Here is a 44,718-nt window from a genome sequence, read left to right on the forward strand (position 1 = left end):
GGGGTGGCGGTGGGGTGACCGACGGAGCGGACGTCAACCAGCGGCGAAGCGATAGATCTGACGATTTACCCCGATAGAGGGCAGTAGGCCCGATTCACAGGAAAGATCGCCGAGTTGCGTGGATGATCTTGGATGAGGTCCCCACCGCCCCGGAGGAGCCGACCGGCCCCGGGGCGCCCTTCGCCCATCCTGGAGAAACCATGCGACACCGTGTGTCACGCCTGCGCACGCGCGCCCTGGCCGTCGGGCTCGCGCTCGCGGCGTCCGCGCTGCTGCCCTCCGGCTCCGCCGGTGCGGCCGACTCGTACGAGTGGGCCGCGCTGGGCGACTCGTACACCGCCGGCGTCTTCGTCGGGGCCCCGCAGCCCGCGCTGGGCGACGCCTCGCGCGACGGATGCGACCGCACCGCGAACGCGTACCCGGACGTCGTGGACCGGGAGCTCGCCGAGTTCCCGCCGGGCCGGCCCGTTCACCTGACCAACGTCAGCTGCGGCGCCGCCGTCATCTCCGACATCGCCACGACCCGGCAGACACCGATCAGCCCGGTTCAGCCGCCCGCCGCCGGCTGGCCGTCCGTGGACCCCCAGATCAAGCGGGCCGGTCTCGACGACGGAACGGACGTCGTCACCATCGGCGTCGGCGGCAACAGCCTGCCCTTCGCCGGCATGCTGCTCAAGTGCCTCGAACAGGGCGCGTCCGGCTCGTCCTGCCGCGACCACTACACCAACCCGCCCGCGGGCGAGGAGAGCATCGCCGACAAGCTCGCCCGGGTCCAGGACGAGTACATCGAGATGCTGGCCCAGGTGCACCAGGCCGCGCCGAACGCCAAGGTCGTCACGGTCGGCTACCCGGCCGTTCTCCCCGACAACAGCGGGGACTGCAACCGCCTGGCCCTCACCGAGCTGGGGTCGATCAGCCACGCCGACATCGACTGGCTCCGCGACGACGTCCTCAAGCAGCTGAACGCCACGATTCAGCGGGTGAGCAACTTCTTCGGCGACCGCTACGTGGACGTCTACTCGTCGAGCGTGGGCCACGACGCCTGCCAGCCGGCCGACACCAAGTGGGTCGAGGGCATCTGCGGCGACGCCGAGGACTACTGGCCCGCCAAGCTCCCCGGCACCCTGCTGAACTGCGGCATCATCAACAAGCGCGCCACCCTGGTCCACCCCAACGCCGACGGCCACGCCAACACCGCGGCCCACGTCGAGCGCGCCATCCGCATCGCCCTGCTCGAACGCTGACCGCTGCGGACGTGACGGTGGCTTCTCTCCTCCCCCTTCTCGGTCCGGGGGAGGAGGGAGCCACCATCAGCGGCGAAGTACTGACGCGCCCTACGGGCCTTCGATGCCGATGACCGTGCCGAACGGGTCGCGCAGCTGGGCGATCCTGCGCCCCGGTTCGATGGTCAGCGGCCCGCGATGGTGCGCGCACCCGGCCGCCAGCAGCCGCTCGCGGACCTGGTCGAGGTCTTTCACGCCCCAGTACACAACCGGGCTGCCGCCCCGGGGATTGCGCTCGTCGTCCACCGGATGGAACCCGAGCTCGACCCCGCCGACCACCACCCAGGCGTAGACGGCCCCGGTGTCACCGATGTCCTTCTCCACGGGCACGCCGAGGAGTTCGCCCCACCAACGGGCCGACGCCTCGGGGTCGACGGCGAAGGTCATGACGGTACGGACGGCGTAGAACAACGGTTTGCCTCCTCAGTGCTCTGCGGATCGCTGGGGCCGGATGATCACTTCGCTGCCGATCGGGGTGAACCCGCCGGCCAGGAAGGCGCGGAGGGAGCGGGCGTTGCCCGGGGACACGGCGGCGAAGAGCGGTTCGCCCGCCGGAACGAGCGTCAGGGCATCCGCGAGGAGGCCGCGTCCGTGGCCCTGGCTGCCGTGGTGGGGAGCATGGAGTTCGATGCTCAGTTCCCGCCGTCCGGCGAGGCCGTCCGCCAGCGTGATCAGCCCCCGCTCGTCGCCGTAGACCTTGATGCCGGTCCTCAGGGCGCGGGCGTGCAGGACGCGCGGGTGATCGTGCGCTTCGTCCCCGAGCTCGGCCAGGCGTGGTGTTCCGCCGGTACCACGGGTCGTCAGGGTGGCGTCGATGACGCCGATCGTTCCTTCGGGGCCCGCGAGGTAGCGAAGGAAGTCGGGGGCCAGGGAGGCCCCGAAGCCGTCCGGTCCCAGGGCGTGTACGTGCGCGGCGTCCAGGGCGGTGGCGATCACCGCGTGTCCGGTGAAGGCGACGGAGGCCTCCAGCCCGCCGGGCAGCGGCGGAAGCACCGTCACACCACCGTCGCAGGGCAGGAAACGCCCCTGGGCGGCGTCGGTGAACCGCGCCAGAAGCGGGTGCGGCTCAGTCACGGGTGGCCACCCGGGCGGTGAGGAAGTCCAGCAGAGCACCGTTGAAGGACTCGGGCTGCTCGGCGCCGGGCAGGTGGCCGGCCTTCTCGATGACGGCCAGCGTCGCGTCGGGTACAAGGTCGCGGATCGCCTCGGCGTCCGCGACCGGGGTGTACACGTCGTCCGCGCCCACGACGACCAGCACCGGCTTACGGACCGCCGCCAGCGTGTCCCGGTAGTCGGGGCGTTCGGCCCGCCCGCGCAGGGCTGCAGCCGCGCCGTGGGGGACCGTGGCGCGCATCATGCCCAGGACGCGGTCGGCGACCTCCGGCATCGCGGCGACGTTGTACGCGGCGAGCATCTTGTCGATCACCTCGCTCGCGTACCTGTCCATGCCCTCGGCGAGGAGCCGGTCGGCCAGGCGGTTACGGAACTCCTTGCCCTCCTCGGTCTCGGCGGGAGCGGAGGTGCCGGACAGGACCAGGGCGCGTACCCGCTGCGGGTGACGGCGCTGGAACTCCATGGCGATCTGACCGCCCATCGAGACGCCCCCGACCACGGCCCGCTCGACACCCAGGTGGTCGAGGAGCGCGGCGAGGTCGTCGGCGAAGTCGGAGAGGAGGACCTTTCCCGGGGTGACGCTGCTGCGGCCGTAGCCACGCAGATCAGGGGTGATGACCCGGTACCCGGCCTCGGCGAGCGCCTGGCCCTGGGGCGCCCACAGCGTGCGGTTGAACGGATGACCGTGGATCAACAGGACCGGCAGCCCGCCCGAAGGCCCGAAGTCGTCGAAGTGGATCGTGGCACCGCGCAGCGCTATCGCGTTCATGCCGGGCACCTTAGCCGGGTGATCAACAGGGACGCAGAGGTGTTTCCTTCCTGCAGCGTGCCTGTTCCTGAGGCTGTGCGTCCGACCGGGAGCAGTCCGGAACCGCATCGATACGACCCACGTCTCCCACCTCATGATCTCCAACGAGCACCCAGAGCACGCGAGCGCCACCCGGCCCATCTCGTCGTCCGCGGTGACGGTGGATCCACCGAAGGTCAACGACTACGACGGCTTCGCCGAGGCATACACGGCCGAGAACGAAACCAACCTCCTCAACGCCCACTACGAGCGGCCCGCGATGCTGACCCTCGCCGGCGAGGTGTCCGGTCGTCGCATCCTCGACGCCGGCTGCGGCTCCGGCCCCTTGTCCGGGGCGCTGCGCGAGCGTGGCGCGGACGTGAGCGGCTTCGACGCGAGTACGGGAATGCTGGAGCTGGCCCGGCGGCGGCTCGGCAACAGCGCGGACCTGCGGGTGGCGGACCTGGGAGGCCCGCTCCCATACTCCGACGCCACGTTCGATGACGTGGTCGCCTCTCTGGTGCTGCACTACCTGGAGGACTGGGGCCCGGCACTGGCCGAGCTGCGCCGCGTACTCAAGCCCGGTGGACGGCTGATCGCATCCGTCGACCACCCCTTTGCCGTCAACCTCATGCACCGCCAGGCCGGCCGGGAGGCCGAGTACAACTACTTCGACACCACCAACTGGACCGAAGAGTGGACCATGGCCGGCCGCACCGCGCTGATGAGCATCTGGCACAGACCGCTGCATGCGATGACCCAGGCATTCACGGAGGCCGGCTTCCGGATCACGGTCATCAGCGAGCCGGAACCCGACCCGGCCGCCCGCGAGCTGTTCCCCGAAGCCATCGCGGCCCGGCCGCGCTTCCTGTGCTTCCTGTTCTTCGTCCTGCAGGCGGAGTAGCCGACAAGGAACCGGACGGTGGCCCCTCTCCGAAGCAGATCGGTGCCGACCCCGGTGGCCGACGGAATGCGGTGCCTGATGCGCCGGCTCGGACTGCGGTACGGGGCCGCGGACTTCGTCGTTGGGCCCGGGGACGAGTGGACCTTCCTGGAGGTCAACCCGTGCGGCCAATGGGACTGGATCCAGGGCGCGACCGGCCTACCGATCTCCGAGGCCATCGCAGACGATCTCCGAGGAGCGACCTGATGGACTGGAAGCCGTACGCCGCCTCCTTGGCTGCCGACGTGGCGTACCCGGGGTCCGACTGGTGGGAGCCGGTGCGGGAGACACCCCGGCATGTGCTGGTCGAGCGGTGGTTCGCGCCGGGAGGGGGCGGTTGGCTGGCGGTCAACGGGCCGGCGGACGAGGAGGTCTGGGCGGGCGCCACCTATGCGAACCGCACGCTGGTCACCCGGGTCGGTGCCACGCACGCGGACCGGGCCGCCCCGGAGCAGGTCGTCACCGGGCACCCCACATCGTCGTCGACCGAACCCGGACTCGTCGTCACGATGCTGAGGCACGGCCGCCTCACGCCCGGCCTCCGGCTGCTGGACCTGGCCACCGGGTCCGGGTACAGCGCGGCGCTGGCCTGCCACCGGCTGGGCGACGACCGGCTGGTGACCACGCTGGACGTCGATCCGTACCTGACGCGGGCGGCGGCCGAACGGCTCGACCGGATCGGCCGGCACCCGGTCGTCGTGACGGCCGACGGGACCGGCGAGCTGCCCGGGACCTTCGACCGCATCGTTTCCATGGTGTCGGTGCCCCGCATCCCCGCCACCTGGCTCTCGGCCCTCGCGCCCGGCGGCCGTCTCGTCACGACCGTCACGGGCACCGGGCTGATCATCACGGCCGACAAGACCGAGGACGGCGGTGCGCGCGGGCGGGTCGAGTGGGACCGGGCGGCGTTCATGGCCACGCGTACCGGCGCAACGTATCCGCCCCCGCTGAACGAACTCTTCGTCAGCACAGCCGAGGACGACGGCGAGACGAGCGTGTCGCCGTTCCCCGTGCTCGACGTCATGCAGGCGTGGGAGGTGTGGTCGATGCTGACCCTGCTCTCCCCGGGCATCGAGCACCGCAACGGCACGGGCCCCGGCGGCAGCCGTATGACGTGGATGCTCCACCCCGACGGCTCCTGGGCCCGCGCCACCAGCCGCCCCGGCGACCGCACCGCCACCGTTCACCAGGGCGGCCCGCGCCGCCTGTACGACGTGCTCGACGAGGTGCGGTGGCGGTGGATCGAGAAGGGCGAGCTGCCGGTGTACGGGGCGAGGGTCACGATCACGCCGGAGGGCAGGACGACGCTGACGCGTGGAGGGTGGGCGGCGGTGTTGTAGGCAGAGAAGCGTGGGGCTACGAAGCGATCCGTCCGGTCGGCCGCCGGTCGAGGTACGTGGCCAGATCGGGGGCCACCCAGGTGCGGCTGTCGTTCTCGTGGTGCCAGGCGAAGACGAAATTCGGCGCCGATCCGGAGGCGGCTCGGGCGCGCTGTCGCTCCAAGCGTCGGTCACATGTGACTGAGCGCTTCACTTGACGGCCATGGTGGGCAGGGGGCGCCAGTGGGCGGGGACGTCGCGCATGATCAGGGCACAGTCCAGGGTTGCGGTCCCTGGTGGGAAGCGGTCCGGGTCGTCGAAGAAGGATGACGCGGCGGAGGGAACCCGGCCGGCTTCCACGCGCCAGGCGTCGGTGTGCAGTTCCATGCCGTCCAGGTGGCGGCCGGAGCGGGTGGCCGAGTAGCCCTTGGCCCCGTCCTGGAAGAAGCGGGAGGCCTCGGCGAGATCGGCGAAGAGTTCGCTGCCTCGCAGCTCGCCGGACGGCTCGACGGTGACGTCCACCCGGGTGTCGCCGTCCCTCGTCGCGAAGGCGACACGTATCCGGCCGGGTGTCTCATGCACCTCGAAACCGGCGCGGCCGTGTTGACCGGGGAAGATACGGCCTCCGGCCCAGACGTTGAGCCGCGAGGCGGTGTCGCGACGCGGGATGTAGACGCCGGTCTCGACGCCGTCCGGTCCGTCCCATTCGACGGCGATCCGATGCGCCGCGTTCTCGCTGCGCAGCCCGAATGCCTTGGGGACCCGGAAGGGCCGGACGCTTCCCAGCCGCAGGAGGCAGATGCCTGCGACCGCGTGGCCGTGCACCAGTTGCGGGCGCAGCGGCGGGGGAAGCAGGCGTGCCGCAGTGTCCGGGGCGACTCGGTAGTTCACCAGAAGCCGTCGTTCAACGACGCTGGACAGGCGTGATTGCCTCATGATCCCTCGCTCTGCGCCCCGGGGCGCCATGTGGTGTGGCGCAGGACGATCTGCTCGGGGCAGACGGCGCTGAGAAACCGGCCGATGCTCGTGGCCAGGCGGTCCTCGGCCAGGGTGTAGAGGATCCGGTTGCCGTCCCGGCGCTCGGTGACCAGTCCGGCTCCTTTGAGCACGCCGAGATGCCGTGAAATGGACGGCGCGCTGATCGCGAACCGGCTCGCGATCTCCCCTGCCGCGAGCTCACCGCCTCTGAGGTCTTCCAGGATCTGGCGCCTCGTGGGATCAGCGAGGGCACGGAAGGCGCCCGCCTCATCCTGAGCTTCTGTCATGTTAGTTGTTTAGCACATGAGCTAAATAGCTAACAATGCTTTGGGCGGTCTGTTCCGGCATTGCCGCAGCGGTCGCTGACCCCTTCTCAAAGCGCTCCACTCGCCGGCTCCGTCGCTCACTCACCACCTGAGGCGCTCGGTCACAGCACCCACGCCGGCACCCAGGACCCCTCCGCCCCGTAATCCCCCGTCGCCGCCAGGTACGCCCGCAGCGCCCCCAGCCCCGGGTGAGGGTTGTCGCGGTGCCAGAGGAGGGAGTGGGGGTAGACCGGGGTCGGGTTCGTGACCGGGATGCGGCGGAGGTCGTGGTCCGTGGGCCAGATGAGGCGGGAGTGCTTGCCCATGAACGTGGCCAGGGACGGGGTGTCCGCGACGGTGTCGAGCAGCGCGTCGGAGCCGAAGTTGGGGCCCGTCGCCTCGATGGTGAGGCCGAAGTCCGCGACCAGGTCGTCGTAGTAGGCGCCCCACTCGGTCCCGGGGGCGATGCCGGGCATCCAGATGCGGTGGCCCACCAGGTCGGTGAGGGTCACCGAGCGGGCGTCCGCCAGGGCATGGGCGGGGCCGGTGAGGAGTTCGAGGGGTTCGTCCAGGACCCGGGCGGACTCGATGTCGTCGGGGAGGGGGCGGCCGGGCGCTCCGACCGCGCGGAACGTCGCGTCGAGTTCGCCGGATCGGAGCGCGGCGACCGCCGTGTCCATGCCGACCAGCATCATCACGTCGAGACCGGTCTCCGGGTGCGCGCCGTGGAAGCCGCGCATCGCGCTCGACTGCGCGGTGCGCGAGGCGATCACGTCGACGCGCAGCGGGCGGCTGCCGGGGCGTACGGACGCGCTCGCGCGCTCGGCGGCGCGCAGGAGTTCGCGCGCGTGGGGCAGGAACGCCCGGCCGTCGATGGTCAGCTCGGCGCCGCGCGGGGCGCGGGTGAACAGCCGGACGCCGAGGCTCTGTTCCAGCGCGGCGATCCGCTTGGAGACGGCCTGCTGGGTGACCGACAGGTCGGCGGCGGCCTTGAGGAACCCGCCCGCTTCCGTGACGGCGACGAAGGTGCGTACTGCTTGGAGGTCCACGGGAAGGGAGCCTAACCAACAACCAGTGGTTGTGTGTGTGCGGTGATTCGGTTGTTTGACCTGTGTCTCTTCCGAGCGGTTAGCTCTCCCGGTCAATTCCTGGTTGTTCGGGTGAGGTGTGGTGGGCAGGAGAGCGCTGGGCCGGCCGTTCGGCTGGTTGTGGGGTGCGTACGCGGTGAGCACATACGGGTCGGGGCTGGGGTTCGGGGCCCTGCCGCTGCTCGCCGTGCTGGTGCTGCACGCCGGGCCCGCCGAGGTGTCCGCGCTGTCCGCCGTGGGGCCGGCGGTGGGGGCGCTGATCGCGGTGCCGCTCGCGCCGTGGGTGGAGTTCCGGCGCAAGCGGCCGGTCATGATCGGGGCGGACCTGGTCCGGTTCGCGGCCATGGCGTCGATCCCGGTGGCGTATGCCTTCGGGGTGCTCGGGTTCCTCCAGCTGCTGGTGGTCTCGGCGGTGATCGCGGCGGCGAGGATCGCGTTCGGCGCGGCGAGCGGCGCGTATCTGAAGGCGCTCGTCCGGCCGGAGGACCTGCTCGTCGCCAACGCCCGGTTCGAGTCCACGAACTGGAGCTCCATCGCGGTCGGTCCGCCGCTCGGCGGCGCGGCGATCGGGCTGTTCGGACCGGTCACCACCGTGGTGGCCGACGCGCTCAGCTACCTGCTCTCCGCGCTCGGGATCACCGCGATCCGGGGCAGGGAGGAGGCGCCCGGGGCGAAGGACAGGAGCCCTCTCGGGGCGGGCGCGCTGCTCGCCGGATGGCGGCACATCCTGGGCCACCCCGTGCTGCGGGCGCTCTACCTCAACCAGGTGCTCGTCGGCGGTCTGATCATGGCCACCGAACCGCTGCTGGCCGTGCTCCTGCTGCGCCGACTCGGGTTCCCGCCCTGGCAGTACGGCCTCGCCTTCGCCGCTCCGTGCCTCGGCGGGCTCATCGGCTCGCGGCTGGCCCGCCGGGTCGTCGCCCGCTACGGACGCGACCGGGTCTTCCGGACGGTCGGCACTCTGCGCGCGGTCTGGCTGATCGGGCTCGTGTTCGTACGGCCCGGTGTCGTCGGGCTCGTCACGGTGATGGCCGTCGAGCTGGCCATCATCGTCAACATGAGCCTGTACGGGCCGGTGCTCTCCACGTACCGCCTCGAACACACCCCGAAGCACCTCGTCGCGCGTACGCTCACGGCCTGGTCGATCGGGCAGCAGGCGTCCATCGCCGTGCTGACCGCGCTCGCCGGTCTGCTCGCCGACGTCACGGGTCCGCGTACGGCGCTCGCGGTGGCGGGGGTTCTCATCCTGGGCACTCCGTTGCTGCTGCCCCGGCGGGACCGGGCACGCTGCCGGCTCCCGGTCCCGGCCGGACCTGACACGTAATCAGCCGAAGGCACCGTCCGTCACTCCCGCGGCCGCTCGGCCCTCCCCTCGCACCTGCCGCACCGACGGGGCCACCTCGAACTGGCAGAGTTTTCTCTGCAAAGACTTCTATGCAGAGGAGACTCTGCAACCTATGCTGTGGCCATGTCCGACGAACCCGAACGCACACCGAAGTCCGCCAAGCCCACCCGGCGCCTCGATGCGCGCAGCCTGCGGGGGCTGGCCCATCCGCTGCGGATGAACATCTTCGAACTGCTCAGCCTGGACGGCCCCGCCACCGCCACCGGGCTCGCCGCACGCCTCGGGGAGAACACCGGCACCATCAGCTGGCACTTGCGCCACCTCGCCGAGCACGGCTTCATCGTGGAGGAAACCGGACGCGGCACGAAACGCGAACGCTGGTGGAAGAGGGCCGACGTCTCCAACGAGCTGAACACCGCCGATTTCCGCGACGATCCCGACACCCGGGGTGCGCTGTCGGTGTATCTGCACGAACTGGTGCAGCAGTACTTCAGCCGGGTCGTGACCTACATCGGCGAGGACTGGGACGACAGCTGGCGGAACGCCGGCACCATCTCGGACCGGAGCGACCTGCGGATGACCCCGAAGCAGCTGGAAGCGCTCAACGCGGAGCTGATGGCCGTCATCGCCCGCCATACCCCTGCTCCGGACGCCGAGCCCGCCCCGGACGCGCTTCCTGTCGTCGTGCAGCTCCAGTCCTTCCCCCGAAAGAAGCGTGACTCCGCATGAGCCACGGCATACGCGGCGGCCTCCTGCGCCGCCACCGCGATTTCCGCCTGCTGTGGTGCGGCGAGACCGCCGGCAAGTTCGGCGCGTCCGTCACCGGGGTTTCGATGCCGCTGGTCGCCGTCTCCACCCTGCACGCCAGCACCTTCGAGGTCGGCCTCCTGGGCGCCGCCGCCTGGGCCCCTTGGCTGGTCATCGGCCTTCCGGTCGGTGCCTGGGTGGACCGGCTGCGTCGCAGACCGGTCATGCTGACCTCCGCCGCGGTCTCCCTCGTACTCTTCGCCGCCGTCCCGGTCACCGCGTGGGCCGGCCGGCTGAGCATCGGGCTCCTCCTGGCCGTCGCCCTGCTGACGGGCACTGCGGCGGTGTTCTTCCAGACCGCCTACACCGCCTATCTCCCCACCATTCTGGAACCCGACGACCAGCCCGAGGGCAACGCCAAACTGCACGGCAGCGCATCCGCCGCGCAGATCGCCGGGCTCGGCTCCGGCGGCCTGATCGCGCAGGTGGCAGGCGCGGTGAACGGGATGTTCGCCAACGCCGCCACGTTCCTCGTCTCGCTCCTGTGCCTCGCGGGCATCCGGCATCGCGAACCACGCGTCACCCGGACCGGCCAGGGCTCCACTTCACTGGCCGGCGAGGTCCGCGAGGGCCTGCGGCTGATCGCCGTCGACCCCTGGTTCCGTACGTTCACCCTCTTCGGAGCCGCCTCCAACCTGGCTCTCATGGGATACCAGTCGATCCAGGTGGTGTTCCTGGTCCGAAGCGTCGGCCTGACCCCGGGGACGGTCGGCGTACTCATCGCGGCGACCAGCGCCGGAGGTGTGGCCGGGGCATTCGCCGCACGCCGGACCGCCCACAGGATCGGCACGGCTCGCGCGATGCTGCTGTTCGAACTGGGAATTCCCGCACTCGGCATGCTCATCCCGCTGACCACCCGCGGGGCCGGGACCCTGCTCTTCGTGACAGGCGGCTTCAGCGTCTCCGCGGGTGTTGTCGCCGGCAACATCATCAAGGCGAGCTTCCAGCAACGCTACTGCCCGCCGGAACTCCTCGGCCGTCTCTCCGCGAGCGCGGCATTCCTCAGCTACGGAGCCATCCCCGTCGGAGCGTTGCTCGGCGGTGTGCTCGGTACCGCACTCGGCCTGCGCACCGCCATGGCCATCACGACGGCGGGGATCCCGCTCGCCGCGCTGATCCTGCTCTTCTCCCCGGTCCGGCGCACCCGCGACCTGCCGACGTCCCGCCGGACGACGAGTGGGGCCTCACTTCCGCCGGCCGCCGACGGCGAACCCGCCGTGCCTCTTCACTGATCACCGGTACCGGGGCCGGAGGGGGCATCCTCCGTACGCCGGCGCCGGTAGTGGCGGGCCGCGCGGGCGCGGTTCCCGCAGGACGGCTTGCACCACTCCTGCCTGCCATGGCTCTTGACGAAGTAGCGCACGCAGCGCGGCGCGGTGCAGGAGCGCAACCGCGTGCTCTGCGGCCCGGCCAGGAAGTCGATGGCCGCCCGTGCCAGGGCGGCGACGAGCCGGACGTACGGATCGGTCTCCGCGGACAGCAGCCGGACGGCGGGGACCCGGCCGTCGGGCCAGTCCAGCCGCGGGACGACCGGTTCCCGCGCGGCAGCGGTGTTGAGGCGGTCCAGCGCCTCGTCGGCGGGCAGCAGACGGTGGGCGTCCGCCGGGCTGGGGGGAGCGGGGCTGACCAGCCGGGCGAACAGGGCGCGGACCGCCTGGCGCAGCTCGACGATCCGGAGCCGGAGGTCCTCGTCCGCCACGAGTGCTCCGGCCGGGAGGTGACCGGTCAGCAGATCACGCTGCTCCTCGATCCAGTCCGTCGTCCCCCGGACCGTGGCGAGGTCGTCGGCGACGCCGCCGTCCCCGTCGTGGCGGATCGTGCTCGCCAGTTCCAGTGCCAGCCATCGCTCCACGAGGCATCCCCTTCCGTACAAGGTGCCGGCTCGTCGGTCCACTTGATCACATCCCCGCGGACACTCTAGGGTCTCTAACGGAAAACAGAAAACTTCCGTTAGAAGCCGGAGGGCGGCCGTGTCCGTCATGGAGGAGACCGCGGAATGACTCTGCTACTGGCCCACATCAGCGACCTGCACCTGGACGGCAGCGAGAGGGCGACCCTGCGCGCCACCCGCGTCATGGACTACGTACGAGCCCTCCCGCACCCGGTCGACGCACTGCTGGTCACCGGGGACATCGCCGACCACGGCGAGGAGGCCGAGTACGAGGAGGCGGCCCGGATCCTGACCGCCCCGTTCCCCGTGCTCACGTGTCCGGGGAACCACGACGCGCGCCCCGCCTACCGCAAGGCCCTGCTGGGCGAGGCGCCCGAACCCGGGCCCGTCGACCGGGTCCACCACATCGCCGGCACCACCGTCCTGATGTGCGACTCCACCATCCCCGGCCGCGACGAAGGGCTCCTGGACGCACGGACGCTCGGCTGGATCGACTCCACCCTCACCGCGCTGCCGCCCGACCGTCCGGCGCTGATCGCGTTCCACCAGCCGCCGGTCGCACTCCACCACCCGCTGCCCGACTCCTGCAGGCTGGAGGAGCCCGGCCGGCTGGCCGAACTGCTCGCCGCGCACCCGCAGATCGTCGCCGTCCTCACCGGCCACGCCCACACCGCCGCCGCCTCGACCTTCGCGGGGCGTCCGGTGATCGTGGCACCGGCCGTCACCTGGACCCTGCGCATGCCCTGGGAGGGCGACGAGCCGGCGGACCGCGAGCAGCCGCCCGGCCTCGCCTTCCACGTCCTGGACGACGACGGGCGCCTGACCACCCATTACCGCGTCGTGCTCTGACCTCTCCCGCCCGCACGCACCGGAGGCACCGTGGTCCGTCCGTACGCCGTCGCCGGGTTCCTGGTGGCGATCCTCCCGCTGATCGCCACCCCGGGGGCCAGCCTGGCGCTGCTGGTCCGGCACGTGACCGGCGGCGGCCGACGCCGGGCCCTCCCCGTCGTCCTCGGCACCGTCACCGGCCTCTACGTCCATGCCGCCCTCGCCGTGGCCGGGCTGTCGGCCCTGGTCATGCATTCCAGCGTCGCCTTCACCGCCATCCGGCTCACCGGCGCGGTCTACCTCGTCGGCCTGGGCGTGTGGACGTGGCGTTCGGCCCGCGCGGACGCGGCGCCCGCCCCTGCCCGTCTGCGCCTGCCGAGGGGGTCGGACTCCGTCTTCGTCCAGGCGTTGCTCGCCAATGTCCTCAACCCCAAGGCGGCGGCGGTCTACTTGACCCTGGTCCCCCAGTTCATCGCGCCCCGCCGGCCCTTCGGCGGCCAGATCCTCACGCTGGCCACCGCCCACGCACTGCTGATCGCGCTCTGGCTGACCGCCTGGACGTTCCTCATCCTGCGCGCCTCGCACGCGCTGAACCGGCCCCGCTTCCGGCGGACCGCCGCCAGGGCCACGTCAGCGGTCCTCATCGCCCTCGGAGTCCGGAGCGCCCTTACGTAGCGGACGGACCGGGAGTGCGAAGCAGCCGGTCGACCAGCCCGTCCACGTACTCCGGCGTGAGCGGGCCCATGCCGAACAGGACGCGGATGTACATCGGGGCCAGGATGTGGTCGAGGACCTCGAACGCGTCGGGTGCGTCCTCGCCACGGTCGCCGGCGCGGTCGAGCATCGACTGCAACTGCCGGGTGCGGTCGGCGCGGAGGCTCTCCCGCGCCCGTACGCCCTGCTCCCCCGTGCCCGACAGCGCGACGGCGAGGTGCAGCAGCACCGGGCCGTCGGGTCCGGTGATCTCGCGGGCCACCTGGGCCGCGTACGTACGCAGGTCGCCGGCCAGGCTTCCGGTGTCGGGCATCGGCGACCGCGCGTTCAGGCGGTGCAGCACCACGTCGCTGAGCAGGGCCTCCAGGTTGCCCCACCGGCGGTAGACGCTGCTGTCGGCCACGCCCGCGCGGGCCGCCACCTCGCCGACGGTGAAGTTGCCGTAACCACGCTCGCCGATCAATTCGGTGACGGCCTGGTGCACCTGCGCGCCGACGCGGGCGCTGCGGCCGCCGGGCCGTCGGGTCCGCTCCTTCTCGTTCATCCCACCACCTTAACGCAGTTCTCACTTGCTTTTAAGGGGCGACCCGCCTTACAGTCTCCAAACGCAGTCGTTGACTGCGTTAAAGCGTCGGGCCGTGTGTTCCGCCGGACGCGCATGTCTGTCTGATCGAGAGGAATCCCCATGGCGGCTTCACCCGCGGCCGTAGGCAGTCGTTCCCACCGGGCCGTGCTGCTCACGGTGACCTGTCTGGGCCAGTTCATGGTCCTGCTCGACAACACGATCGTCGGAGCGGCGCTGCCCGACATGCAGCACGGGCTGCACATCGAGCTCACCGGTCTGCAGTGGATCGTCGACGCGTACGTCCTGCTCGTCGCGATGCTGCTGCTGTCCGGCGGCGTCTTCGCCGACCGGTTCGGCCGCAAGCGCGTCTACCTGACCGGCGTCGCCGTGTTCACCGCCGCCTCGGCGCTGTGCGCCCTCGCGCCCTCGCTCGGCTGGCTGATCGCGGGCCGGGTGCTCCAGGGGGTCGGGGCCGCCGCGCTCAGCCCCTCCTCGCTCGCCCTGCTCGCCGCCGCATACCCCGTACCGCAGGAACGTGTGAAGGCGATCGGACTGTGGGCCGGGCTCAGCGGGATCGGTCTCGCAGCGGGCCCCGTGGCCGGCGGCGCGCTCACCGACGCGTTCGGCTGGTCCGCGATCTTCCTGGTCAACCTGCCGATCGGCGTGATCCTCCTGGTGGCCGGAGCGCGCAGTCTCGACGAGAGCCGCAACCCCGGCGCGCCCGCGATCGACGTCCCGGGGACGGTGCTGTCCGTCCTGGGGGTGGGCACGCTGACCTACGGGCTGATCGAGGGCGGTGCCCGTGGCTGGACGTCGCCGCTGATCCTGGGCAGCTTCACCGCCGGGGTGCTCCTCCTCGCGGCCTTCGTCGCCGTCGAGGCGCGCCGCCCGGCGCCGATGCTGCCGCTGCGGCTGTTCCGGGAGCGCCTGTTCACCGTGTCCAGCACCGCGATGGTCGTGGTCGGGTTCGCGCTGATGGGCTCGTCGTTCTTCTTCTCCCAGTTCTTCGTGTACGTCCAGGGCAGCTCGATCCTGCGCGCCGGACTCCAGACGCTACCGATGTCCCTCGCGATGGTGGTCGTCAGCCCGTACGCGGGCCGGCTCGCCGCCCGCTACGGCTTCCGCGTCGTGGTCACCGCAGGGCTGGGCCTCGCCGGACTGGGGCTGCTGGCGCTCGGCACGGTGCACGCCGACACCGGTTACGGGAACGTGTGGTGGCGGCTGGCGGTCGTCGGCACCGGTTTCGCCCTGACCATGTCCCCGCTGACGGGAGCCGCCATCCAGTCGGTCAGCCCGCAGGAGGGCGGTCTCGCCTCGGGCATCAGCAGCACCACCCGGCAGATCGGCGCCGTGCTCGGAGTGGCGGTGCTCGGGGCCGTCGTCCGTACCCGGGAGTCCGGCGGCGCCTCCTTCGAGGCCGGTCTCGACAGCGCGTTCGTCGCGGCCGGCGCCGTCACCCTGGCCACCGCCGTTTTCACCGGCCTGTGGCTGGCGAGGTCCCGGACGGCAGAAACCACCCCGGCCCCGGAGGCGGCCACCGCCCCGGCACCGTCGGCCCTTGATCTCAACCGGAGTTGAGGTTGAAGGATGACCGGCATGACCACCGAATCCCCGGCGCACACCGCCGACATCGAGGCAATCCGTCAGGCCGTCGCCACCGTCGAGCAGGCCCAGCAGCGCAAGGACCCCGACGCGTTCCTCGCCCTCTTCCGGCCCGACGCGGTCTGGACGACGGGCCACGGCAAGGTACTCATCGGCCTCGACGCGATCTCCGAGTTCACCCGGACCGTGCTCCCCGCCTCCGACTTCGACGGCAAGGTCACCTACGAGGTGGCGCACGTCCTCTTCATCCGCCCGGACGTCGCGGCGGTCAAGGTGCGCCAGCGCTATGAGACCCCGGACGGCGAGAGCGAGGGCGCCCCGCTGTACGTGATGAGCCGGGCGGACGACGGGCGGTGGCTGCTGACGGCCTGCCAGAACACGCCGGTCGTGGCGGGCTGACCGGGCGCCGGAACACCCCTCGGCGGGCTGACCGCCTCGGCGCCGGTCAGCCCGCCAGGTCCTTCTCGAGGAGCGTGAACGACTTGGGCGTACCGCCCGGCTGCGGTTTGCCCTCCTTGTGGCCGGCCACCCGGTACCCGGCGCCGAGGTAGTACGCGGTCAGGGGCGCGTTGCCCGCCAGGCAGTCCAGGCGCACCAGGGTCCGGCCCGCCTCTGCCACCCGGCGCTCGGCGGCACGCAGGAGCCGGCGCCCCGTGCCGGACGGGACGCGGGCGCGGTCCACCATCAGCCGGTGGACGTAGCCGGCCGGGACCGGCTGCGGGCCCCAGGCGTCCTCGTCCTGCCACCACAGCTCCCAGGCCCCGACCGCCCGGCCGCCGGACTCCGCGAGCCACACCTCCCCGGTCTCCATGATCCGGCGGAAGTGATCCTCGCCCAGCTCACCGGGCTGCCACTGGCCGGCGACGCCTTGGGCGAGCAGCCGCCGGGCCGCGTCGTCGCGCAGCCGTACGAGGGAGGCGAGGTCGGCGTCACGGGCGAGCCGGAAGCGCAGGTCTTCGGGGCGCGGGTTCAGGTCGTTCACCGCGCGATCTTCGCACGCGTGTACGACGTCGGGTGCGGGGAGGCGGGGGCCTCCGCGCACCCGGTTCACGTCAGGCCGCGCCCTCCCGCGGCCTCGGCGCGATGACGGAGAACGCGCCGCCCTGGGGGTCGGCCAGGACCGCCATGCGGCCGGCGACCATGTTGAAGGCGGGGGCCAGGACCGTGGCACCGGCGCGGACGGCGGCGGCCTGGATGTCGTCCACGCTGTCCACGTTGAAGTACGGCTGCCAGTGCGGTGTGACGCCGGGCGGCATCTGGCTCATGTCCATCATTCCGCCCACCGCCCGCCCGGCGACCTGGAACTCGACGTAGCCCTCGGCGCCCTCCATCTCGGAGCGCGCCGTCGTCACCGGCAGGACGGCGGAGTAGAACGCGGACGCCGCCGCCAGGTCGGGCGTGACCAGTTCGCTCCAGATCAGCGCGCCGTGCTCGTTGACGATGGCCGCACCGCCGAAGGTGCCGGGCTGCCAGAGGCCGAAGACCGCGCCCGCCGGGTCGGCGATCACGCCCATCCGGCCGAGGTCCATGACGTCCATCGGGGGCACGACCGCCCGGCCGCCCGCGTCGGTGACGCAGGCGACGGTGACGTCGATGTCGTCCGTCGAGAGGTACGTGGTCCACGCCGTCGGCGGCATGGGGTCCGGCACCGTACCGTCCGGGTTCATCGCCTTCATGATCCCGGCGACCGCCTTGCCCTTCAGCGTGCAGACGGTGTAGCCGCCCTGCTCGGGCGGGCCCACCTCGCCCTGCCAGCCGAAGAGGTCGCAGTAGAAGTCGATGGCGGCCTGCTGGTCGGGGACCATCAGGTCGATCCAGCAGGGGGTGCCGGGCTGATAGGGACTGGTCACTTCGGGCACGGATGCCTCCGGAGGCGCTCGGGGACGGACGGGCCGTCCTTACCCGGGGGGCGCGCGAGCGGAATCGACCCGTACGGGTGATGCGTGCCTTTCAGTACCAGGGCCGCGCATCCGCCGTGGGCAGCGGGCGCAGGTCCGGCCAGCGTTCGAGCAGGCGGGTGGCCAGGCCGGAGCAGAGACGGCCGAGGGCGTGCAGGTGGTCGTGGTCGCGGGTCAGGCCGGCGACCACGTCAAGGCGGTGGGCGAGGCGTTCGCGGGCGGAGACGTAGCCCCACTCGAAGTCCTCGACGGGCACCCGGGCGAGCTGGTCCGCCGTGCCCCGGTGGGCGCGCTCGACGAGGGCGTCGCCCTGGATCAGCCAGGCCGCGCACGCGTCGGCGAGGTCGCCCGGGACGTCCGTGCCGGTGAGGTCGCGCCAGGTGGTGCGGTAGACGGCCTCGACCTCGGTGAGCGGGGCCGCGGTGACCGAGAGGGCGCACCAGCAGGTGGGGAAGCCGATGCGGAAGTAGGCGAGTTCCATCAGGCCGTTGCCGAGCGCGGCCCGTTCGAAGTCGACGAAGCGGACGCCGTCTACGGTGCGCAGGTCGTTGCCGGGGCAGGGGTCGCCGTGCAGCAGCGCGTGATGGCCGGTGGGGTCGAGGCGTTGGAGGAGGCCGGCGAGTTCGTCCGGCACCGCAGCCGGTACGGGCACGTCGAGCGCGGCGGCCAGGGCGAGGAAGGACTCCGCGTCGGCGGCCGTGGGCCCCGTCCAGACCGGCAGCGCGCCGGCGTCGTCGGGCCCGGTCAGGGCGTGCAGCCGGGCGAGCGACTCGGCGTACCCCGGCATCCAGTCGTCGGTCCTGCCGAGGTCGTCCACGTACTCAAGGACCAGCACCCGCGCGGCCGGGTCCGTGGCGAGCACGGCGGGGGCCACGGAACCGCGGCCCGCGAGCCGTAGCCCGGCGAGCTCCCGCGCGAAGCGGGCGTCCGCGTCGGCACCGGTGTCCCCGTCGTCGGTGATCTGCTTGACGATCACCGCCGGCCCGTCGGCCGTCGGCACACGCCACACCCGTGACCGCGGGCTGCTGTCCAGGACTTCGGCCTGCCCGGGGACGACGCCGCCCACGGCGGAGAGCAGCGATTCTGTGAACGGGAGTGATGTCGGCATGGGGAGGAGCGTACGGGCGGGCCGTGCGGAAGCCCTCACCCTTTACGCCGGTGGGACAGGGCCGGCCCTCAGGAGCCGTACAGGTAGAACAGCTCCGGATCGCCCTCGTCGAGGCCGTGGAGCAGACCTGCCGGGCTCCAGCCGGCCCGCTGGAGGAGCCGTTGCATCGGCTGGTTGGACACGTTGGCCGAGGTGAACAGCTTCGGGGTGGTGCACGAGGCGGCCACGGCGTCAAGCAGCAGGTGCCCGATGCCCCGGCCGCGCGCCTCCGGGGCGACCATCAGCAGGGTGACGAAGCCCTGTTCGAAGAACGTGTACTCCAGCACGCAGTACCCGAGCGGCCCGGTCGCGCCCTGCGCCACGTACGCCAGCCCCTGCTCGCACCACTTCACGATGCTCGCGCGCCGCCCGGTGTCTCCCCCGGCCGCGACCGGGTCGATTTCCGCGAGGGCACCCGCCTCCGAGGGGAGCGCCCGGCGCACCACGATGCCGCTGTGTTCCTCCGTATCCCTGTCCATGCGCTGATGCTGTCATCCTGGAGGGGGCGGCAGTGGCCGGCCGCGGTGACACCTGGGGCGGCGAGCGCCTCGCGTACGGCCGCGAACGCCGGTTCGTGCGCAGACTTGTCCTGACCGAGGACCGCGTCGATCAGTGACAGGACAGTGGAATCATGGCAACTGAACCCCAGGCGGAGCTTCACCCCGGCTACAGCAGCGCCGGTGCCACGGCGACTCCGTGGGCCGAGGTGGTGGCCGTCCTCGAACAGGCCGAGATGTTCTGGATCTCGACGGTCCGCCCCGACGGCCGGCCGCATGTGTCGCCGCTGCCGGCGATGTGGCTCGATGGCGCGCTGCACTTCTCCACGGGCCTGGAGGAGCAGAAGGGCCGCAACCTCACCCGCAACCCGAACTGCGTTCTGACGACCGGCAACAACGCGTACGGGCAGGGGCTCGACATCGTCGTCGAGGGCCCTGCGGTACGCGTCACCGGCCTCCCGACGCTGGAACGCCTCGCCGAGCTGTGGATGGCGAAGATCCGGTGGCCGTACGACGCCGTCGAGGACGGTTTCCGGCACCGGCCTGAAGGGCCCCAGCCGGAGACCTCCGGCGTGCCCGGCGAAGTGGTCCCGGTGTTCGCCGTCCGGCCGCCGAAAATCCTGGCGTTCGGCCGCGGGAACGAGTTCAGCCAAACCCGCTTCCGGCCCTGAGACGGGCGGTCGGACGGCGGCCCGTTCCAACTACGCGGCGAGCCCGTGCTGCGCGGCCGGGAGCGGGCAATCCGTGACGCGCCGACGGTCCGCGAGCTATGGGCGCTCTCCGGGCGGCTCACCGGGTGCGTTACGCGATGCCCACGCATCCGCACTCACCCGAACGGGCGTAGACGCACGTTCGACACCTGTGACACAGGCCGTTTGGCGACGGGCCGTCATATGCCACGGCTGATACGGAACCCATGGCTAGGATCTTTGTCCAGACAGCAGAACGACCCCCGATGCTTGGCGGCAGGGGGTCGTTCTTCAATCCGATGCCCCGAGACTATCCGTTCCGGCGCCTTGTGGCGAGCCGACAGGTCGCGCGAGGGGCGGAACGGGAGTGCTCGCATGCCCAGAACTCACGACGACCGGTCCACGGATCGTCGTTCGCGTCGGCCGATCGCGTCCCCTGAGGCAGAGAAGGACGAGTACGCCTTCGACCCGGGCGCAGCGATCATTCACCACGAAGAGCCCGGAAGCTTCTCCATGACCCCGCTCTGGGTCATCGTGCGCTGCCGGAAAGAGGTTTGGCTCTACGACTTCCTGCGTGCGCGGTACGGAGGGCTGCACACCGCCTTCCCCGGCATCCGGAAGGTCGCCGACGAGATGGGCGTCTCGCGCAGGACCGTGGAGGTCACGCTGGCCAGGCTCAAGGCGGCAGGCGCGGTGGAGGTCATCAATCGGTACCGGGAGGACGGCGGCCAGACCTCCAATGAGTACCGCACGTACTTCACGCCTCCGGAGGAACGCGGAACATCCCGGAACTGAGACGTCCCCGGCAGGAGGGCCCCCGGCGCACTGGCGCCGGGGGCCCTCCTGCTGCGCGGTCTGACCCAGCGTTCGCGGTTCCTGATGCCCGCAGGGGGTGCGCAAGATCATGCGCACCCCTCTGCGCGCGCAAGTGCGCACCCCCTGCGCCATTTTGTGCGCACCCTCTGCGCATCGGGCGGCGCGCCCCGTGCGCAGAAGCCTGCGCACTAAATAGATAGAAGCTAAGTAGATAGAAGAGAGCCAAAGAGACGTGAAATAAAGAGAAAATCGTGTTTCACGCTCATCGACTGCCGGGGGCTAACGCCGCCCCCGGCCACCCCGCGCCAGCGCCTTGGATGCGCTGGACCATCCCCAGGTCAACGATCTGCGCTTCGCGCACCACTCCAGGCCCTGAGGGCCTTCCGTTGATCATTGCCCCTTGAGACAAGAAGCCGATCGCCGTCGTGGCTCGGAACCCACCTGCGGTAGTAACAGCAACCGCAGGACGCGCGCGCGAGGCCGAACCGGCCCGCTCCGCCGGGTCTCAGTGCGCGATCGCCAGGCTGAACGGGGCGAAGCCGTAGCGCTGGATGATCGGGCCCAGCATCACGTAGCTGGATTCCAGGGCGCGGGCCGCCGTCAGGGGGCCCAGGTCCAGGAGCCAGTCGTTGTGCCAGCCCACGTCGTGCAGGAGGGCGGAGACGGCGGCCTTGGCGGTCGGGTCGTCGCCGGCGAGGAAGGCGGTGGGCGGGGTCGGGAGGACGGACGGGTCCGTCATGACGCGCTGGTCCATCGTGTTGAGGGTCTTGACCACGCGGGTGTCCGGCAGGGCGCGCTGGATCTCCTCGGCCACGCTGGTGTTCGGGTCCAGGGGGCCCGTGGGGAAGCCGTCCGGGCCGCGTACCGCCGCGTTGGAGACATCGGCCAGGACCCGGCCGCGCAGGGCGGCTGCGAGGCCGCCCAGGAACTGCGCGGCCACCTCGCCCGGGGTCGCGTTGAAGACGACGTCCGCCGCCCCGGCGGCGTCCGCGTGGGCGACCACGCGGACGCCGGTGCCGCTCAGGGCCTCCTGCGGGCGGTCCGGGTGGCCCGAGCCGACCAGCACGGTGTGGCCGGCGCGGGCGAAACCGGTGGCGAGGGTGATGCCGACGATGCCGGTGCCGAGGACGGCGACCGTGCTCATGCGCGGGCCTTCCCTGCCGGGACGTACGAGGCGCGGGCCTGCTCGTAGGTGGGCAGCAGGCCCTGCGCGACGGCCTCCGAGAGGGTGGGGGCCGCCGCGTCCTTCTCGGATCTGATGAGGGGTTCCGTGGTGTTCCACGGGATGCCCAGCGCGGGGTCGAGCGCCTGGATGTCGACCATCGTGCCGGGCACGTACTCCTCGGTGCACAGGTAGTTCATGCACGTGTCGTCGGTGAGCGCCAGGAAGGCGTGGCCCAGGCCGTCGGCGAGGTAGACGCCGATGCCCGAGCCCGCCTCCTGGAGCGTCGTGTCGAACATGCCGAACGTCGGCGAGCCGACCCGCAGGTCGACCACGACGTCCAGCGCGGCGCCGCGCACGCACGTCACGAGCTTCGCCTGCCCCGGGGGCAGGGTCGTGCCGTGGATGCCGCGCAGCGTGTTCCGCTTGGAGACCGAGTAGTTGACCTGCCCCACCGAGAACGTCTGGCCCGTGGCGTCGGTCAGCTCGCTGAGCCGCCACGCCTCGAAGAAGAGGCCACGGTTGTCCGACAGCTGCGACGGCGTGATGCGGAAGGCGTCGCGGACCTTCATCTCCTCGATAGCCATGCTTGCTTCCTCGGTACCTCTCGGGAGGGGGCAGGGGGTCGGCCGCTTCGGTCAGCGGGACTGCGTCGCCGGTTCCGGGGCCGGGGCCGGCTCCGGGGTGGCGGCGACGGGCGCCGCCTTCGCCGCCACCGCGGTCTGCGCCGCACGGCGGCCGGGGGCGATGAGCATCGAGAACGTGGCCAGGGCGACGGCCGCCGCGCCGACCCACATCGCCGGCACCAGGCCGTCGACGAAGTTCTGCGGGGAGGCGTAACCGCCGTTGGCGCTGAAGATGGACGCCAGCAGGGCGACACCGAGCGCGGCGCCGACCTCACGGGTGGCCGCGGTGACACCCGAGGCGATGCCCTGCTCGTGCTCGGCCACCGAACCCATGGTCAGGTTCATCAGCGGGGCGTAGAACATGGCCATGCCCGCGCCGCAGATCATCAGGGACGGCAGCTGGGCGACATAACTGACGCCGGGATCCAGGACGAACGCCCACCAGACCATGCCCGCCGTCATCAGGGCGAGGCCGAGGGTGACCACCGGTTTGCCGCCGATACGGTCGGAGACCATGCCCGCGACGGGCGCCACGACCATCGGCATCGCGGTCCAGGCGAGCAGCCGTACGCCGGCCTCCATCGCCGTGTAGCCCTGGATGTTCTGCAGGAACTGGGTCATCAGGAAGATCGCGCCGAACATGCCGACCGACATCAGCGTGCCGGCCAGGTTGATCGCGGTGAAGGCCCTGATGCGGAACAGGCGCATCGGGACCATGGGGTGCTCGGTGTGGTTCTCCCACACCACGAACCCGGCCATGACCACCGCGCCGCCGATCAGCGCGGACAGGGTGAACGTGGACGTCCAGCCCTTCTCGTGGCCCTTGATCAGGCCGAGGACGATGCCGAACAGGCCGACGCTCGCCAGGATCGTGCCGATCGCGTCGAGCCGGGAGTTCGCGATCCGGCTCTCCTTGAGCTTGGCCCAGGACAGCGGGGCCAGGGCCAGGCCGATGGGCACGTTGAGCCAGAAGATCCACTGCCAGGAGATGTGCTCGACGATCGCGCCGCCGACGAGCGGGCCGGCCGCGATCGACAGGCCGTTGACCGCGCCCCAGATGCCGAGCGCGGCACCGCGCTTCTCGGCGGGGACGGCGGCCGTCAGCAGCGTCACGGACAGCGGCATGATGATGGCCGCGCCGGCGCCCTGGACGGCGCGGGCGGCGATCAGCTCGTTGACGCCCGGGGCGAGCGCGGCGGCCGCGGAGGCGCCGGTGAAGAGCAGCAGGCCGAGCGAGAAGACCTTGCGCCGGCCGAAGCGGTCGCCGAGCGCGGCGCCGAACATCATGAGGACGGCGAAGGACAGCGTGTACGCGTTGACCGTCCACTCGAGGTCACTGAGGCTGCCGCCCAGCTTCTCGCTGATGGTGGGCAGCGCGGTGATGATGACCAGGTTGTCCAGGCCCGCCATGAAGGAAGCGACACTGGTCGTGAGGATGGCCCAGAAGACCACCCCCTGCTTCCCTGTGGCCGGAGTTGGGGGGTTAGCGGTGCTCATCCGAGCATCCTTTCTGAGTGCGGTCACGGGCCGACTCGGCCGAGGCTATGGACGGCCGCTCAACGCACGCTCGAATCCCGCCGGACCCCTGGTGGAGCCCGCTCCCGCCCGTACGCGCGCCCGCACAGCACCGCGGGGCCCGGCGTCCTTGCCGGGCCCCGCGGTCGCCGGGCGTGCGCAGCCGTCAGCCGAGCTGGCGCTTGAAGGTGTCGATGTCGAAGTAGAGCGTCTCGTCGATCAGCACGTCGCCGTCGAAGTGGAAGAAGACCGCCACGGGCGCGTCGATCGACTTGCCCTTGTTGGGTATGTCGCGCCAGTCGGCTTCCTGCTTGCCGCGCGCCTGGGCCTCCAGGATCACCGCGGTCGGCGTGTGGTGCACGTGGTGCAGCTCGTGCTCCAGGTTCGGGAACGCCTCCTGCATGCCGTCGAAGTAGCCCTTGCGGATGGCGTCCTCGCCGACGAACGGGCTCTCCTCGAACGCCTGGACGCGGTAGACCGCGCCACGCGGGAAGGTGGCCATCACACCCGGGATGTCCCAGACCGTCTCCGCGATGGTGTGGGCGGCCACGACCGCCTCGCGCCGGGCACGCAGGTCGGCGTCGGGCGCCGGGAGATCCGCGCCGGGGAGAGTGAATCCGTGCTCTTCGCTGGCCATGTCCGATTCCTCCACGCGTAGCCGTGTCCGTTGCCGCAGACGCTAGGGAGCACACCTCGCTTACCCCTCGCGCGCGACTGGAGAAATCGGCCACCGGCCGGAATCAGACGGACTGGTGTGCCCCCTGACGGTCGGCCAGGTGGTCCTCAGGGTGCTGCTCCGGGCGGTACGAGGAGCGGTATCCGCAGGCCAGCGATACGGGGGCGAGCGCCGCGCACAGGGCCATGTCGACCAGGAACGGACGCCCGGTCACCACCCGGTACTCGTCGCGGAAGCCCAGGGCCAGCAGCGGCATCTGGAGGCGGGGAGTGCCGTCGGGGCGCAGCCGGCCCTCGTTGGTCAGGCCCCACAGCGTCTCGAAGACGGTCTCGGTGCGGTAGGCGGGGGTGGTGCGCCAGACGATCCGGGTGTGCTCGGGGCCCGGGTTCCACAGCGAGTGGACGGCCCCCGGCGGGATGTGGAACTCGTCGCCGGCCTCGTACTCCTGGAGTTCGCCGTCGAGCAGCAGGTTCAGCCGGCCGCTCTGCACCTGCATCCGTTCGGTCTGCTTGGGGTGGTAGTGGGCGGGCGGCTTGATGACGGCCGGTGCGTAGTCCACCGCCACCTCGACGTACGCGCCGCCCGACTGGGCCGCGGTGGTCAGGAAGGTGAGCCGGTCGTCGCCGAGGCGCAGTACGTCTCCCGGGCTGGCCATGGAGATCTCCTGTCGTTGTGGGGTCGGGCGGGTTCAGGCTGTCCGCTGCCGCGCCCCGGCCGGGGCGCGCCGTCGGCCGGGCAGGCCGACGAAGGCGTTGAGGAGGTTCAGTACGGCGATGCCGGCCGCGATCCAGAAGCCCAGGTGCAGTCCGTCGAGCCAGGCGGCGGCCGGGGCGGTGCCGTGGGCGAGTTCGCCGGTGGTCCGGGTCATGGCGCTGGTGGCGATGGTGGCGACGCCGAGCGACGCGCCGACCTGGAAGGCGGCGGTGAGCACGCCGGACGCGATGCCCTGCTGCTCCTGCGGTACGTCGGACACGCCGTGGACGTTGACGGGAATGGTGCAGCACTGCATCGCGGCGCCCAGCAGGAGCAGCGCCGGAAGCAGGTCGAGCAGATAGCTGCCGTGCTCGGGGGCCCGGGTGAGCAGGACCAGGCCGAGTACGGAGCCCACGCCGCCCGCGAGGTACACGGGGCGCGGTCCGGAGCGGTGCATGACGCGGGTGGCCGGTGCGGTGACCGCGATGGCGATGACCCCGAGCGGCAGGAAGGCGAACCCGGCCTTCAGGGTCGAGTAGCCCAGGGTGCGCTGGAGGTAGTAGCTGGCCAGGAAGAGCACGGCGGCCTGCACGGCGCTGGTCAGGACGCGGCCGACGGACGCGGTGACCAGGGAGCGCGTGGTGAACAGCCGCATCGGCATCAGCGGGTCGGATGCGCGCAGTTCGACCAGGACGAACGAGGCGAGCAGCACGACGGAGGCCACCGCGGGCACCACGACGTACGCCGCCGAGCCCCAGCCGTGTTCCTGGATGTTGACGATGGCGTACACGAGGGCGGCCAGGCCCCCGGTGACGGTGACGGCGCCCAGCACGTCGGGGCGCGAGGCGGTGGCCGACCGGCTCTCGGCGCGGCCCCGGGAGAGCAGGACGACACCGGCGACGGCGACCACGCCGAACGGGATGTTGATGTAGAAGATCCACCGCCAGCTGAGGCTGTCGGTGATCAGGCCGCCGACAACGACGCCGAGCGTGCCGCCGAGTCCGGCGAGCGCCGCCCACACCGCGAGGGCGGTGGTGCGCTCCTTGCCCTTCGGGAAGATGGTCGTGACCAGGGACATCGCGGCGGGCGAGAGGAAGGCCGCGCCGCAGCCCTGGACGGCGCGGGCGGCGATGAGCACGCCCGTACCGCCGGCGACACCGCACCACAGGGAGGCGCCCGTGAACAGGGCGGCGCCCAGCAGGAACGTACGCCGGCGGCCCCAGCGGTCGGCGGTGCGGCCGCCGAGCAGCATCAGTCCGCCGAAGCAGAGGATGTACCCGGTCAGGATCCACTCCACGCCGGTGGCGCTCGCCCCGAGGTCCGCCTGGATGGCGGGCAGGGCGAGGTTCACCACCGTCGTGTCCAGGAGGACCATGAACTGTGCGAGTCCGACGAAGGCGAGCAGGCGCCAGCGCCGGGGGTCCGGCGGCGCGCTGTCGGAGGTGTCCTTCGACAGGCTGGTGCCGGGTGCGGTGGGGTCGGTGTTCATGGCGTCCTCTCGGGCGGTCCCGTCAGGCGGCCTGTGCCTCGATGTAGCTCAGGGCGTTGTAGATGGTGCGGTCCGGGTCGGTGATGGCCCGGCGGCCGTGCATGACGCGGGTGTTGTCGATGACGGCCGCGTCGCCGTGCTGCCAGTCGAGGTTCTCGGTGACCAGGGCGGTCACCGTCTCGATCTCGGCGAGGAGTTCGGGGGAGAACTCGGTGCCGTCGGCGAAGGTGATCCGCGGCTTCTCGTAGTTGAAGGACGGACCCAGGATGCTGTTCGCGAAGGACGGGCGCGAGCCGAACACGGTGGAGTCGGCCGCCGGGGTACGGAAGGCGTAGCGGATGCCGCCGTCCTCCTCCGGGGTGATCGTGGTGCCGGCCAGCTGCTCGGTGAGGGCGAGCAGCTCGGAGACCTCGATCTCCTCGGCGGGCTTGGTGCCGCCGAGGAGGTGGTGGGCCATCGCGCGCCACTGCGGCTCGGCGACGTAGCGGCTGTAGACGATGTCCTGCGCGGCGAACGCCTCGCGGGCGGCCGGGGACAGGGCGTCCCAGACGCGGTAGCCGTCGCAGACGGTGGTCTGGGAGCCGGAGGAGGCGGCCTTCTCGCAGAAGAACCAGGCGAGGTGGGAGCGGAAGGGGCTGTTGCCGTTCTCGGTGTGCAGCCCGACCTCGTCGAAGCCGGCGTCGACCTTCTGGGCGACCTCGGAGTAGAAGTCGCGGGCCGGGTCGAGGGTGGTGGAGACGGAGGTGTTCTGGACGAGGGCGGTGAACGACGTCATGTCCGACTCGAAGCCGCGCAGCAGCAGGAAGCCCGCCTCGGCCAGCAGGTCGAGGAGCTCCTTGCGGTCGACGTCGGCCAGCGAGCCGCCGGCGACCGGTTCGACCAGCAGGCCGCTGCCGGTGCCGTAGGGGGTGGTCTTCACGGTGGTGCTCATACCTTCTCCTCGTGGGGCGTCGGTGCGGCCGGCGTGCGGCCGGTGGTTACGTGGTCGCGGATGACGTCGCGGCGCGGGCGGCCGGTGACGGTGAAGCAGCGTGCGTAGTCGGGGTCGTCCTCGGTCATGAGGTGGACGACGGCGGCGCGTTCGATGGCGGAGAGCCGTTCCCGGCCGAAGGCGTCGATGCGTTCGCGGGCGGTGTCGGGGTCGAGGCCGGCCTCGATGACGAACAGGCCGTGGACCTCTTCCAGGGCGTCGGCGACGATGGCCGACTCGCGGACGAAGCCGAGTTCGCGGTAGCGGGCCTCGACCCATTCCGGGGACACGTTGCGCCCGCCGGCGGTGATGATGAGGCTCTTCTTACGGCCGGTGATCCGGAGGTAGCCGTCCTCGTCGATCTCGGCGAGGTCGCCGGTGTGCAGCCTGCCCTGTTCGTCCACGACGACGCTGGAGGGGTCCTCGCGGGTGTAGCCGGCGAACAGCGAGGTGCTGCGGATGAGCAGTTCGCCGTCCTCGGCCAGCTCGACCTGGACGTGGTCCAGCGGGCGGCCGACGGTGCCGAACCTGACCTCGCCGGGGAAGTTCCAGGAGACGACGGAGGAGTTCTCGCTGAGCCCGTAGCCCTCGTGGACGGTGAGTCCGAAGGCGTCCAGGCGCTGGAGGATCTCGGCGGGGACGGGCGCGCCGCCGCAGGCGATGAACACCGGGCCCTCGTGGCCGAAGATCCGCAGGTGCCGCTCGGCGACGCTCTCCCCGGGCGCCTCCTCGCACAGGGCGAGGAACAGCCCGGCGACGGTGGGCGGCACGACGAGCGCGGTGGGCCGGGCCTGGCGCAGCAGCGCGAGCATCCGGGGTCCGGCGTCGGCGGCGGTGCCCACCAGGGCGGTGCCGGGCGGCAGGAAGGAGACCGAGCCGCCCGCGAGGAACGGCATGTAGAGGCCGGCGACCTGCTCGATGAGGAGGCTGAGCGGGACGATGGAGAGGTACCGCTCGAACAGCGCGGTGCCGGTGCGGGCGCGCAGCGAGGTGAGCAGGGCGTCCAGGCCGTGCCGGCGGATCTGCACGCCCTTGGGCGCGGAGGTGGTGCCGGAGGTGTGGATGACCTTGATGACCCCCTCCTCGCGGGAGGGGTTGCGCAGGTCGGCGGTCCGGAACGGCTCGGCGAGCAGTGCGGGCAGGTCGACGGGGCGCACCTCGCAGCCGCCGGCCAGCACCTTCACGGGGGAGGTGTCGGCCCAGCGGGCGAGGGCGCGGGTGCCGGCGTCGTCGACGAGGCAGAGGTCGGCTGACTCCAGGAGGGAGGCGGCCTGTTCGGCGGCGAAGGCGGTGGGGACGGGGATCTCGACGGCCCCGGAGAACAGGGCGGCGAGGTCGGCGACGACCCACTCGGGCGAGTTCTCCGCGAGCAGCCCGATCCGGGCGGGGCGGCCGTGTTCGGCGGCCCACTGCCCCAGGCGGCCGGCGAGGCGCAGGGCGGCGCCGATGATCTGGCGGTACGTCCACTCGGCGGGGGCGCTGCCGGCGGGGGCGTCGTCGGGGAGCAGGACCCGCAGCATCACGGCGTCGCTGTCGGCCTGCCGCAGGAGTCCGGCGGTCAGGCTGGTGCGCTCGGTGTCAGGCAGCACGGGTCAGTACCTTCTGCTCGGGGCGGTTCGCGACGAACCGCATGTCGACCGATTCGAAGCAGTAGCGGCCGATCGCGGCGAGCAGCAGGGTGCTCTGCTCGGCGGCCTCGGCCCAGCCGACGACCGGCCGGGTGTCGTAGTACGACCCCCACTGGTCGGCCTCCTCGGCGCTGAGGCGTTCGCGGGAGGCGTCGGTGAGCGGGTGGAAGACGCAGCCGAGGCGCTCCATCAGCTGGGCGAGCCGGCCGGTCATCGTCATCACCGCGTACGGGCGGCCGAGGCAGGCCATGATCAGGGGGATGGCCCTGATGATCTCGCCGCCGGCGCTCGCCCGTACCGAGGCGACGTTGCCGATCTGCATGACCTGCGAGCGCTTGACCTGGACGCCGGCCTCGGCGCTGAGGACCTCTTCGACGGGAGCGTCGAGATAGCGTTCGAGCAGGAGGGGGGTGTCCCCCTCGGGGAAGGAAAGCCCCGCGCAGGCCAGGGCCTGTTCGGTGCCGTCCTCCGCTTCGTCGAAGAACGCCAGGAACCCGTCGGGGTCGGGCCGGACGCTGGCCCGGTACTGCTTGGCGAAGACCTGGTGGGCGAGCTCGGAGGCGATCTGCCAGTCCGGTTCACCGCGCTGGGACAGTGTGATTCTCATGCGTGCACCCCCCTTGCTGGGTCGGGTTACAGGATCGAGGCGGACGGCTCGGGCGCCGTCTCCACGCGGGGCGCGGCGGCCGTGACGGGCCGGGCGCGCAGGGCGAGTTCGGCGGCCTTGAGACCGCTGTTGATGGAGGTCTCGGCGAGGATGCCGGGGGCGGCGACGCTGTCCCCGACGAGGTAGACGCCCTCGCCCCGGTCGATCGCGGGCCGGTCGCGCCAGCTGAGGCCCGGCAGGTCCAGGGCGCCGGTGCGGCCGCGCGAGACGCCCTCGCGGCGCCACAGGGTGCGGTCCTGCCAGCCCGGGGTCGTGAGGTCGAACAGCTTCTCCAGCCGGGCGATGGCCTGGGCCTTGTTCTCGCCGGGCCGGATCGGCATCGCGCCCTGGAAGAGGGCGTGGCCCTCGGGCGCGAGGGAGGGGTCGTGGTCGGAGTACTGGGAGGTGAAGCCGCCCTCGTCCATGTCGAAGGAGACGTTGCCGTCCTTCTTGGACCGGGTGACCGCCAGGTCGACCAGGGCGGAGGTGCCGCTCGGCCACTCCAGCGTGGTGTCCTTCAGCAGGCCGCGCGCGGCGGCCAGCGAGGTGGCGATGATCACCGGACCGTCCGTGGGGAGCTCGGTCAGGCGGGAGTTGGTCTCGATGACCACCCCGTTGGCGCGGGCGACGCGGGCCATGCGCTCGACGAGCGCCCCCCAGCCGCCGATGAAGTAGCGGCTGGGCAGCGGGAACTTGGGTGTGCCGACCCGCAGCAGCCGCTCCCAGACGAAGGCGGCGGACAGTCGGCCCGGGTCGCCGTCGAAGAGGATCGGGCCGAGGAAGCCGAGGGCCTCGTCGACCGTCTGCTGGGGGAAGTTCTCGCTCGCCCAGTCCTGGAAGGACCGGTCGATGGGGACCGGCCGGTCCCGCTTGAGCAGCGTCATCTTCATGTAGCCGGGCGGCAGGGTCATGCGCAGCTTGCCCTGGTGGCGGAAGCGCATGCGCGTCCACTCGTGGAAGGACAGGCGCACATAGCGGCCGGCCACCCCGCGCTGGATGAGCCACTGCCAGGCGGGGCCGTTGTTCATGATGGTGTGCGGGCCGTCGTTGGTGACGTAGGGCCCGTCCGCCGAGCGGGCGCGGCCGCCCAGGTGGGAGTGCGCCTCGTGGAGCGTGACGCGGGCGCCTTGCTCGGCGGCGGCGATCGCCGCGGTCAGGCCGGCCAGCCCGCCGCCGATGATCGTGATGTTGGCCATGGTCGGTACTCACTCACCTTCGGGTTTCGCGGGCGTGTCAGCCGTCGAGCGTGGCCATGGCGCCGGCGGGGTAACGGTCCCCCACGGTCGATCCGTGCGGGGCGATCGCGTCCAGCGCCGCGAGGTCGTCGGCGCTCAGCCGTACGTCGGATGCGGCGACGTTCTGTTCGAGGTAGCCGACGCGCTTGGTGCCGGGGATGGCGACGACGTCCTGGGAGAGGACCCAGGCCAGGGCGAGCTGTCCGGGGGTGATGCCCTTGGCCTCGGCGAGCGCCTCCAGGCGTTCGACGACGCTCAGGTTGGCGGCGAGGTTCTCGGCCTGGAAGCGCGGGACGACGCGGCGGAAGTCCTGCTCGGCGAGGTTGTCGACGCTGCGGATGGCGCCGGTCAGCAGGCCCCGGCCCAGCGGGCTGTAGCCGACGAAGCCGATGCCGAGTTCGCGGACGGTCGCGAGCACCCCGTTGTGCTCGACGTCGCGCGTGGACAGCGAGTACTCGGTCTGTACGGCGCTGAGGGGGTGCACCGCGTGGGCGCGGCGGATGGTGGCGGCGGACGCCTCGGAGATGCCGAGGTGGCGCACCTTGCCCTCGGCGACCAGCTCGGCGAGGGCGCCGAAGCTCTCCTCGACGGGCACGTCCGGGTCGACGCGGTGCAGGTAGTACAGGTCGAGCCGGTCGGTGCCGAGCCGGCTCAGGGTGCCCTCGACGCAGCCCCGGATGTACTCGGGGCGGCCGTTGAGCCGGCCCGTGATGCTGCCGTCGGGGGCGACCTCGTTGCCGACCTTGGAGGAGACGACGATGTCGTCGCGGCGGCCGGCGATGACCTTGCCGACGAACTCCTCGTTGGTGTGCGGGCCGTAGAAGTCCGCGGTGTCCAGCAGGGTGACGCCGAGTTCGAGAGCCCGGTCGGCGGTGCGCAGCGCCTCCTGGCCGTCGACCGGACCGTAGGCGAACGTCATGCCCATGCATCCGAGCCCCTGCTCGGAGACGACGAGCCCCTGGCTGCCGAGCTTTCGTTGCCGCATCTTCGGTTCCTTCCGGATTTATCGTCGATAAAAATTCTAGCACTGACAGTTTCAGGGAACCAGTGAGCGACGGCGTCCCGTACGAAAGGGGGGTGACGCCGCGTCAGTCGCGGACCAGCTCGCTGTTGACCGAGGACCACACGTGCCCCGGCTCCGCGTCCTTGCGCGCGCCCAGCGCGGCCCACGGGTCGGCGCCGAACGCGTCGAGCGCCGCCGTCCGCAGCCAGGCGTCGAACTCCTCCGAGGACTCCGCCAGCCGGCGCGCGGCCAGCGCCGGGTCACGGGCCTCCACCCGCAGCACGACGACCTCGCGCCCCTCCAGCTCCTGCACGGTCAGCGACTCGTGGACGACGCCCGCCCGCCGCCGCGACGCCTCGTACGCGCGCAGCCGCGGCCCGGTCAGCTCGGCCTCGACCGCCTTCCAGCGGGCGGCGGTGCCCTCGGTGGCGGGCACCAGGACCGATGCGGGCCGCACCTCGCGGCGGGCCGTGGCACGGGCCGCGCCGCGCGAGGACGGGGCCAGCCGGCGCATGCCCAGCTCGGAGAGCATGTTGGAGTCGACGCCGACGCCCCAGCGCTCGGCGATCAGGCCGTTGTCCAGCAGCCGCCACACCACGACGCCCTTGAACTCGATGACCCGGCCGGTGGGCTCCATGCCCAGGAACTCGCCGAGGTGGGTGCCGCGCCAGGTGTTGTGGACGACGACGTGGTCGGCGTGCGCGCTGATGTCCTCGATCGTCACGTGCAGGTCGGGGAAGCCCTCGCGCAGCCCGGCGATCGTGTAGCGCACGCCCTCCAGGCCCTCGGGGGCGCCCGGCAGCGGCTGGTGGTCGACCATGTCCGGGCTGTAGATCCTGTCGACGAGGGAGAAGTCGCCCTTGTTGACGAAGGTGTGGAAGACCGCGCGGATGGTCTCCTTGTTGCGCTCCTCCACGCTCTGGCCGGTGTGCACCATCTGCTGTGTCGACACGTTTTCATCCTTCTCGCTAGGGGCGCCCGCGAGGGGCGGTGGTGGGCGGCGGACGCCGGAGGAAGCGGGGATCACTTCCCGGGGAAGGGGGCCTCCCAGGTGAGGGTGAGTCCCGCGTACACGTAACGGCTGGCCTCGATCGCGAGGAGCAGCACCTTGTGGCCCGGCCGGATGCGGCCCTCGGCCCAGCCCGCGTCCAGGGCGAGCGGTACGGCGGCGGAGCCGGTCGCGCCGACGTCCGTCAGGTTCTCCACGATGGTCTTGCTCAGCACGGCCTGGTCCTCGTCGGACAGTCCGGCGGTGCCGTACTCGCTCGCGAAGTACTCCGCGTTGCCCTCCGGCAGCACGCACGCGTCGAGGTCCGACAGAGCGAGCCCGGAGCGCTCCAGCATGTCGTGGATGCCCCGTACGAAGACCCGGGGCCCGAACTGCGCGGTGCCGGGGATGTCCAGCTTGATGTCCATCAGCCGCTTGCGGTCGCGCTGTTCGGCCAGCGGTACGTCGGTGCCGCCGCCGACGATGAGCATGCCGGGCTTGCGCGCCCCGCCCATCGACTGGGTCGCGAAGACCTGGCGGCTGCCCTCGTGCGCGGAGCCCTCCTCGCCGGCCCGCAGCACGACCGCGCCCGCCCCGTCGCCGAAGGTGTAGACGGTGAGCCGGTCGCGCATCCGCACCCGCTCCGGGTCCTGGCCGAGGAAGACCGGGGCCAGCAGCGGCGATACGGACTCGGTGCCGATGACCAGGGCGGTGCGGTAGGTGCCGTCGGCCAGGTTGCGGCGGGCGATGTCCAGGCCCTGCACGGCGCCCACGCACCCGGCCCGCACCTCGATGACCGCGCAGCTCTCCAGGCCCAGCTGCTCCTGTACGTAGGTGGCGGCGACCGGGAGCAGATAGTCGGGGCTGGCCGTGGAGACGACGATCAGGTCGACCTCCTCCGGCTCCACACCGGCCCGCTCCAGCGCCTGCCGGGCGGCGGCCGTGGCCATCGCCGAGGTGCTGGTGAGGTGCTTGCCGGTGGCCGGGTCGATCATCCAGTGGCGGCGCTGGACCTGGATGCCCTCCAGCACGTCGTCGGGCAGCGGCCCGCAGATCCGGGCCAGGGCATCGTTGTCCAGCGGCTCGCCAGGCAGATGGGCGCCGGTGGCGAGGACGGACACATGGCGGTCGGAACTCGATGACATGGTCACTTCTCCGTAGCGGGACGCAGGACGAGGCTGATGTGGGTGCCGCCGAGCGAGGAGCTGTTGATGAGGACGGGCCCGCTCGCCATGCCCCGCTCCCAGCCGGTCACCGCGAGCAGCGCGGACAGCTGCGCCCCGGCGCCCGCCGGCTCGCCCAGCACCTGCTTCGGGGTGTGCACCGGGGTGTCGCCCGGCACCGCGAGCCGGTCGGTGGCCAGGGCCTCCGGCGCGTCGGCCCGCTTGAGGCCCGCCGCGTTGGCCCAGATGCCGGTCAGCTCGGCCGGCTCGACACCGGCCTGGTCCAGCGCCTGGCGCATCGCCCGCTCCACCCCGCCGCCCTGCGGGTCCCAGCGGCCGATGCCCCGCGCGTCGGACGCCGTGCCGTGGCCGGCGAACTCCGCGAGGATGCGGGCGCCCCGGGCGCGGGCGGTGGACTCCCGCTCCAGGACCAGGGCGATACCCGCCTCGGCCAGCGTGTAGTCCGGGGAGTCGAACAGCGGCAGCTGCCGGTACGCCTCCAGGACACCCGGCGACAGGTCCTCCACCGCGGGGCAGAGCACCGCGTCCGCCCGGTGCTGGAGCAGCAGGTCGTGGGCGACCGTCAGGGCGGACGCCCCGGCCGCGTGACCGGTCGTCACGGTGGACGTGGGGCCCTTCGCCCCGACGTTCATCGCGACCTGGCCGGCCGCCGCGTTGAAGACGGTGTTCGGGAAGACCGCGGGGCTGCCGTGCGCGGGGCAGCCCGCCAGCACCGGCAGCAGGAACTCCTCGATGGAGCGCATCGGGCCCAGGCCCGTGCCCAGCACCACGCCGACCCGGTCGTCCGCCGTCAGCCCCGCGTGCTCCAGGGCGCCCCGGCACGAGGCCACGGCAAGCTGTCCGAGCGGGTCCATCCGGCGCCGGTCCCGGGCGCTGATGTACTTCTGCGGGTCGTAGTCGGCGCGGGCGACGCGCAGCCCGTCCTCCTCGGTGCCCAGTGCCCGGCCCTCGCGCCACGCCTCCCACACCGCGTCCGCGCCGTCCCCGGCCGAGGTGATCGCGGCGAAGCCGGTGACCACCACCTTCTCCGGGGGCGGGGCGTCGGCGGGGGTGAAGGAGCTGCCCGGCCGCCCGAAGGCGACGCAGGCGTTGGCCCCGGCGAACGCGAAGTTGTTGGACAGCGCCACGTCCATGGCGTGCGCGCGGCCCGGGTCCGGCACCGCGTCCAGACCGCACTTGGGGTCCAGCTCGGTGAAGTTGGCGGTCGGCGGCGCGATCTGGTCGACCAGCGCCTGGACGGTGACGATCGCCTCGACCGCCCCGGCCGCGCCGAGCAGGTGCCCGACCATCGACTTGGAGCTGCTGAGCGCGGTCGACTCGGCGGCCTCGCCGAGCGCGGCCCGTACGGCGTTGCTCTCGGCCGTGTCGTTCTTCGCGGTGCCCGTGCCGTGGCCGTTGATGTAGCCGACGTCCTCGGGGGTGATCCCGGCCGCCTCCAGCGCGGAGCGGATCGCGCGTGCCGCGCCCTCGCCCTTGGGGTGCGGGGCGGTCGCGTGGTAGCCGTCGGCGGACAGGCCGTAGCCCAGCACCTCGGCCAGGATGGGGGCGCCGGCGGCCCGCGCCACCGACTCCTCGGCCAGCACCAGCATTCCGGCGCCCTCGCCGAGCGAGAGGCCGTCGCGGTCCTTGGAGTACGGGGCGGCGGGCTTCGTCGACAGCGACTGGAGGCTGGTGAACCCGGCGAACGCCGTCTCGGTGAAGGCGTCGCTGCCGCCGACCAGCATCGCGTCGACCCGGCCCGCGCCGATCGCCTCGGTGGCGTGCGCGATGGCGTGCGCACCGGAGGCGCAGGCGGTGTTGACGGAGACCGAGGGGCCCAGGAGCCCGAAGGCGCTGCTCAGCGCCTCCGCTATGGCCTGCGGCGACACCAGCAGGTAGTGCCGCCCGTCGTCAGGGTGGCCCTCCTCGTCGCCGTCCGTGCGGCGCGCCAGCTTCTCGGCGCTGCGCAGACCGCCGTTGCACGACCCGAAGGCCACTCCCCAGCGGGCGCCGGGCACGTCGCCGAGCCCGGCCTGCCGCATCGCTTCCTGCGCGGCCACCAGGGCGAAGTCGACGGCCGGTTCGGGCTCGTGTCCGCCGAAGGAGGCCAGGTAGTCGTAGGCGGGGGTGCGCGGGTCGCTGACCTCGCCGCCGATCTCGGTGCCGTAGCCCTCCATCGGCATGCCGCGTACGGGTGCGATCGCGGAGCGGCCGGCCTTGACGCCCTCCCACAGGGCAGTGACGTCGTCGCCGTGGGCCGTGACCGCGCCCACACCGCAGACCACGACGGTCCGCCGGGACCGAGCCCCGCTGTCCGGCGAAGTGCCGGTGCTCTGCTCGCCGTTGCTCATGTCGCGACTCCTTTCGGGTTGTGCGTTGCGTCCATCAGGACCGCTCCATCGCTATGGCCACCGCCTGGCCCTCCAGGCCGCGGGCGAGTGCCAGGGCGTGGCCGGGGCGGGTCTCGCGGGGTGTCAGGGGTACGTAGTCCAGATCGCAGTCCTCCGCGGGGTTGTGGAGGTTCTGCGTGGCCGGCACGACCCCGGAGTCCAGGGTGAGCGCGGCGACCGCCGCGTTCAGCGCCCCGGCGCCGCCGACCAGGTGGCCGGTCTGGGGTTTGACGCTGCTGATGAGCGCCGCCTTCGCGCTGGTGCCGAGCGCGTCGTGCAGGGCCAGGGTCTCGCTCGCGTCGCCCTGCCGGGTGGCGCAGCCATGGGCGGCGATGTAACCGCCGTCCGCGAAGCCGTCGCCGGAGTCGGTGAGGGCCCGCCCGATCGCGCGGGCCAGGCCGCGGGCGCGGGCCTGCGGACTCGGCGGGCGTACGCAGTCGTTGCCCGAGCCGAAGCCGGTGACCTCCGCGTAGACGTGCGCGCCACGCGCCAGGGCGTGTGCGCGGTCCTCCAGGACGAGCAGGGCCGCGCCCTCCCCGAACACCGAACCGCTGCGGTCCCGGTCGAACGGGCGGAACGCCTCGGCGCCCAGCTCCGTACGCGTCGACAGCACGCCGAGCCCGTCCATCTTGGACATGGCCCACCAGCCGGTGGCGTCGTCGTAGCCGCCGGCCACGATCACATCGGCCTCGCCGCGGCGGATGGTCCGCATGGCCCGGCCGATCGCCATCGCGCCGGAGTCGGCGGTGCCGGCGAAGTAGGAGTTGGCGCCCCGGATGCCGTACTTCTCCGAGATGTGGAAGCCGGCCGCCGGCTGCAGCCCCTCGACGAAGAAAAGCGGCGCGACCACCGAGGAGGCCGTCTGCCCCAGCTTGTACAGGTCGGGGGTGCCGTCCGGCGCCCGGACCGCACCGAGCTGGGTGATCAGCTCGTCCATGCGGGGCATTTCCTTGTTGCTGCCGAGGAAGAGCCCGCTGCGGTGGCCGAGGTCGCCGACGTCGTCGAGGCCCGCGTCGCGCAGCGCCAGCGTCGCCCCGGCCAGGGCCAGCTGGTCGCCCCGGCACAGCATGCGCAGGGTGCGCCGCTTGGCCCACTCGGTGGGGTCGAAGTCGTGGATCTCCGCGCCGATACCGGTCCGCAGCGGCGCGGGGTCGTACGCCTTCAGCGGGCCGATGCCGCTGCGGCCCGCCAGCAGGTTCTCCCAGGTCTGTGCCGCGCCCTGGCCGATGGCGGTCATCAGCCCGATGCCGGTCACCACCACACGGCGTCCGCCGTCGCTCATGCTGTGTCCTTCCCGGCCCGGTCCGCCGCCGCCAGCGTCAGGGTGCGGGCGGTGGCGACCACCCGGTCCCCGACCCGGGCGGTGGCCCGTACCTCGGTCGTCTGCTCGGTGGTCTTCGTGACCTCGGCGGTGATGCGCACCTGGTCCCCGGGGCCCACGAAGTGCTTGAAGCGCACCGCGCGTACGGACTCCAGGCGCCAGGCCCGCTCGCCGCCCGCCGCCGCCTTCGCCAGGGCGGCCATGCTCTCCAGGAGCAGCACACCGGGCAGGATCGGGTGGCGCGGGAAGTGGGTGTCGAAGAAGGTCAGGGTGTTCGGGATGTTGCGTACGGCCACGGCCCGGTCGCCCGGTACGAGTTCCTCGATGCGGTCGAAGACGGGCGCGGTGTCGGTGGCCCCGGTCGTGGCGGTCATGCGTCCTCCCCTGCGGCGCCGATGACGATGCTGGTGTTGCTGCCGCCGAAGGCGAACGCGTTGACCAGGGCCGCGCCCACCGGCATCGGGCGCGCCGTGTGCGGCACGTAGTCGAGGTCGAGGCCGCGGTCGTTCTTGTCCAGGTTGACCGTGGGCGGCACGAGCGAGTGCTTCATGGCGCCGATCGCGGCGAGCACGCCCAGGCCCAGGCTGGCCGATGTCAGGTGGCCGGCCATCGACTTGGGGGCGCTGACCACCAGCCCGTCGGCGTCGTCGCCGAAGACCTTCTTGATGGCGACGGTCTCGGAGTGGTCGTTGCCGTGCGTGCTGGTGCCGTGCGCGACGACGTAGTCGATGTCGCCGGTCTTCAGGCCGGAGTCCGCGAGCGCGCCCTCCATGGCCTGGATCGCGCCGGAGCCGTCGGGCGGCGAGTCGGTGATGCGGTAGGCGTTGAGCGTGGAGGCGTATCCCAGGACCTCGGCGAGGATCGTCGCGCCCCGGGCGCGGGCCGTGTCCATGTCCTCCAGGACGACGGCGACGGCGCCCTCGCCGACGACGAAGCCGGAGCGGTCCGCGTCGAAGGGCCGCGAGGCGTGCTCGGGGTCGTCGTTGTGCTGGTCGGTGAGCGCACCCAGCAGGCTGAAGCCGAGGATGTCGAGCCAGGTCGTCAGGGAGTCGTAGCCCCCCGCGATCATGACCTTGGCGTCGCCCTCCTGGATGGCGCGGAACGCCTCGCCGATGGCGTGCCCGGATCCGGCGCAGGCGGTGCTGATGCCCATCATCGGGCCGGTGGCACCGATCATCCGGGCCATCGCGGCCAGCGGCACGTTCTGGTCGTCCGTCAGCGTCACGGCGGGCGGCTGGCAGATGAAGGCGTCGGGGTTCCCGGTGGTGGCCCGCAGGTGCCCGATGTCCAGCAGCGTCTGCAGCTCGGGGCGGCCGACGCTGGCCCCCATCGAGACCCCGCGCTCCTCGGCCGGGTACACGTCGAGCGGCACCTCGTCGAGGCCGGCGTTGCGCACCGCCTCCCAGGCGGCCGCCACGCCGAACTGCCCGACGCGCGAGAGGTGCTTGCGGCCGACGCGGGCCGGGATGGCCGCCTTCGCGTCGAAGTCCTTGACCTGGGCGGCGATCCGTACGGCGAAGCCCTCGGCGTCGAACGTCGTCAGCCTGCCGACGCCGCTGCGTCCGGTGGTCAGGCCCTCCCAGGTGGTGGCGGCGTCGTTGCCGAGGGGCGTGACGGCCCCCACCGCGGTGATGGCTACGCGTGTCATCCGACCGGTCCTCCGCCCTGGAGCTGGTGCGCCATGCGCCGGGTGTTCGCGGGGTCGTCGAGCCGTTCGGCGTCGATGAGGGCGCACAGCAGGCCGCTGACCTCCAGCACCTTCTCGCCGTCCACGGTGACGGTGCCGTCCAGGACGGCGGCGTCCTCGTTCATCGACTCGATCCTGGCCTCCATGCGCAGGACCTCACCGGGCTGCACGGGGCGCAGCGAGGTCGCCTCGCCGACGGCCAGGAGTGCGGCGCGCAGCCTGTGGTCGGTGCTGATCATGATCAGCCAGGTGGCGGCCTGGCAGAGGGCTTCCAGCGCCAGGCCGAAGGGCATGGCGGGGCCGTCCTGGGTGTGCTGCCAGTACGTCTCGTCGACCGAGGTGACCTTGCGGGCCGTGATGCGCTCGTTCGGCGCACACGTCTCGATCCTGTCGATCAGATGGAATCGCATCGTCGTCTCTTCTCCCGGTTCCCGTGGCCCGTCACGGCCGGCCGACGCCGAGCTGGGCGGAGAATCCGCCGTCCACACAGAGCAGTTCGCCCGTCGTGTAGCCGGAGTCGGGCCCGGCCAGGAACAGCGCGGCCGCGGCCACCTGCTCGACGGTGGCGAACCGGCGCATCGGGATCTGCCGCTTGATGCTCTTGCCGCCGTCGCGCTGCATGACCTCCCCGACCAGTTCGGTCGGGGTGAAGCCGGCCAGGACGGCGTTGACCCGTACGCCGAACCGTGCGAGTTCCACGGCGGCGCAGCGGGTGAAGGAGTTCAGGGCGCCCTTGGACGCCGAGTAGTTGGACTGCCCGATCCAGCCGCGCTCGCCCATCGCCGAGGAGATGTTGACGATCGTGGCGTCGCCCTGCGCCATGAACTGCTCCATGACGGCGTGGGTGCAGTGGTAGGCGCCGCCGAAGTTGGTCTTCATGACGTTCAGCCAGGCGTCGGCCGGGGAGTCGTAGATCAGCCCGTCGTCGCTGACGCCGGCGTTGTTGACCAGCAGGTTCAGGGGGCCGAGCGCTCGGGTGGCCTCCTCGACGAGGCGGGCCGCGTCCTGCGGGTCGGCGACGTCGGCGCCGATCGCCACGGCCTTGCCGCCGGCCGCCTCGATCTCCTTGACCACCGCGAGGGCGTCCTCCCGGCGGGAGCGGTAGTTCACGGCGACGGCCGCGCCCTGCTCGGCCAGTCCCAGGGCGATGGCCCGGCCGATGCCGCGGGAGGCTCCGGTGACCAGCGCGGTGCGGTCCTTCAGCTTCATCTGTCTCTTCCTGTTTCTGCCGGGAGATGGGCGGCACGGGGGCGGACGTGGCCGGATGGCCGGTGGCCCCGCGGCCGGTGTCCGGGACGTCGTCGGCCCGGACACCGGCCGCGGAAGGTGGCGGCGCGGGTCAGGCGGCCTCGGCGGCCTTCGCCCGCTCGGTGAGCAGGTCGGTGAGGTTCTGGACGGTGAAGAGTCCGAGCACGCCCTCGGCCGTCAGAGGCTCGGAGAGCTGGGCGCGGTCGAACTGCGGCAGCACCTTCTCCAGGTGGGTCAGGCCGGTGTCGTTGACGACCTCGTTCTCGTCACCGAACTCCTCGTCGGGGATGCCGCCCTGGAGCAGGTCCGCGATGTCGGCCACGGTGATCTTCACCTTGGTGGTGCGCTCCAGCCGGAAGAGGATGTCGAGCAGGTCGATCGACTCCGCGCCCAGCTCGCCCAGCAGGGTCGCCTCGGGAACGGCCTCGTCCTCGTCGATGCCGAGGGCGTCGGCGACGGCGGCCTGGACCGCGGAGAGGTAGTCGGTCGTCGTGGGAATCAAAGTTTCGGACACCGCTGGCTGCCTTTCGGTGGGTTGTCGCGTACGGGCCGGCGCCGGGGGCCGGTCCGCGGGGTGCGGGGCGGGTGCCTAGGCGGCGGCCGCCGTGGTGATCTCCTGGCTCAGGTCGCGCAGGAGGGTGGTGATGCGGCGCGCGTCGTTGGTGCTGCGCACGTCGGCGCCGGGCGCGGTCCGCTTGGCGAAGCCGCTGAGCACCCGGCCGGGTCCGACCTCCAGATAGCCGTCCGGGACGGTCTGCGCGGCGCCGGCGAGTACGTCGACCCAGCGCACCGGGCCGGCCAGCTGGCGGCGCAGCAGATCGCGGGCGTGGGCACCGTCGCGCACCAGGGTGCCGGTCACCGAGCTGTACACCGGGAGCCGGGGGGACCGGAAGGTGACCCGGGCCAGCTCGGCGGCGAACTCGTCCTCGATGACACGCATGAGGGAGCAGTGGAAGGGGGCCGAGACCTTGAGCGCCACGGCGCGTTCGGCTCCGGCCTCCAGGGCGAGCCGCATCGCCTCGGCGACGGCCCCGTCCTGTCCGGAGACGACGGTCTGGCCGGCCTCGTTGTAGTTGGCGACCTCCACCACGCCGAGCGGGGAGGCCTCGGCGCAGATCTCGTCGATCCGTTCCGGCGCGAGGCCCATGAGCGCGGCCATGGCGCCGGAGACGCGCTGCGAGACACCGGCCATCAGCTCACCGCGCCGGCGCACCAGGCGCAGGGCGTCGTCGGCGGCGAGGACCCCGCCGACGACGAGGGCGGTGTACTCGCCGAGGCTGTGCCCGGCGACCGCGCCGGGCACGAAGCCGGTCTCCTCGTGGAGCACCTGGTACACGGCGAGGCTGGTGGCGACGATGGCGGGCTGGGCGATCTCGGTCGGCTCCAGGTCCTCGGCCGCCGCGGTGGAGCACAGCTCCGTCAGGGGCAGTCCGGTGGCCTGCTGCGCGTGGGCGAGGACGCGGCCCGCGGTGTGCGGGTGGTCGCGAAGCAGATGGGCGGCCATGCCGGCGCGCTGTGATCCCTGTCCGGGAAACATCGTGAAGAGGTTGTCGCTCATTCCCGTCCTGCCTCACTGGGGGGGTGGATGGTGGGTCATCGAGCCGTCGGCGAGGCGTTCTCGACTCCTGGAATGTCGCACCGCGCTCTGGCGCATTCCTCGAATGTGTCTCGATTCCCACTGGCTGCCAGGGGCTCTTGACGTGGTGTCACGCAGGCGTGAGCTTGGGGGCCATGGTCAGGATGAGTGCGCAGGAGAGGCGTGAGGTCGTCGTACGGGCGGCGGTGGTGGAGTTCGCCAGGGGCGGGTACCACGGCACGTCGACGGAGACGATCGCGCGGCGCTCGGGGGTCTCGCAGCCGTATGTGTTCCGGCTGTTCCCGGGCAAGCAGGCGCTGTTCCTGGCCGCCGCGACCCGCTGCCTGGCACAGATCACGGGGCGGCTGGTGTGCGCGGCGGAGGGCCTGTCCGGCGAGGACGCGCGGCGCGCGATGGCCAACGCGTACACCCGGGTCATCGTCAAGGAGCCGGAGAACCTGCTGATGCAGATGCAGGTGTACGCCGCCGCTGCCGCGGCGGATGCCGAAGGGGACCACGCGTTCGCGGAGGCGGTCCGGGAGCCCTGGCAGGAGCTGTGGGACGCGGTGCACCTGAAGACGGGCGCGGACATCGCGGGCACCACGACGTTCGTGGCGCGCGGGATGCTCGTCAACACCCTGGTGTCGCTGGGCTTCCCGGCCGGGCACCGGGTCTGGAACGGCCTCGACCCGTCGGCCGGCATCCGCGCGCTGGAGGGGTTCGCGGACGGGGCGCGTACAGGGGAGGCGGGATCCGGCGCACACGGCGACGGGCCCGCCGGAGGGGATGCGGCGGGCCCGTCGTGATCCGGCGGGGCGTCAGTCGGCGCGGCCGGTGACCGGCGCCCGGTCCTTCTTCGCCCAGCGCAGCCCGTAGGCCACCTGGTCCTTCTCGGCGGCGGTGAAGGCGCGGGTGTTCCAGTTCTTGCGCATGAACGCCTCGCGCGCCTTGATCAGCAGCGGGTTCTTGACGGCGCCCATCTTGCCGATCATCCAGGCGATGTTCTGGAGCGGCCCGGTGCGCTTCCGCCGCTCCTCCTCGTACCGGCGCAGCGCGGCGACCGAGTCGTTGTCCTCGGCGAGGTATTCGGCAAGGACGAGCGCGTCCTCCAGGGCCTGGCAGGCGCCCTGGCCGATGTTGAAGGTGATGGGGTGGGCGGCGTCCCCGAGGAGGGTGACCCGGTCCTTGCCCCACTGCTTCTCGGGCTTGCGGCCCTCGACGTCGCCGCGCAGGATCCAGTCCTCCGGGGTGGCGCGCAGGATGTCGGCGACCGGGCCGGCCCAGCCCTCGTGGCGGCGCAGCAGCATGTCGCGGACCCCGGCGCCGTCGCGCCCGCCGGGTGCCCCGTTGGCCACGCTCATCCAGTGGACGAGGCCGGGTGCGACGTCGTAGTACGTGAAGCGGGTGCCGGGCCCGAAGATCGCGTTGAACGTGCCGGGCGGGATGTCCGCGTGCTCCATCGGGGCCCGGCCGCGCCAGGCGATGTAGCCGCTGAACCGGTTGCGCGCGGGCCCGAACATGCAGTCGCGCACGGCCCCGTGGATGCCGTCGGCGCCGATCAGGAGGTCGCCGCGCTCGCTGCCGCCGTCCGCGAAGTGCACGGTGACGCCGTCCGCGTCCTGGTCGAAGGAGACGACCTGGGCGCCGGTGCGCAGCGGGGAGCCCTCCAGCGCGTCGCGCAGCACGCCGTGCAGGACGGAGCGTTCGACGGCGATGGTGGGGGCGCCGTAGCGCTCGATGAAGTCGCCGACGGGCCAGGCGCCGAGGACGTCGCCGCGGGCGGTGGTGAAGTGGGCGGTGTGCTGGACGGGGGCGACCTCCAGGACCTGTTCGGCCAGGCCCAGGTAGTCCAGGGCGAGCACGCCGTTGCTCCAGATGTGGAGGCCGGCGCCGCCGTCGCGCAGCGAGTCCGCCCGCTCGAACACGACGACTTCGAAGCCCCTGCGCTGGAGGGCGAGGGCGGCGGCGAGTCCGCCGATCCCTCCGCCGGCGATGAGTATGCGACGGGCACGTCCTTTGGCCATCTGTGGGTCTCCTCGTGGCTGTCCGGGCGCTGGGGTCCGGGCGGGGGTCCGACGGAACGGGGT

The 44,718-nt window shown here is 72.1% G+C and carries 48 protein-coding genes; 13 read left to right on the forward strand and 35 right to left on the reverse strand.

Going from position 1 to position 44,718, the window contains the following annotated elements:
- Positions 1 to 200 precede the first annotated feature (200 nt).
- Positions 201 to 1,244, forward strand: coding sequence for an SGNH/GDSL hydrolase family protein (locus EAO73_RS25100; RefSeq protein ID WP_147973840.1), 1,044 nt, complete (start codon positions 201 to 203; stop codon positions 1,242 to 1,244).
- A 90-nt stretch (positions 1,245 to 1,334) separates the two neighbouring features.
- On the opposite strand, the gene EAO73_RS25105 is transcribed toward EAO73_RS25100, so the two are convergent.
- The 3 genes from EAO73_RS25105 to EAO73_RS25115 are packed head-to-tail and all read right to left on the reverse strand — an operon-like array spanning position 1,335 to position 3,165.
- Complete coding sequence (locus tag EAO73_RS25105) at positions 1,335 to 1,694, reverse strand: VOC family protein (protein WP_147973841.1); 360 nt, start codon at positions 1,692 to 1,694, stop codon at positions 1,335 to 1,337.
- Between the two features lie 12 nt (positions 1,695 to 1,706).
- Positions 1,707 to 2,357, reverse strand: a complete 651-nt coding sequence (locus EAO73_RS25110) for a hypothetical protein (RefSeq protein WP_147973842.1) — start codon at positions 2,355 to 2,357, stop codon at positions 1,707 to 1,709.
- The gene (locus tag EAO73_RS25115) at positions 2,350 to 3,165 is read right to left on the reverse strand and encodes an alpha/beta fold hydrolase (protein ID WP_147973843.1); all 816 of its coding nucleotides are present in this window, start codon (positions 3,163 to 3,165) and stop codon (positions 2,350 to 2,352) included. The genes EAO73_RS25110 and EAO73_RS25115 overlap by 8 nt, the downstream gene beginning before the upstream one ends.
- 133 nt (positions 3,166 to 3,298) lie before the next feature.
- On the opposite strand from EAO73_RS25115, the gene EAO73_RS25120 reads away from it, so the two are divergent.
- Both EAO73_RS25120 and EAO73_RS25130 read left to right on the forward strand, forming a co-directional pair.
- Positions 3,299 to 4,087 carry a class I SAM-dependent methyltransferase gene (locus tag EAO73_RS25120; RefSeq protein ID WP_147973844.1) on the forward strand — a complete coding sequence of 263 codons (789 nt, stop codon included), beginning with the start codon at positions 3,299 to 3,301 and terminating at the stop codon, positions 4,085 to 4,087.
- A 245-nt stretch (positions 4,088 to 4,332) separates the two neighbouring features.
- Positions 4,333 to 5,466: a protein-L-isoaspartate(D-aspartate) O-methyltransferase gene (locus EAO73_RS25130; protein ID WP_147973845.1), complete on the forward strand. Its 1,134-nt coding sequence runs from the start codon at positions 4,333 to 4,335 to the stop codon at positions 5,464 to 5,466.
- 16 nt (positions 5,467 to 5,482) lie between these two features.
- On the opposite strand, the gene EAO73_RS25135 is transcribed toward EAO73_RS25130, so the two are convergent.
- The 4 genes from EAO73_RS25135 to EAO73_RS25150 form a co-directional block, all read right to left on the reverse strand.
- Positions 5,483 to 5,629 carry a hypothetical protein gene (locus tag EAO73_RS25135; protein WP_191134212.1) on the reverse strand — a complete coding sequence of 49 codons (147 nt, stop codon included), beginning with the start codon at positions 5,627 to 5,629 and terminating at the stop codon, positions 5,483 to 5,485.
- A 26-nt stretch (positions 5,630 to 5,655) separates the two neighbouring features.
- Positions 5,656 to 6,381: a DUF2071 domain-containing protein gene (locus tag EAO73_RS25140; RefSeq protein ID WP_191134213.1), complete on the reverse strand. Its 726-nt coding sequence runs from the start codon at positions 6,379 to 6,381 to the stop codon at positions 5,656 to 5,658.
- Positions 6,378 to 6,710, reverse strand: coding sequence for a metalloregulator ArsR/SmtB family transcription factor (locus EAO73_RS25145; protein ID WP_147973847.1), 333 nt, complete (start codon positions 6,708 to 6,710; stop codon positions 6,378 to 6,380). Before EAO73_RS25145 ends, EAO73_RS25140 begins: the two co-directional genes overlap by 4 nt.
- 140 nt (positions 6,711 to 6,850) lie before the next feature.
- The gene (locus EAO73_RS25150) at positions 6,851 to 7,777 is read right to left on the reverse strand and encodes a LysR family transcriptional regulator (RefSeq protein WP_147973848.1); all 927 of its coding nucleotides are present in this window, start codon (positions 7,775 to 7,777) and stop codon (positions 6,851 to 6,853) included.
- Between the two features lie 118 nt (positions 7,778 to 7,895).
- Here EAO73_RS25150 and EAO73_RS25155 point away from each other — a divergent pair, with 118 nt between their 5' ends.
- From EAO73_RS25155 to EAO73_RS25165, 3 genes are all read left to right on the forward strand, one after another.
- Positions 7,896 to 9,140 carry an MFS transporter gene (locus tag EAO73_RS25155; RefSeq protein ID WP_191134214.1) on the forward strand — a complete coding sequence of 415 codons (1,245 nt, stop codon included), beginning with the start codon at positions 7,896 to 7,898 and terminating at the stop codon, positions 9,138 to 9,140.
- Between the two features lie 144 nt (positions 9,141 to 9,284).
- Positions 9,285 to 9,890 carry a winged helix-turn-helix domain-containing protein gene (locus tag EAO73_RS25160; protein WP_147973850.1) on the forward strand — a complete coding sequence of 202 codons (606 nt, stop codon included), beginning with the start codon at positions 9,285 to 9,287 and terminating at the stop codon, positions 9,888 to 9,890.
- Positions 9,887 to 11,200, forward strand: a complete 1,314-nt coding sequence (locus EAO73_RS25165; protein ID WP_147973851.1) for an MFS transporter — start codon at positions 9,887 to 9,889, stop codon at positions 11,198 to 11,200. The genes EAO73_RS25160 and EAO73_RS25165 overlap by 4 nt, the downstream gene beginning before the upstream one ends.
- Here EAO73_RS25165 and EAO73_RS25170 read toward each other — a convergent pair.
- Positions 11,194 to 11,820, reverse strand: coding sequence for a CGNR zinc finger domain-containing protein (locus EAO73_RS25170; RefSeq protein ID WP_147973852.1), 627 nt, complete (start codon positions 11,818 to 11,820; stop codon positions 11,194 to 11,196). The two genes, EAO73_RS25165 and EAO73_RS25170, sit on opposite strands and share 7 nt — an antisense overlap.
- 144 nt (positions 11,821 to 11,964) lie before the next feature.
- Between EAO73_RS25170 and EAO73_RS25175 the strand changes: the two genes are divergently transcribed.
- The gene (locus EAO73_RS25175) at positions 11,965 to 12,708 is read left to right on the forward strand and encodes a metallophosphoesterase (protein WP_147973853.1); all 744 of its coding nucleotides are present in this window, start codon (positions 11,965 to 11,967) and stop codon (positions 12,706 to 12,708) included.
- A gap of 30 nt (positions 12,709 to 12,738) precedes the next feature.
- Positions 12,739 to 13,362, forward strand: a complete 624-nt coding sequence (locus EAO73_RS25180) for a LysE family translocator (RefSeq protein ID WP_147973854.1) — start codon at positions 12,739 to 12,741, stop codon at positions 13,360 to 13,362.
- Here the strand turns inward: EAO73_RS25180 and EAO73_RS25185 are convergent.
- The gene (locus tag EAO73_RS25185; RefSeq protein WP_147973855.1) at positions 13,355 to 13,945 is read right to left on the reverse strand and encodes a TetR/AcrR family transcriptional regulator; all 591 of its coding nucleotides are present in this window, start codon (positions 13,943 to 13,945) and stop codon (positions 13,355 to 13,357) included. The two genes, EAO73_RS25180 and EAO73_RS25185, sit on opposite strands and share 8 nt — an antisense overlap.
- A 141-nt stretch (positions 13,946 to 14,086) precedes the next feature.
- Between EAO73_RS25185 and EAO73_RS25190 the strand changes: the two genes are divergently transcribed.
- The gene (locus EAO73_RS25190; protein WP_147973856.1) at positions 14,087 to 15,544 is read left to right on the forward strand and encodes a DHA2 family efflux MFS transporter permease subunit; all 1,458 of its coding nucleotides are present in this window, start codon (positions 14,087 to 14,089) and stop codon (positions 15,542 to 15,544) included.
- 18 nt (positions 15,545 to 15,562) lie between these two features.
- On the forward strand, positions 15,563 to 15,967 hold the full coding sequence (locus tag EAO73_RS25195) for an SgcJ/EcaC family oxidoreductase (RefSeq protein WP_147973857.1): 405 nt from the start codon (positions 15,563 to 15,565) through the stop codon (positions 15,965 to 15,967).
- 46 nt (positions 15,968 to 16,013) lie between these two features.
- Here the strand turns inward: EAO73_RS25195 and EAO73_RS25200 are convergent, their stop codons facing one another.
- The 4 genes from EAO73_RS25200 to EAO73_RS25215 form a co-directional block, all read right to left on the reverse strand.
- A complete protein-coding gene (locus EAO73_RS25200) occupies positions 16,014 to 16,550 on the reverse strand; it encodes a GNAT family N-acetyltransferase (RefSeq protein WP_147973858.1) in 537 nt (178 codons plus the stop codon).
- A gap of 70 nt (positions 16,551 to 16,620) precedes the next feature.
- Positions 16,621 to 17,418: a VOC family protein gene (locus EAO73_RS25205; RefSeq protein WP_147973897.1), complete on the reverse strand. Its 798-nt coding sequence runs from the start codon at positions 17,416 to 17,418 to the stop codon at positions 16,621 to 16,623.
- A 100-nt stretch (positions 17,419 to 17,518) separates the two neighbouring features.
- Positions 17,519 to 18,574: a phosphotransferase gene (locus EAO73_RS25210; RefSeq protein ID WP_147973859.1), complete on the reverse strand. Its 1,056-nt coding sequence runs from the start codon at positions 18,572 to 18,574 to the stop codon at positions 17,519 to 17,521.
- 68 nt (positions 18,575 to 18,642) lie between these two features.
- Entirely contained in the window at positions 18,643 to 19,092 is a 450-nt protein-coding gene (locus tag EAO73_RS25215) for a GNAT family N-acetyltransferase (protein ID WP_147973860.1), read from the reverse strand.
- Between the two features lie 152 nt (positions 19,093 to 19,244).
- On the opposite strand from EAO73_RS25215, the gene EAO73_RS25220 reads away from it, so the two are divergent.
- Together EAO73_RS25220 and EAO73_RS36085 are read left to right on the forward strand one after the other, a co-directional pair.
- The gene (locus EAO73_RS25220) at positions 19,245 to 19,781 is read left to right on the forward strand and encodes a pyridoxamine 5'-phosphate oxidase family protein (RefSeq protein ID WP_147973861.1); all 537 of its coding nucleotides are present in this window, start codon (positions 19,245 to 19,247) and stop codon (positions 19,779 to 19,781) included.
- Positions 19,782 to 20,174: 393 nt separating this feature from the next.
- Positions 20,175 to 20,594 (forward strand): GntR family transcriptional regulator, encoded by a 420-nt coding sequence (locus EAO73_RS36085; protein ID WP_224756437.1) that lies wholly within the window; start codon positions 20,175 to 20,177, stop codon positions 20,592 to 20,594.
- 526 nt (positions 20,595 to 21,120) lie between these two features.
- On the opposite strand, the gene EAO73_RS25235 is transcribed toward EAO73_RS36085, so the two are convergent.
- From EAO73_RS25235 to fabD, 21 genes are all read right to left on the reverse strand, one after another.
- The gene (locus tag EAO73_RS25235; RefSeq protein ID WP_147973863.1) at positions 21,121 to 21,759 is read right to left on the reverse strand and encodes an NADPH-dependent F420 reductase; all 639 of its coding nucleotides are present in this window, start codon (positions 21,757 to 21,759) and stop codon (positions 21,121 to 21,123) included.
- Positions 21,756 to 22,364 carry a dTDP-4-dehydrorhamnose 3,5-epimerase family protein gene (locus EAO73_RS25240; protein WP_093711008.1) on the reverse strand — a complete coding sequence of 203 codons (609 nt, stop codon included), beginning with the start codon at positions 22,362 to 22,364 and terminating at the stop codon, positions 21,756 to 21,758. The genes EAO73_RS25235 and EAO73_RS25240 overlap by 4 nt, the downstream gene beginning before the upstream one ends.
- 51 nt (positions 22,365 to 22,415) lie before the next feature.
- Positions 22,416 to 23,900 carry a DHA2 family efflux MFS transporter permease subunit gene (locus EAO73_RS25245; protein ID WP_147973864.1) on the reverse strand — a complete coding sequence of 495 codons (1,485 nt, stop codon included), beginning with the start codon at positions 23,898 to 23,900 and terminating at the stop codon, positions 22,416 to 22,418.
- 184 nt (positions 23,901 to 24,084) lie between these two features.
- Entirely contained in the window at positions 24,085 to 24,555 is a 471-nt protein-coding gene (locus EAO73_RS25250) for a nuclear transport factor 2 family protein (RefSeq protein WP_018521795.1), read from the reverse strand.
- A 103-nt stretch (positions 24,556 to 24,658) separates the two neighbouring features.
- Entirely contained in the window at positions 24,659 to 25,249 is a 591-nt protein-coding gene (locus tag EAO73_RS25255; RefSeq protein WP_147973865.1) for a cupin domain-containing protein, read from the reverse strand.
- 33 nt (positions 25,250 to 25,282) lie between these two features.
- Complete coding sequence (locus EAO73_RS25260; protein ID WP_147973866.1) at positions 25,283 to 26,776, reverse strand: MFS transporter; 1,494 nt, start codon at positions 26,774 to 26,776, stop codon at positions 25,283 to 25,285.
- 22 nt (positions 26,777 to 26,798) lie between these two features.
- Positions 26,799 to 27,707 carry a TauD/TfdA family dioxygenase gene (locus EAO73_RS25265; protein ID WP_147973867.1) on the reverse strand — a complete coding sequence of 303 codons (909 nt, stop codon included), beginning with the start codon at positions 27,705 to 27,707 and terminating at the stop codon, positions 26,799 to 26,801.
- Positions 27,704 to 29,335, reverse strand: coding sequence for an AMP-binding protein (locus tag EAO73_RS25270; protein WP_147973868.1), 1,632 nt, complete (start codon positions 29,333 to 29,335; stop codon positions 27,704 to 27,706). Before EAO73_RS25270 ends, EAO73_RS25265 begins: the two co-directional genes overlap by 4 nt.
- Positions 29,325 to 29,981: a thermostable hemolysin gene (locus EAO73_RS25275; RefSeq protein WP_147973869.1), complete on the reverse strand. Its 657-nt coding sequence runs from the start codon at positions 29,979 to 29,981 to the stop codon at positions 29,325 to 29,327. The genes EAO73_RS25270 and EAO73_RS25275 overlap by 11 nt, the downstream gene beginning before the upstream one ends.
- A 26-nt stretch (positions 29,982 to 30,007) precedes the next feature.
- Positions 30,008 to 31,216, reverse strand: a complete 1,209-nt coding sequence (locus tag EAO73_RS25280) for an FAD-dependent oxidoreductase (RefSeq protein WP_147973870.1) — start codon at positions 31,214 to 31,216, stop codon at positions 30,008 to 30,010.
- 37 nt (positions 31,217 to 31,253) lie between these two features.
- Positions 31,254 to 32,240, reverse strand: coding sequence for an aldo/keto reductase (locus EAO73_RS25285; RefSeq protein ID WP_147973871.1), 987 nt, complete (start codon positions 32,238 to 32,240; stop codon positions 31,254 to 31,256).
- A 103-nt stretch (positions 32,241 to 32,343) separates the two neighbouring features.
- Complete coding sequence (locus EAO73_RS25290; protein WP_147973872.1) at positions 32,344 to 33,210, reverse strand: ester cyclase; 867 nt, start codon at positions 33,208 to 33,210, stop codon at positions 32,344 to 32,346.
- 71 nt (positions 33,211 to 33,281) lie between these two features.
- Entirely contained in the window at positions 33,282 to 34,391 is a 1,110-nt protein-coding gene (locus tag EAO73_RS25295) for a 3-oxoacyl-ACP synthase III family protein (protein WP_224756438.1), read from the reverse strand.
- Between the two features lie 2 nt (positions 34,392 to 34,393).
- Positions 34,394 to 36,760 carry a beta-ketoacyl-[acyl-carrier-protein] synthase family protein gene (locus EAO73_RS25300; protein ID WP_147973873.1) on the reverse strand — a complete coding sequence of 789 codons (2,367 nt, stop codon included), beginning with the start codon at positions 36,758 to 36,760 and terminating at the stop codon, positions 34,394 to 34,396.
- A 34-nt stretch (positions 36,761 to 36,794) separates the two neighbouring features.
- The gene (locus tag EAO73_RS25305) at positions 36,795 to 38,081 is read right to left on the reverse strand and encodes a beta-ketoacyl-[acyl-carrier-protein] synthase family protein (protein ID WP_147973874.1); all 1,287 of its coding nucleotides are present in this window, start codon (positions 38,079 to 38,081) and stop codon (positions 36,795 to 36,797) included.
- Positions 38,078 to 38,494 (reverse strand): 3-hydroxyacyl-ACP dehydratase FabZ family protein, encoded by a 417-nt coding sequence (locus tag EAO73_RS25310; protein WP_093711020.1) that lies wholly within the window; start codon positions 38,492 to 38,494, stop codon positions 38,078 to 38,080. The genes EAO73_RS25305 and EAO73_RS25310 overlap by 4 nt, the downstream gene beginning before the upstream one ends.
- Positions 38,491 to 39,768: a beta-ketoacyl-[acyl-carrier-protein] synthase family protein gene (locus EAO73_RS25315; RefSeq protein ID WP_147973875.1), complete on the reverse strand. Its 1,278-nt coding sequence runs from the start codon at positions 39,766 to 39,768 to the stop codon at positions 38,491 to 38,493. Before EAO73_RS25315 ends, EAO73_RS25310 begins: the two co-directional genes overlap by 4 nt.
- The gene (locus EAO73_RS25320) at positions 39,765 to 40,217 is read right to left on the reverse strand and encodes a 3-hydroxylacyl-ACP dehydratase (protein ID WP_147973876.1); all 453 of its coding nucleotides are present in this window, start codon (positions 40,215 to 40,217) and stop codon (positions 39,765 to 39,767) included. The genes EAO73_RS25315 and EAO73_RS25320 overlap by 4 nt, the downstream gene beginning before the upstream one ends.
- Before the next feature lie 31 nt (positions 40,218 to 40,248).
- Complete coding sequence (locus tag EAO73_RS25325) at positions 40,249 to 41,016, reverse strand: SDR family NAD(P)-dependent oxidoreductase (protein ID WP_147973877.1); 768 nt, start codon at positions 41,014 to 41,016, stop codon at positions 40,249 to 40,251.
- Positions 41,017 to 41,146: 130 nt separating this feature from the next.
- The gene (locus EAO73_RS25330) at positions 41,147 to 41,569 is read right to left on the reverse strand and encodes an acyl carrier protein (RefSeq protein ID WP_224756439.1); all 423 of its coding nucleotides are present in this window, start codon (positions 41,567 to 41,569) and stop codon (positions 41,147 to 41,149) included.
- 75 nt (positions 41,570 to 41,644) lie between these two features.
- Positions 41,645 to 42,613, reverse strand: a complete 969-nt coding sequence (fabD, locus tag EAO73_RS25335) for an ACP S-malonyltransferase (RefSeq protein WP_147973878.1) — start codon at positions 42,611 to 42,613, stop codon at positions 41,645 to 41,647.
- Positions 42,614 to 42,786: 173 nt separating this feature from the next.
- Here fabD and EAO73_RS25340 point away from each other — a divergent pair, with 173 nt between their 5' ends.
- A complete protein-coding gene (locus tag EAO73_RS25340) occupies positions 42,787 to 43,437 on the forward strand; it encodes a TetR/AcrR family transcriptional regulator (RefSeq protein WP_147973879.1) in 651 nt (216 codons plus the stop codon).
- Between the two features lie 12 nt (positions 43,438 to 43,449).
- Here EAO73_RS25340 and EAO73_RS25345 read toward each other — a convergent pair whose 3' ends face one another.
- Positions 43,450 to 44,655 (reverse strand): FAD-dependent monooxygenase, encoded by a 1,206-nt coding sequence (locus tag EAO73_RS25345; RefSeq protein WP_147973880.1) that lies wholly within the window; start codon positions 44,653 to 44,655, stop codon positions 43,450 to 43,452.
- Positions 44,656 to 44,718 lie beyond the last annotated feature (63 nt).

The sequence above is a fragment of the Streptomyces sp. col6 genome (assembly GCF_008042035.1).
Lineage (GTDB): Bacteria > Actinomycetota > Actinomycetes > Streptomycetales > Streptomycetaceae > Streptomyces.

Bases quoted from the DNA above. Each gene is read 5' to 3' on its own strand.
- EAO73_RS25315 (WP_147973875.1), bottom strand. From the start codon at position 39,768: ATGACACGCGTAGCCATCACCGCGGTGGGGGCCGTCACGCCCCTCGGC.
- EAO73_RS25255 (WP_147973865.1), bottom strand. From the start codon at position 25,249: ATGGCCAGCCCGGGAGACGTACTGCGCCTCGGCGACGACCGGCTCACC.
- EAO73_RS25210 (WP_147973859.1), bottom strand. From the start codon at position 18,574: ATGCCGACATCACTCCCGTTCACAGAATCGCTGCTCTCCGCCGTGGGC.
- EAO73_RS25305 (WP_147973874.1), bottom strand. From the start codon at position 38,081: ATGAGCGACGGCGGACGCCGTGTGGTGGTGACCGGCATCGGGCTGATG.
- EAO73_RS25320 (WP_147973876.1), bottom strand. From the start codon at position 40,217: ATGCGATTCCATCTGATCGACAGGATCGAGACGTGTGCGCCGAACGAG.
- EAO73_RS25120 (WP_147973844.1), top strand. From the start codon at position 3,299: ATGATCTCCAACGAGCACCCAGAGCACGCGAGCGCCACCCGGCCCATC.
- EAO73_RS25195 (WP_147973857.1), top strand. From the start codon at position 15,563: ATGACCACCGAATCCCCGGCGCACACCGCCGACATCGAGGCAATCCGT.
- EAO73_RS25130 (WP_147973845.1), top strand. From the start codon at position 4,333: ATGGACTGGAAGCCGTACGCCGCCTCCTTGGCTGCCGACGTGGCGTAC.
- EAO73_RS25185 (WP_147973855.1), bottom strand. From the start codon at position 13,945: ATGAACGAGAAGGAGCGGACCCGACGGCCCGGCGGCCGCAGCGCCCGC.
- EAO73_RS25250 (WP_018521795.1), bottom strand. From the start codon at position 24,555: ATGGCCAGCGAAGAGCACGGATTCACTCTCCCCGGCGCGGATCTCCCG.
- EAO73_RS25235 (WP_147973863.1), bottom strand. From the start codon at position 21,759: ATGAGCACGGTCGCCGTCCTCGGCACCGGCATCGTCGGCATCACCCTC.
- EAO73_RS25215 (WP_147973860.1), bottom strand. From the start codon at position 19,092: ATGGACAGGGATACGGAGGAACACAGCGGCATCGTGGTGCGCCGGGCG.
- EAO73_RS25220 (WP_147973861.1), top strand. From the start codon at position 19,245: ATGGCAACTGAACCCCAGGCGGAGCTTCACCCCGGCTACAGCAGCGCC.
- EAO73_RS25300 (WP_147973873.1), bottom strand. From the start codon at position 36,760: ATGAGCAACGGCGAGCAGAGCACCGGCACTTCGCCGGACAGCGGGGCT.
- EAO73_RS25275 (WP_147973869.1), bottom strand. From the start codon at position 29,981: ATGAGAATCACACTGTCCCAGCGCGGTGAACCGGACTGGCAGATCGCC.
- EAO73_RS25115 (WP_147973843.1), bottom strand. From the start codon at position 3,165: ATGAACGCGATAGCGCTGCGCGGTGCCACGATCCACTTCGACGACTTC.
- EAO73_RS25175 (WP_147973853.1), top strand. From the start codon at position 11,965: ATGACTCTGCTACTGGCCCACATCAGCGACCTGCACCTGGACGGCAGC.
- EAO73_RS25325 (WP_147973877.1), bottom strand. From the start codon at position 41,016: ATGAAGCTGAAGGACCGCACCGCGCTGGTCACCGGAGCCTCCCGCGGC.
- EAO73_RS25280 (WP_147973870.1), bottom strand. From the start codon at position 31,216: ATGGCCAACATCACGATCATCGGCGGCGGGCTGGCCGGCCTGACCGCG.
- EAO73_RS25240 (WP_093711008.1), bottom strand. From the start codon at position 22,364: ATGGCTATCGAGGAGATGAAGGTCCGCGACGCCTTCCGCATCACGCCG.
- EAO73_RS25190 (WP_147973856.1), top strand. From the start codon at position 14,087: ATGGCGGCTTCACCCGCGGCCGTAGGCAGTCGTTCCCACCGGGCCGTG.
- EAO73_RS25140 (WP_191134213.1), bottom strand. From the start codon at position 6,381: ATGAGGCAATCACGCCTGTCCAGCGTCGTTGAACGACGGCTTCTGGTG.
- EAO73_RS25145 (WP_147973847.1), bottom strand. From the start codon at position 6,710: ATGACAGAAGCTCAGGATGAGGCGGGCGCCTTCCGTGCCCTCGCTGAT.
- EAO73_RS25345 (WP_147973880.1), bottom strand. From the start codon at position 44,655: ATGGCCAAAGGACGTGCCCGTCGCATACTCATCGCCGGCGGAGGGATC.
- EAO73_RS25295 (WP_224756438.1), bottom strand. From the start codon at position 34,391: ATGTCATCGAGTTCCGACCGCCATGTGTCCGTCCTCGCCACCGGCGCC.
- EAO73_RS25265 (WP_147973867.1), bottom strand. From the start codon at position 27,707: ATGAGCACCACCGTGAAGACCACCCCCTACGGCACCGGCAGCGGCCTG.
- EAO73_RS25285 (WP_147973871.1), bottom strand. From the start codon at position 32,240: ATGCGGCAACGAAAGCTCGGCAGCCAGGGGCTCGTCGTCTCCGAGCAG.
- fabD (WP_147973878.1), bottom strand. From the start codon at position 42,613: ATGAGCGACAACCTCTTCACGATGTTTCCCGGACAGGGATCACAGCGC.
- EAO73_RS25340 (WP_147973879.1), top strand. From the start codon at position 42,787: ATGGTCAGGATGAGTGCGCAGGAGAGGCGTGAGGTCGTCGTACGGGCG.
- EAO73_RS25310 (WP_093711020.1), bottom strand. From the start codon at position 38,494: ATGACCGCCACGACCGGGGCCACCGACACCGCGCCCGTCTTCGACCGC.
- EAO73_RS25260 (WP_147973866.1), bottom strand. From the start codon at position 26,776: ATGAACACCGACCCCACCGCACCCGGCACCAGCCTGTCGAAGGACACC.
- EAO73_RS25245 (WP_147973864.1), bottom strand. From the start codon at position 23,900: ATGAGCACCGCTAACCCCCCAACTCCGGCCACAGGGAAGCAGGGGGTG.
- EAO73_RS25160 (WP_147973850.1), top strand. From the start codon at position 9,285: ATGTCCGACGAACCCGAACGCACACCGAAGTCCGCCAAGCCCACCCGG.
- EAO73_RS25165 (WP_147973851.1), top strand. From the start codon at position 9,887: ATGAGCCACGGCATACGCGGCGGCCTCCTGCGCCGCCACCGCGATTTC.
- EAO73_RS36085 (WP_224756437.1), top strand. From the start codon at position 20,175: ATGCCCAGAACTCACGACGACCGGTCCACGGATCGTCGTTCGCGTCGG.
- EAO73_RS25100 (WP_147973840.1), top strand. From the start codon at position 201: ATGCGACACCGTGTGTCACGCCTGCGCACGCGCGCCCTGGCCGTCGGG.